Here is a 56,992-nt window from a genome sequence, read left to right on the forward strand (position 1 = left end):
CTTTCCTTCAGATATTCATTCAATATAGTGATGGAATTTAAAATTCCGCATTGGTATATCTGTTTAAAGTAACCTTCTTCTTCAAGTAAAGCACCCGTTAGTTGAAGAAGGATTAGGACACGATATCTTTCAATTCCGCTAAAAATTCAGTTTGAAAGCCCGCTTCGAATACTACACACTGAAACCATACACACACATTTTATATTATAAAAAAAGCCTAACTGAATTAATCAGTAGGCTTAATTCCCCCTATACATACCATGGTAATTTATAATCCATTTTCTTACCTTGTTTACTATTTTCATCTGTTACTATCCAATTACCATCCTTCTTTTGTACTTTATAAATTACATTTGTGCCATCAGACTTTTTAAAGAGTATATAACCTGTGTTGCCTTTTATAAAGGCTACAGGGTCAATAACATTTTTATAGGGTATCTTTCTCTCAGGAAGCAAAATGTTGGTTACTATTTCTTCTACAATATTTAAAAGTGATTTAAATTCATTATTTAATTCTGTTTGGTATTGCAATTGATTGTATGTGTAAGAAGAGTAAGACTCTAAATTCAAATTAAAAGACTGTTTTATATCTGAAAGTGTTGCTTTATAAAATTCATTTATATCCTTTTCTAATTTATCTCCCTCATGTTTAAAGCTAATGGTTTTAACCCCAAATGGACTTATATTAAAAGTCATTGTTTCCTTACTAAAAGGAGGGTCAAGTGCATGTTCAAATGTTGTGACTTGGACTTTGACAATAAAGCTAAACTGCCCCTCTGGCTCTCTGATGATACTCAGAATCTTAGCATCATATAAACCATATTGCTTGAGATAGCCATAATAATTAATAATTTCCTTTTGTATAGATGGGTCAAGGGTTGTAAGCAATGTATCATATATAAGTTTATAATCAGGTTGCTCACTTTGGGCATCAAGTTTTCCTGAAATTAATGTTAACAAAGCATCTTTGTATAAGTCCTCATTCAGGGGTTTTTCCGCAACCACTTGATGGTTATTAATATGGATACTAAGAAGGACAAAAGATAATATTGCCAGGATTTTCTTCATCGAATACTCCTTTAATATAGATTTAATTAATGAGTATTTTCCCCTGAAATCTTTAAATTAATCTTCAACTAAACTGCCTCTTTAGTTGAACAAGAAAAAAGAGCTGTCTAAACAGCTCCAAGATCTTCTACTAAAGCACCCGTTAGTTGAATAAGAACAGTACGCTAATTCAACAATCCCGCCCGTTTGGAAAAGATCATACTAACCCTTTGTAATTATAAAATTGTTGCCTCATCAAAAGGTATTTCTTCACCATTCACTAGAACATTGATTGTATCGTGCTTTGAATCTGTAGTTAAATAATATACATTTCGCTTTATATCTTTATCTTGTGGGTTAAGTTCATTAAATATTATATTTACTATATTATCTTGCGGTTCTAAGTCTGCTTCTATTTCTCCATTGGAATGAAAAATAATATAAGAACCTTTTGTACCGTCATTAATTGATTGGAGTTTTAAATTGGAATCAATATGCTCTTCAATTTTTTGAGGTACATTTTCAATTTCACTAAAACTTAATTTTGATGGATTACAGGCTGATAAAATAAACACAGCAAAAAGTACTGAAACAAACATTTTTTTCAATTCCTTCACCTCCTCCATCCACTCTACAACTAAACTGCCCCTTTAGTTGAATAGCAACTATTTAATGTCCGCTCTCCTCTTTTTTTAAACTATAAGCAGGGGGCTTCTTAAGTATTGTCATTTTTAATTTCTTGAAGAAATTAATTTTCATCGTAGTTGAATAAGGTAAATTTCATCCACTACCTGTTAAATTCTCTACAATTAATACTTCTAGATTTGTTTACTCTCTTCAAAATACCTACTTAGGCTATCTATAATGAAGAAGATTGTTGCGTAAACAAATGAGACAAGTAATGCAGCAATTATTGAAGTTAAAAATGCTGCAAATAATTTTCGACTAAGCATATTCACACCACTCTCTTTCTAAAAAATGGCTAACCTTAAAATACGAATAGGTTTAATAGTTTTGTGCTATTTTTTATAACCTAAAACTTTTCCTTCAACTTTCTCCATTGGCAAGACCCCAAAATCTTTACTATCGACACTTCTCCACCAATTATCTCCCAAAACAAATAAAGTGTTCTCTTCAACTTTTACAGGCTTCATAGTGGTTGCAAAATATTCTTTCCAAGACTCTTCGTCGCCTCTATTGGCAGGGTCAACTTTTTCGAAATATTCATCTTGTCTCATTCCCCTGTTTAATGCGTTAGAATAAAAGGTATCTAGTTTTGTACCATCGATAAATACTTGACCTTTTTTAATTTCTACGGTTTCACCTGGTAACCCAACTACTCTTGAAATGTAATTTTCGGGCATATTGAAGTGGGGATTGCTTTCTACTGTGAAGTCGGTTGATTTGAAGTAAATAACGTCTCCTCGTTTTACTTCCTTGTCATTAGGATCAACGACTAAGCTGGAATGAGCTAATGCTTCATAATCGTGATTACCTCTGTCCATATTGTCATAATTCCAATCCACTAACAACGAATCTTCAAGAGGTTCTACTAATTCAACCGTAGATTTTGTAGTTTTATCTGTAATCGTTTTCGTTTCATTCGAAGTAACCTCTGATGAACATGCAGTCAGTAATACAGCCAATCCAATTAAAAATAATTTTTTCAACTCCATAATCTCCTTTACTTACATTATACCAATAATATACAATTAACCCTTTTAAATCATAGAATATTCCGTTAAAAATAAACTGTTATTTGATTTAAAAATCCTCCAAAAAAGTAACACTGCATATTCAACCAAACTGCCCCGTTAGTTGAATAAGAACAAAGAACTTCTACTAAAGTACTCCATTTCTTGAAGCGGAGGAATTCTATTTTTCAAAAAACTGATTTACTTTATTTTCATCTTCCAAATATTTTTGTGTGAGTTTTGTTAGGTCTTCTTCACTCATATATTCACTTAATTCTTTTCCGTACCAACTTTCTAATTCTTGTTTTGTTATTTTATACTGTTGGTCTTCAAAATTAAATGTAATCCACTTAGCATTTTTGACTAACGAAAATATAAACGTAGCATTGTATATTGCCGTTTCTTTGTAGTTTTTTTCTATTTCTTCTGCACCTATACCTTTATAATTTAAAAGTATTCCATAAGGCTCTTCTTTGGTTTTAAGTTCAAACCCATTGAAATATTCACTATTAGGCAATAGTTTTACAATATTCCCTACTGCACTGTTATCGCCTACATATGAATCTTTATATTGAAATATATCCTCATTTACTTCTCTTGAATTACATCCGTTTAAGAAAAGTAATATCAACAATGAAAAAAGGAAAAATTCCGTTATTCTTTTCACTTTTTATCCCCCTTAAGTTCAATATCCACATTCTAATTTTACTATAAAAATACAATTCCTTTATTAAATTATCCTGACCCGTTAGTTTAATAAGAAAAAAGAGCTGCCTAGGCAACTCAATGATCTTCAAGTAAAGCACCCCGTTAGCTTAATAAGGAACAAAACTTACAAATTAGGTTTAATGTATTCTCCTGTTGAAGCATTAAAGCCTGCTGCTTCCATTTTAGTCTGGTCACTATTCCAACCTATCACTAATATTAGATTACTATTTCTCTCTGTCCAGTTAGATAATGAGACTGGATTTAATCCTTATTGAATGATTAACGGAATGGATGTGTCTCCTGTTCTCCTTCAGCTTTCCATTTGGCAATTTCCTCCCGTACACGTGGGGCAACTTCTGTTCCAAGCAATTCTATGGCACGCATGACTTGATTATGTGGCATTGTACTTAACGGAACATACATCATAAAGCGTGTAATCCCTACATGCTTACGAAGATGGATGATTTTTTCGGCGACTGTATCTGGATCACCAACATACAATGCCCCTTCAAAACTTCGTGCAGCATCAAAGCTGGAACGATTATAATAAGGCCAGCCCCGCTCTTTGCCAAGTTTATTCATGCCTGCCTGAGTGGATGGGAAAAATGTATCTGCTGCCAATTCCGTATTCTCTCCAACAAATCCTATCGAATGAGATCCCACCTGAAGTTTTGATACATCATGACCAGCCTGAGCCGCAGCTTTCTTATATAGCTGTACGATTGGTGCAAATTGCATTGGGCTACCACCAATAATCGCCAGCATAAGTGGTAATCCCAGAAGACCGGCACGGATAGCAGACTCCTGATTTCCACCGCTACCAACCCATATCGGTAAAGGATTTTGAACAGGTCTTGGATACACACCTAAATTATTGATTGCTGGTCGATGTCCGCCTTCCCAAGTCACTTTTTCGGACTGACGTATTTTGAGCAGTAATTCCAAATGTTCTTCAAACAGTTCATCATAGTCATTCAAGTTATAGCCAAACAATGGAAAGGATTCAATAAAGGAACCACGCCCCGCCATAATCTCTGCGCGTCCATTTGAAATGCCATCCAGTGTAGAAAAATCCTGAAAAACGCGCACAGGATCTGCTGAAGAAAGCACGGTTACTGCACTCGTGAGCCGTATCTTTTTCGTTTGTGGTGCCGCCGCTGATAGAACCATCGCTGGAGAGGATGCTGCATAATCCTTCCTATGGTGCTCACCAACGCCAAATACATCAAGTCCTACTTGATCAGCAAGAACGATTTCTTCGACAACGTCACGCAATCGCTGTGCGTGACTTATCACTTCACCACTATGAACATCTGGTTTCGTTTCTACAAAAGACGTAATACCTATTTCCATTTGTTATCTCTCCTAGTTTAATTAGATTTTAAGCCTACAAAATTAGTCATTTCCTTTATGGTAGTAATGTGTTATTCATATTGGCTAACACATGTTTATTTCACGAAGTCTTAACTCGGCTGGTCATAGCCCAAAAAAGAAGAGCCAAAGCACTGACAGAGGCTCCGAGTAAAGAAACCCCTCTCCAGCCAAAGTGTGCGTAGATTTGAGTCGAAGCAATGGAACCGCTAGCACTGCCGATAGAATAAAACACCATATACCCAGCAGTAAGTCGACTCCGTGCTTCTGTACGCAATGGAAGGATCATGGTTTGATTTGTAACATGTATTGCCTGTACGGCCAAATCAAGTAGAACTATACCTATCACTAATGCGATTAATGACTGCTCTATATAACTGATGAACAACCATGAAATTAATAATAGAGCTAAAGCAATACCTGTCGTTCGTTGTCCGTAACCTCGATCGGCCAATTTCCCTGCTCGTGCCGCAGCTAATGCTCCAGCCACACCTACAAGACCGAAAGCACCAATTGCACTATGAGATAGTGCAATTGGTGGTGTGCTAAGTGGCAGTACTAGTGAAGTCCACAAAATGCTGAAATCAGCAAAAATCAGCATGCCTAGAACGGAGCGAACTCGTAATGTTCGTTCTTGAATAAACAAAGCAAGCACCGATCTAATCAACTGAGAATAGGATAGTGATTTTACCTCGCGCTCAACATTGGGCAACAACTTTAAAAACATACAAACCATCAAAAGCATGAGCGCAGCAGAAACTAGATATACGGAACGCCAACCCGCAAGATCTGTTAATATACCAGCAAAAGTCCGTGCGAGAAGTATGCCAATGACTATCCCACTTGTTACAATGCCAACGACACGACCTCGTTCTATAGGGGAAGCGATGTTCGCTGCAAACGCCACAAGAGTCTGTGTCACAACTGCAAGCAGCCCCACCAAAGCCATACCTGCGAAAAGTACCATGCTAGAGAAGGCAGTACCAACTATAACCAGAGCTGTTATAGATAATAGCATCTGGCCGACAATTAGACGTCGCTGGTTTAGTAAATCTCCAAGCGGCACGAGTAGTAGTAAACCCAATCCATAAAAAATCTGTGTGATGGTAATAACGACACCGATAATGGAATGGTCAATACCAAACTCATTAGATAGTTGATCAAGCAACGGCTGTGCAAAGTAAATATTGGCAACAGACATTCCACAGGCAATCGCAAACAATAATGCCAACGCGCGAGACATGGATGGTTGTTGATTCACATTAGGTTTCGTTATGGAATATTTATCACTTATCTCGGTGTAGTGTGGATCATTTTCTAGATTCGTCTCTGTTTCGCACACACCTTAACCCCCAATCATATTATTTTTTAATCATAACATACCGTTCGGTACAATATAATTACTGGTAAATATATCTTAACCATATTCATTATGTCAACAATTTATTTGAATTAAAGTTAATATTACATTAAATAAATAGAGCATGGTTTGACATGGTGAATGGCTAATAATATAATAATTACATACTGTTTGGTATTAAAAAGGACAATTGTAATTACCTACACATACATCCTAAAGCAATTAATAAAATCAAAGTTTGAAGAGGTGAATTCTTAATGGCAAGAACCCGTGAATTTGATGAGGATCAAGTTTTAGATGCAGCAATGCAGTTATTTTGGGAGAAGGGATATGAGGCTACCTCATTAAGTGATCTTACTTCTAGAATGGGTATTCAACGCCCTAGTATTTATTCGACTTTTGGAGATAAGAAAGAATTATTTGAAGCCGCACTTCGTAGATATACAATGTCTCGAGCCTCTGATATACGAACTAAGCTTCAAAGTCACTCCTCTGTAAAAGAGGCATTTTCTATTTTCTTTGCAGATGTCGTCATGGAAGAATACGCAAAAGATCTTAGTAAAGGTTGTTTTTGTATCAATACAATGGTTGAACTAGCACCTCATGATGAGAAATTTGAAATCTTAACCAGAGAACATCAAATGTACCTAGCCGTCATTTTTCAGGAGACAATCGAGCGGGGAATCCAATCAGGTGAGTTGGAAGCCAACACAGATGCAAAGCCTTTGGCACAGGCAATGATTGTAGCGTTAATCGGTCTAACAGTTATGATGAAATCTCGCCCCCAACGTTCATTTGTCGACAATGCAATAGCAGCGACGCTCACATTACTTAAGTGACATGATTGTATATGAAACTACGGAAACTATACTTTTATAGAACTGTAGCTTGAATGAAAATGATGCGATTTTAAAAAATAAGGAGTTGTCTGTCTATTGTGAAATTAAAATATCTTTTTGACAATACAAATCTTAATATAAGGACATAACCATATAAATTGGCAAAATGTCTACAAGCTGGTAATAAGGACACCCTATCACCTGAAAGTTCACATTCAGTACGATATCCATCCATAAAGCATTGTATTTTTGCTAAACTGATCAGAATAGATCTATCAAAGTGTCTTAGATTCATAGTCCATTTGAAGTGACATTACTATTGGATCTTCTATATTGGTGTGAGACCATGCTGACTCTTTGAGATAAATTTCGATTAAAAATCATCTGAAAACCTTGTTTTTTTTCCAGATAAAAAGCCATAGCTTGAAATGAAGTTTAATCAAAATAAACGCTGCACCTGATAATGGTTTAACTGTACAGGTTGTTAATGATCTTTAATCTTTTAGAGCAACATATAAAAAAGTTGCTCTCTTTAATTTAAAGCTATATTTCACAAATAGGCGAAAATAGATTATACTTGACTAACTATCATATTCCAAAAGGAGGAATTTCTTATGACCGAGAATAATCAATCTGAAGCACCAAAAAAGAAAATCAGCCTGAAAGATGCTGTGAAGCAGCAGCTTGAAAACAAAAAGAACCAATCTTCTCCTAATAAAGGACAGAAAAATGCCGACCTTTCAACAAAAAAAATGAAAAGTCAGCAAGCGAAAAAAACAAGCAATACTCGTAGAAAAATGGGTGTCTAATTTCTAAAAAATCGGGCATCTATCGCCTCGGTGTCAAAGTCTGGCTAACAGATGGACAGATTAGACCTATATAGGAAATCTACTCTAAAAAAAGAGAAGTGAAAAAGCATTCAAGGGGACAGTTCAGTTTCCTGAATGCTTTTTTTATGATTTTCTACTAAAGTAACCGCTAGTCCAATAAAAGTCCACTAATATTCTCACTATAATATAAAAATAGTGCCAACTTCTCTTTAATAGAAATTGGCACTTCGTTTAGTCGCTATACGTTATCGTGTCGCTTTTGGCGGTTGGCATACGTCACATTTACGTTGGTTATTATTTTTAAATTTTTTAAATGTTTTTTCAAAGTTGCTATCACATGCACATTTAAATAATAACTTTTGAGAAAAACCGTGATATTCCGTAGTTAGCAACTTACTATCCGAATTTTTCTCAACAAATTCTTTGATTTTACCAATTGTCCATTGTTTATTCATTCTCTTACACCTCCATATTTTATCGCTATGCGGAGGCTATTCTTGGCTTCCGTTCAATTATAAGTAACATTAGTAATTACCTTAAGCTACTCATTATAACATGAGCTGGCACTCAATTAAACAGATGAAAGGTATCTTATTGAACTAAACTACCCGTTAGTCCAACAAATTCAATAAAATAAAGTACTAATCCTTCTTGGATTAACGCTCTCAACTTTGTCCAGTAAATAAGACATCCTATACTATCTTGTTAGTCCACTAATACAGAAATAAATAGTCCAGTCTTAATTCCTGAATAAAAAATAATGATAGTTGACTTTTTTATGTGTTCTTAAATCGTAAAGTAGATAAATTGAAAACATAGTTACAGGAATGCGACACTATTTGCAAGAACTTAAACCTACCTAAAAATCCCATTTATAGGATTAAAATTCACCAAATAGGTCTTACAAACGATGATAATTCACCTTTATTTTCTTCGGAAATTAATTTTGATAAATCTTCTTTGAGCATTTGCATTCGTTCATTACCTATATTTTCACTCCAGCGTCCCTCAATCTCATTTAGTATTTTCTCTTTTGCTTTCACTACTAACCAACCTCGTTCAGTCAAAACAATAATTTTCCCTCTTTTATCAGTGGGATGAGTTTGACGCATAACATAACCACTTTTTTCGAGATAATCCACCATTTTACTTACAGCCTGCTTGGTAATTCCTAAATACTCAGATAGTTCTACACCTGTAGCTCCATTAGGAATAATACATTTAAAAATAAAGCCATGTGCAGGTCTGAAATCTCCAAATCCTAATTCACTTAATCTTTCATGTAGTTCATTAATCGATGCACTAAAGGATAATGACAAAAGTGATGTAAGATCGAATTTACTAAATAATTGATGATTCATACATAAAAACTCCTTAAATATAGTAAATTAAGTTGACTTTATTTAAATACCATTGTACTATGCTCAATGTAGTCAATCAAGTTGACTATATTGTTTATGTAGAAAAATAACAAGTAATCCCAATATCAATTCTCTAAGGAGGTTCTATATGATTAATATTGTAAAAGTTAGAGCGAGTGTATTTATTCCAATGTCTTGGACTGAACCTAAGAAAGATATTCAGACAGGAAAAGTAATCCAATTCGAAGGCGACTCACGTGAATTTACACCATATGCAGTAAACACTATGCGTTCCAGAGTTGAACAAGAAGTAGTTGTAGATTTTTATAAGAAGGAAATTTTCTCATATGCGAACACTGGTATAACAACAGAAAAAGTTATTAATCCGGATAATTCTATTCATCAAAGAACAGGGAAAGCTAGTACAGAAAGTATTTTATGCACTAATGTTGTATGGAGTTCTGATGATGTTAAATTTCAAATGAGTGCAAGTGCTAGCAATCCTTTAAATATATATGCTCCTCCTGTCGACTACCTATTGACTGTACAAGTCAAAAAAGATGGTAGAATCGATATTCAAGGAGCACATGATGGATTCCCTTGTTTTGAATTTTATAAGCAAGTCAATTTTGATCCGTTTGAACAAATTTATACACATGATTTTAGAAAAACTGGTGATACGCCTGAAGCTCTAGCTGGAGAAATGGAATATAGTTTTAAAAAGATATTATAAAATGGGAAAACATACGTTAAGAAAATTTAAACAAGAAACATTCCGCTGGGGATAAGTAACTTTAGAGGAAGCAACAGGAGGAAAAAAGAATGACAACCGTTTTATTCGTAAAAGCAAACAATCGTCCAACAAATCAAGCTGTTAGCGTAAAATTATATGAGGCTTTTTTAGCGAGCTATAAAGACTCCAATCCAAATGAGACAGTGGTAGAACTTGATTTATACAAAGAAGAATTGCCATATGTAGGAGTAGATATGATTAACGGCACATTTAAGGCTGGAAAAGGACTGGAATTAACAGAAAAGGAAGCAAAAGCAGTAGCTGTGGCTGATAAATATTTAGAACAATTCCTTGCAGCTGATAAAGTTGTATTTGGTTTCCCATTATGGAACTTAACAATTCCAGCTGTACTACACACATATATTGATTACTTAAATCGCGCAGGGAAAACATTTAAATATACGCCAGAAGGACCTGTAGGGCTTCTTAGTAATAAGAAAATTGCATTATTAAATGCAAGTGGCGGTGTATACTCTAATGGAGCAGCGGCTGAATTAGAAATGGCTGTTAAATATGTAGCAAGTATGATGGGCTTTTTCGGTGTAAAAGATATAGAGAAAGTAATTATTGAAGGTCACAACCAATTCCCAGATAAAGCAGAAGAAATTATTTCCGCAGGGCTTGAAAAAGCTGATAAATTAGCAAGTACGTTCTAAATAACTAAACACTTATCGTTAAATATAACAGTACCAACACTTTTATAGCGGTGGTACTGTTTTTTTGCTTACTTCACTATTTTCGGGAAGTAATAGCCCGATTGAGATGTTTACTTTCCCTAGGTTTTTAGCATGTTCTAAACCTTCAAGAGACCTAGCTCTTCTTGATTCACTTGTTAAAGTTGTCAGTTTATACATATCAGCAAGAGTTATATCATCAGATAACCTCGATGTTTTCTTAATAGAATTACTCAAATATTTATCTTTTACAGTAATCACTTGAGTTAAATCTATTTCAACTAAACCCTTTTTAGCAGCTTTTAATGAAGCTTTTACTTCATCTACTTCTTGTCGAGTTGAATTTTATTTGCTAGAACTTCTTCTGCTTTAGTTAACGTAGTATTTAGAAGTTCTATACTTTCAGCTGTATAATCCTCTTTATCAATTTCTTTTGCCTCTTCAATTGCTTTTTCTAGATCTTTCGTGATGATAATTTTTTTCACCAAAATCAAAAACACCACTTCAAAAGAAGTGGTGTTTGTTGATATTATTCAGTTTTTGCATCGTTCAATTGATCAAATTGAATGCCGGTAATATGTACATTTACCTCTTGAGTTGCAAGAGATGTCATATTAAAAATAGCTTCACGAATCTGGGTTTGAACTTGTTGAGCTACTTTCGCAACAGATGCTCCATATTGTACGAAACAATATACATCTACGATTAATCCCGTCTCAGTCCATTCGGTTTTAATACCTTTCCCATGAACCTTTTTACCGAATTTTTCTACTACGCCTGTAGCGAAGTTTCCTCTTGTACCAGAAACGCCTTCCACTTCTGTAGTAGCAATTCCTGCAATAACTTCAATAACTTCAGGCGCTACTTCAATCTTACCTAGCTCTTCTTTACCAGCAGGAGTGCTTTGAGGTAATGATTGTATAACTTTTTCAGCCATAGAATTCGCCCCTTTCTTATGAATTCATGACGTCATTTTCTTCAAGGAATTTCGTATTGAAATTACCTTTTTTGAATACCTCATGATCCATTAATTTAGCGTGGAAAGGAATTGTTGTTTGAATGCCTGGTCCTTCAACAATAAATTCACCTAATGCGCGTTTCATCTTAGCAATTGCTTCTTCACGTGTATCTGCATGTACAATCAATTTTGCAACCATTGAATCGTAGAACGGAGGAATACTATATCCTGGATACATAGCTGAGTCGATACGGACACCGTAACCACCTGGAGCTATATAATCTTCTACTTTACCCGGTGAAGGCATAAAGTTTTTAGATGGATTTTCTGCATTAATACGACATTCCATCGCCCAACCATTCACTTTCACATCTTCTTGTTTATACACTAATTTCTCGCCAGAAGCAATCTTAAGCTGTTGTTGAACAAGATCAATACCTGTAATCATTTCAGTTACTGGATGCTCTACTTGAATACGTGTATTCATTTCCATGAAGTAAAACTTGTCTTCATGGTAGTCAAAGATGAATTCTACCGTACCAGCACCGCGGTATCCACAAGCTAACGCAGCCTTAACTGCAGCCTCACCCATCTCAGCACGACGTTCCTCAGAAAGTGCAGGAGACGGAGCTTCTTCAACAAGTTTTTGCATACGACGTTGAACTGTACAATCACGTTCACCTAGGTGAATTGTATTGCCATAGTTGTCCGCTAGTATTTGGATTTCACAGTGACGGAAATCCTCGATGAATTTCTCTAAGTAAACGCCAGGGTTACCGAATGCTGCAGCCGCTTCTTTTTGAGTGATTTGAACACCTTTAATCAATTCTTCCTCAGTACGTGCTACACGGATCCCTTTACCACCACCACCGGCAGTTGCTTTAATGATTACTGGGTAACCAATACCTTTCGCAACTTCGGCTGCTTCAGCTGCATCAGCAACTATACCAGCTGAACCTGGAACTGTCGGTACACCTGCTTTAATCATTGAGTCTTTTGCTATATCTTTAATGCCCATCATTTTGATGGCATCTGAAGTTGGTCCAATAAAAGTAATACCAGCATCTTCACATGCTTCTGCAAAACTAGCATTCTCTGCTAAGAAGCCATATCCTGGGTGAATCCCATCACAGCCAGTTTTTTGAGCAACACTTAGTATACTACTAATTTTTAAATAACTATCACTAGAAAGTTTTGGTCCGATGCAATATGCTTCATCGGCTAATTGAACGTGAAGTGCATCTCGATCTGCTTCTGAAAACACAGCTACAGACTGAATATCTAATTCTTTACATGCTCGAATAATACGTACCGCGATTTCCCCACGGTTTGCAATTAATACTTTTTTCATTTAAATAGGCCTCCCTTAGTTCTCTTTTACTAGGAACAGAGGTTGACCGTATTCAACTAAATCGCCGTCTTTAACAAGAATTTCAACGATTTCGCCACTAACTTCTGCTTCGATTTCATTAAATAATTTCATTGCTTCAACGATACATACTACTGCTTCTTCGCCTACTTTATCTCCAACTTTTACGAAAGCTGGTGATTCAGGGTTAGGAGCTTGATAGAAAGTTCCTACCATTGGTGAAGTGATTTTGTATAATGATGCATCAACTGCTGGAGCTGGTGCTTCTTCAGCCACTACTGGTGCTGCTGCAACTGGTGTTGCTGGAGCCGCTACTGGTGCTGGCGCTGCAACTGGAGCTACTTTAACTACTGGCGCTTCAGTTACAACTGCCACACCGCTATGTTTTTTAAGTTTTACTTTTGTATCTGCTACCTCATAAACGAACTCGTCAATTGAAGATGAGTCGACTAATTTAATAATTTCTCGAATTTCCTGAATTTTCAACATAAATTACTCCCCTTAATCTTGTGAAATATAATACACTACTTATTCTATCGTGTTTTGGGGTTTTTTTAAATAGATAATTGAAAATAGGAATTATTCAAGACAATATCGTTATTTTTCCGTTAAAAAGACTCAGATTTAAAATCTACTACTATTTGGCCAGCTGTAGGTACCTCTTTTTTAACCGTGTATACGATCTCATCTGCTTTTGATTTTGATAATTCAGCAGACTGTACTGTAACACGAATTCGATTATCTTCAGCTCGTACAAATGCATCTGAATAACCTAAAGTTTTAATGAGCAATTCTAACATCGCTTCATTAGATTCCTTCTTAACAATAACATCCATCTCGTTATATGCTTCATTCTTTTCTTCAGCTGTATTCTTATCCGAAGCTATTTTTTGTGTTAGAGTTTTTTTCAATTGACTACGCTGATTTAGTAGCTCCATACGCATTTCTTCAAATAAGTCACTTTGTGCTGTAACAGGTGTTTTATCATTTCCTGTTAGTTTAGCAATATCATCAACTGCGGTATTATTTAATGTGCTATCTGAGAAGATTTTAAGGCCATTAAATGGTTGTGCTGGATTCATAAGATAATAAACTGAAATAACTGCTGCTAAACTCAATAAAGTTAAAAACCAAACTGCTCTCTTTTTTACTCTCATTTTATTTCCCCTCTCTTTTCCATAGGCATTACAACAATTCGGTGTGCCGGAATTTCCAGCACTTTTGTCAGCGTAGTTACTAATTCATTCTTTACCGCGATGTCATTCGCTCCTTCCGCAACAACTAATACTCCAGTTACTTGCCCACTTTCTTGTCCAGTTGTATTAGACCAGCTGAAATAATTCTCTAAGGATGAAGATTCTTTTTTTACATCTTGTGCCGTTTGTCCACCTGCATAAAAATAAATCTCAACTTCCCCAACTTTGTCAATCCTTGATAAAATGACCGCTAGCTGTTCCGCTTCATTAGTAGATACATTCTCTCCTTTAGACGATGTTTTCATAGGATTATCATTATTGTATGAAAACATGGCTACAATAATGATGACAATTGCCATCAATATTCCTACATAGTAAATTGACGTTTTTTTCATATTCTGCACCGCTCGAGCTAGTCATCCCCCTCTTCACATCTTTCCTGTTATCTACATCATTGTATGAAGCTTAACTCTAATCTATGAGATACTAATGCCAAAAATTAAAAACAAACTTTAAAATCCATATTGCAACGATTATTTTCAATAGAATAACCCACTCTTCCGGGTCCTCCAGTAGTAAACTTACAATTTTCCCAATGAATATAATGACGACTAGACCAAGTAAAAATACTTCCACAACCCCAATCCTATCCATCTTGTATTTGTAGTTTCAGAAGTATAACTGCTAATATCGCTGTAAAAAAGAAGGCGAATGCGATAATAAAAGATACTGCACACAAAACAAATAGTGTTTTGCCTATATCATCTAAAAAACTCGCAATATCTTTATCAGAAAAAGGTTCCATCAATGCCGCCAAGAAACGAAAACTTAATCCCGACATTAAAATTTTTAATGTCGGGATAATAGCAGCAGTAAATATACCTATCATTAAACCTGTACTCGTTACCGTTGCAGTAGTTGATGAATATTTTCTAAATGTACTTAAACTCTCAGTTATAAAAGAACCTATAAACGGAATGTTTTGCTGGATCATCTTTTTCAATGGTCCGAGTGCAGCTCCTGTAAAAGATACTGAAACAACACTATTCATTACTAGAAACATCGAATAGCACATGACCGTAGCAGAAACGACGCTTAATACAAGTACACGTATAAAGTCAGCCATTCGTGCAAAAGATATTTCTGGCATGAAACGAGATAGGAAATCAAAAATCAAAGATGCCGTCAACAAAGGGATTAGCCATCTCCCCGTTAAAAATACAGCAAATTGAATTAGTAATAATAGCATAGGATGCCACGCCATTAATGACATAGCGCCTGATGAGATGGCCATTGCAGACATTAATATTGGATAAAGGGCACTAAAGAATGCAATCATATTCTCAGATAATGCCTGCATCATAGTAAATGATTGATAAACCGGCTTTAATGTCGTAGTAAGTATAGCGATAAAAAAGAAAACCCTTGTCCACTCTTTAAATTGAGGCATTATAAAGTTTAATATTAAAAAGAGTAGTGCGTAAAAAAGTAATGAAACGAGAGTAAATAGCGTGTCCTTGAAGGGGGCGACCAAAATCTCCTGTAACCAGTCCAATCTTGCCCTCCTATCTTTTTTTGACGTTTACCCAAAAATTTCTTCTATTAAATAGAGTTTGTCCATAAAAATGACAACCTTTATCTACTACGGTTCTATCAAACGTTGCCAAATTGAAAATAATTCAATTATCTCTTTTAGCCAAAGAGATAAAATAACAAGCTTTACCGCTGTATGCGATAAAAAGGCAAGTGATTCATAATCCTGGTCATTTAAATGTTGTGACACGGCTGTTGAAACAAAATATATAAATGCACTGCCTAGAATGAGCGATAAATATGGGATTTCAATTGGAAATGCATGCAATAACCTTTGAAGAAATGGGATGAATAAACGCATAATTAAAAAGCTCATTAATAAGAAAAAAAACACCGTATAAAAGACACGATGCAGAGCAGGAATTGCCATTTGAATGAACATTAAAAGAATAAGCATAATCACAGCGTAAAATAATATCGTCATAAGCTCAGGTAGCCGTTAACCATTGGAAGAAGGTGAGAATTTCATCAAAGAACAAACGTAAAAAATGTAGCAATTCCGCTGCGATATACATATAGGCTAGAAAATAAAGAAAAAAAGAAAATTCCTTTTTACCGGTTTGTTCAAAGAAGATATGTAAAAGCGCAATCACAAGTCCAATACCGGCGATGCGTAGAATGTCTTGAAGTTCCGTAGCTGCCCCTCCTCTTGTATAATCTAATCTATGCAAAGCTAGAGCAAGTTATGATTTCCAATCATACAAACATCGGACTGAACAAAAAAACGACCCCTATAGCATAAGCTATAGGGGTCGATTATAAAGAATGAATTATTTACCCACGAGATACGTAAGTGCCTTCTTCAGTGTTAATGACTAATTTGTCACCAGCATTAACAAAGAATGGTACTTGTACAACTAATCCAGTTTGAACTGTTGCTGGTTTAGAGCCACCTGAAGCAGTATCACCTTTAATTCCTGGTTCAGTTTCAACTACTTCTAAAACAACTGTATTTGGAAGATCCACACCAAGGATTTCTCCTTCGTAAGACATAATTGAAACTTCCATGTTCTCTAATAAGAATTTCAATTCGTCTTTAAGTTGGTTTTCAGTTATTTCAATTTGGTCATAAGTTTCAGTGTTCATGAACACATGATTATCACCTGAAGCATATAGATATTGCATTTTGTTATTGTCAATTTGAGCTTTTTCTACTTTTTCACCTGCACGGAAAGTTTTTTCCATTACTGAACCGTTACGTAGGTTACGAAGTTTTGATCGTACAAAAGCTGCCCCTTTACCAGGTTTTACGTGTTGGAAATCAAGTACACGGAAAAGTCCACCGTCTACTACGATTGTTAGGCCTGTACGAAAATCGTTTACTGAAATCATGAATGTTCCTCCAATATTACTTTATAAAATGATTAATTCTTTTGTGGAATGAGTTAGTTTTTCATTACCTGTCTCTGTGATTAATGTATCGTCCTCAATACGGACACCACCGATTCCTGGTAGGTAAATACCAGGTTCACATGTCACGACCATACCTGGTTCTAATACAGTAGGTGAACGGAACGATAATCCAGGACCTTCATGTACTTCTAAACCAATTCCATGACCTGTTGAGTGGCCAAATGCCTCACCATATCCATGTGCTTTAATATAATCACGTGTTACTGCATCAGCTTCAATACCTGTCATACCTGGTTTAAACTGCTCTAATCCAAGTAATTCAGCATTTAATACAATGTTGTAAATTTCCTTCAATTGATCTGAAGGCTCTCCAACTGCAACTGTACGTGTTGTATCAGAGATATAGCCATTATAGAGCGCACCAAAATCTAAAGTGACAAAATCACCATTTTCTATTATTTTATCAGTTGCAACGCCATGTGGCAATGCCGAGCGTACACCTGATGCAACAATTGTATCAAAAGAAGATGAAGTTGCTCCTTGTTTTCGCATGAAGAATTCCAATTCATTTGATACTTCTAATTCTGTTTTGCCAGCTTTAATAAATGTTAGTATATGCTCGAATGCTGCATCCGCTATTTCACAAGCGACCTTTATAATATTAATCTCTTGCTCCGTCTTAATCAAGCGGATTTTTTCTACTAAACCTGAAACTCCTACTAAATCAGTTTTTAGATGTTTCGAATATACTTCATATGTGCTATAGCTAACGTTTTCTTTCTCAAATGCTAATGTTTTGATACCCATCTCTTGTACTTGATTAGCAATTTCTTCAATGATTGTAGCTTGGTGTTGTACAATTCGATAATTCTGTACTTGTTTCGAAGCTTGTTCAGTGTAACGGAAATCCGTAATAAAGACTGCATCATTTTGTGAAACAATTGCTACCCCAGATGTTCCAGTAAAATCAGTCATATAACGACGATTATAATCATTTGTAATAAGTATTGCATCAAGCCCTTGTTCTTGTAATGCTGCTCTTATTTTTTTTAGTTTTTCCATAATAATCAATTCCCCCTGTTATTGTTCTAAAAACATGCGTAATGCAAGTTGGTACCCTTTAGTCCCTAATCCAGAAATTTGTCCCACACACTCTGGTGCTAAATAAGAGTGGTGACGGAATTCTTCACGTTTATGTATATTCGAGATATGCACCTCTATGACAGGAACATTTACAGAAGCTATAGCATCGCGTATTGCAACACTTGTATGTGTATATGCACCTGGATTAAAGACAATGCCAGCAATTTCATTGTCTTCAGCGTCATGAATCCAGTCAATCAACTGGCCTTCATGATTGGACTGCTTTAACTCAATTGTGGCACCAAACTCACCTGCTAGCTTTTGAAGGGCTTTATCTATATCTTGAAGAGTTTCCGAACCATATATTCCTGGCTCTCTCTTACCTAATCGATTTAAATTAGGCCCATTTAAACATAAGTAATTCATATCTCTCCCCCTCCCATTTTGATGAATTTATTTTACCACATCAGTATTATAAGGTATTTTACTTCGGGTGTCTAAACTTTCTGCTTTTTTATGGAACATTGCCGTTTCCACTATAAAACGTAAGTGCATAGCAATTAAGACGAAGATAGGAATCGATATTTTTTTTAGCTCTACCGTACCGAACATCCACCACTGTAATCCAAAAAGCAGAATAATACTCAATCCAATTGCAGCTATATCCGCACGAATAGCAATGCAGAGTTCACTTAAATAAAAAATCACAATTGCTAAAACAAACAACATAATGACTAATGTCGTCCACTTAAATAATGGCGTATGCCCACTAAACAAATGCCATCGCTTAGACCAACCGATTGGACTCCAATGAATGATTGAAAATATTTGTAGTAATCGTAGACAAACAGTGAACGACACTGCACTTAAAATGGATGTCCAAAACAAGACCTGAATTTTCAAAACACAACACTCCTTTTTTACAAGCATTGCCTCATTTTCAAAAGCTATTCTTTTCCTAGAGCTTTTTTATAATTTTTAGTACAATAAGAACAGTTGAATATACAAAAAGAGAGCGGTGTGGCAAGTGAAGGATCAACCTCAGACTCCAATTTACGGGGGGCAAGCATTGATTGAGGGCGTAATGATGGGCGGTAAAGAACATACTGTATCCGCTATTCGCCGTAATGATGACTCAATAGAGTATTTCTATGTTAAAAAAGAAAAAAAGCCAGCGCTTCAAAGGCTGAAGAAGATTCCGTTTATTAGAGGGATAGTAGCTATTATTGAATCTGCTGCAATCGGCTCCAAGCATTTGCAATTTGCAGGTGATCGCTATGATGTCAATCCAGGCGAAGAAGTTGAAGAATCTGCAGAAGAAGGCTCGAAGCTCCAAATGATTTTAGGCGTAGCTGCAATTGGCGTACTTTCATTCCTATTTGGTAAATTTATTTTCACATTAATTCCTGTATTCTTGGCACAGCTTTTCCATACATGGCTTCCAGGAAAAACCGCACAAATTTTGTTAGAGAGTGGTTTCAAACTAGTATTGCTACTTAGTTATATTTATTTTGTATCACTTACTCCACTTATTAAACGTGTTTTCCAGTACCATGGCTCTGAACATAAGGTTATCAATTGTTATGAAAACGGTCTACCTTTAACAGTAGAAAATGTTCAAGCGCAATCACGTTTACACTACAGATGTGGTAGTAGCTTTATGTTATTTACAGTTATCGTAGGTATGTTCATCTACTTCCTAGTACCAACTGATCCTTTCTGGCTACGTATTGTAGATCGTATATTATTAATTCCAGTCGTACTTGGAGTCGCTTTTGAAGTACTGCAATGGACTAATGCTTGTCGGAATATACCAGTACTTCGCTATTTAGGTTATCCTGGTTTATGGCTTCAATTACTTACAACAAAAGAACCCAAAGACGATCAAGTAGAAGTTGCTATCGCTTCATTTAATAAATTATTAGAAATCGAGAAAGACCCTAAAAATATAACAATAAACTAACAGAAACGTAGAAGAGCTCAGTAAGCTCTTCTACGTTTTTCTTTTTATAGATAAAATGACATTTTACACAAATGGATTTAATTGGTATATTTTAATGGAGGAGGTTCTTTCTATTGAAGAAAAGACTTTTTGTTATTTCTGCTGTTTTTATATTAATTAGTAGTCTATCTTTTTTATATATTTATATTATTAAAAACGGCAATCCTTATACGATGCTTTTAGTTCAATATCATATGAAAAAACATATGGAAAGAAACGACATTACAACCGATATGATAGTTCCGGATAATTCTGGTTACATAGAACCTAAACAGGTAGTACACAAGGATTATTATCGCGGCTTCTTTCAATTACAATTTAAAGATGAACCGCAAATTACTTATTATTACGGCCTACATAAAGAAAATAAAGCAATCATTCAATTTTGCAAAGAGAATCCGTTAGTTGTAAGTTCCTTTAAAAAGGCTAAACATAGTGAAGAAATTTGTGCACATGCCTATAATAACTAAAAAAATCTGTGCAGAATTTGCACAGATTTATTTGTTTTTAATAGCGCGAAGCTTTTGAATTCCTTTTACTCCAAAGTAACCTATTACCCAAAAGACAAGAAAATATAAACCATATCCCCATGCAGAGCTGTTTAATACCGTAAAGAGGATAATGATAAAAGCAATATAAGAAACTGCTAATGCAATCCATGGATTAATATTATTTAGAGCACATGAAATTCCCTGCACTAAAAAAGTTAAAGGAAAAACAAGGACTAAGCTAAGAAGGAAATAGGATTTATTTGCTTCTTCATTTCCAAAAGCTCCTGTTAAAGTCATCGCGATAACACCTAACATCGCAAACGCCGGGAAGAAAATACCCGCAATTTTATTACCCACATGATCACTCCTAACAAATTGTCTTCATTTTATCATGAATGTTCACATAGATGGGAAATTAAAAAATACGTTTAACTGTTTAATTTTACTACATCAAAAAAATCATCATAATCATATATTTGAAAGTCTGCCGCTTCACAACTCCCCCCATACATACAACTCATCATCCCTATTTTCTTCGCAGGGATTAAATCGAGTTCCCTATCTCCAATCGCTATATCTAAATCATATTTTTTATGTAAATATTGATAAGAAGTTGGATCTGGCTTGCGTGGAAAACCATTATCAACAGTGACAATTTCAATGAAGTAGTTTTCAAAACCATAGTATTGAAGAATATCCAAAACCGGTTTTCGCTCCTTATGGGTCATAATTACATTTTTGTTTGCAAATAGCAAAATTCTCTCAACATTAGGAAACGGCTTTATACTGCTTGGTGGTAAGTCTAGATTAAGCTGTTTAACCTCTTTTATTTGTTCATCTGATAATTCGAAATACTTAAATGCATGTGTTGCCGATATCTTCAATTCGCGATAAATATCTTCTCGAGCAACTGTCCCATTCAATATTTTATATAAATTTTCTGTGTACGCTGGATATGTATCAAATAAAGTACCATCAAAATCCCATAGTATATTCATATAACCCCTCCTAATTTCTACAAACAAAGTATTTATATTAATTACTTATTACTATTTCCCCAAAAAATTGTTGTATTTATTTTTTGGCGTGTCTTTTTTATTTTCCACGGTAATATTCATGTTTATTTTCCCTCCAGATAATATAGCAATATTATTTACATCTTTCTCTCATTTAAACATAATACGCCTAACCTACAACTTCCAGGAACTTCTTTTATCTGCATTATAATCAGAATCACGTTAAAAATTCCAGGTGCTTTTTTACATGGTTTTACTAGATCTATTCATAAAACTGAATTTCAATCAAAAAAAAGACTCCCTCTTCATCTATTAATGAATGGGAGTCCTTAATGGTTGTTATGATTTTAAGTGTTATCTAAAATAACCGTTTTCGCGCTCGTTAGTAGCTCAAATTCAGTGACTTAAAGACCACATTTAAGTTGTGCTCCACAGTTAGTGCATGTGTTACAGCCGCCTAGTTCTTCGACTGTTCCTTTGCGACATACTGGGCATGTGTTACCGACTTCAGAGCCGATTGTTACGTTTGTTGAACGTAAATCTTGAATTGTATCGATTAAAACAACTGGACGTTTTTCAGTCACTTGTTCTTCTTGTAGAGTGTCCTCGTCCATAACGTTTTCTTCTGCTTTTAGAGTTAATACTTGTGAATCACGGCTACCATCTACATAAACTGTACCGCCTTTAGCGCCACCGTTATATAAGCGTTCGTACACTTTCTGTACTTGCTCCACAGTGTAACCGCGTGGTGCGTTTACTGTTTTAGAGATTGAGCTATCAATCCAGCGTTGGATGATACATTGTACATCTGCATGAGCTTCTGGAGCTAATTCCATGGCAGTTACAAACCATTCAGGAAGGTTTGCTTCATCTGCATCTGGGTTAGCAGCTAAATATTCTTGTACAATATCAGCTTTTACTTCAATGAATTTACCAAGACGACCACTACGGTAGTAAGTAAATGAGAAGTATGGTTCTAATCCAGTAGAAACCCCCACCATTGTTCCAGTTGAACCTGTAGGAGCTACAGTTAGTAAGTGCGAGTTACGAATACCGCCTTCAAGTACTGCTTCACGGATATGCTCAGGCATTTTTTGCATGAAGCCAGTTTCTGTAAAGCGTTTGCGAAGTGATAATGTTTCAGCTTCTGTTTCTCCTGTTAAGAATGGAAAACTACCTCGTTCTTTTGCAAGTTCAGTAGAAGTTTCATAAGCTGTTGTCGCAATCGTCTTAAAGATTTCATCAACAAGGATGTTACCTTCTTCAGAACCGTATTCTTTTTCACAGTAGATAAGTAAATCAGCCATTCCCATAACACCTAGTCCAACACGGCGTTCACCTAATGCTTGTACTTTGTTGTCTTCAAGGAAATAAGGTGTAGCATCGATTACGTTATCTTGCATACGTACTCCGACACGAACTGTTTCTTTCAACGCTTCAAAGTCTACTGTTTTCGTATCTTTTTGAGCAAATTGCGCTAAGTTTACAGCTGCTAAGTTACATACTGAATACGGCGCAAGTGGTTGCTCTCCACATGGGTTTGTTGCTACAACTTTCTGGCCGTATGCTTTTGCATTTGTCATGTCGTTTGCGTTGTCGATGAAGAAAATACCTGGTTCTGCTGAGTAAGTTGCACAGATATTGATTAAGTTCCAAAGTTCACGTGCTTTTACTTTTCGGTACGTACGTACAGCATGTCCCATTTCAGCCCATTCACGAACATCGCCAACTTCATGCCATGTATCGTTATAGATTTTCATTTCTTCAGCATTATATGATTCAACCGCTGGGAATCGTAAGTCAAATTCAGCATCAGCTTCTACAGCTTCCATGAATTCATTTGTGATTGTAACAGAAATATTCGCACCAGTTAGGAATTCAGCGTTATGTACGCTGTATGTTCCGCCATCACGTAATTTCGTCTCAGCATCACGAATAATCGCTTCATTAAAACCACCGACACCAGGGATAGTTTTATAATTAATAATACCTTGATACATCGCTTCTTCTTGTTGCGTTAAAGGTTTGAATTTTAGTTTTTCTTTTGCTAGACGTTGGATTGTTTCATCCGTTGTATTTTCGATTAAGAAACGTAAAATACGAGGATTCTGCATTTTTGAAATAATAAATTCAATTATGTCCGGATGCCAATCTGCTAACATAATCATTTGCGCACCACGACGTGATCCACCTTGTTCAACAAGATGAGTCAGCTTAGCAATATCATCTAACCAAGAAACAGATCCTGATGATTTACCGTTTACACCACGAGCAAGCGTGTTTCGTGGACGTAATGTAGAACCATTAGTTCCTACACCGCCACCGCGACTCATAATTTCCATTACTTGTTTACGGTGATCACTAATGCCTTCACGAGAGTCTGCTACAAATGGCATTACATAACAGTTAAAGTAAGTAACATCTGTTCCTGCGCCTGCTCCGTAAATAACACGTCCCGCTGGAATAAAGTTTAACTTCACTAATTGTTCGTAGAATTTTTCATACCATTCTTGGCGTTTTTCTTCTGTTTTTTCAACGGCTGCTAAGCCAGTTGCATTACGTTTCGCAATTTGTTCGTAAAAGACTTCAAGAGGCTTCTCAATAACGTCTAAAGAACGTGTGACAATTCCTGATTGTTGTTCAGAATCATCATCAATAGCACTTCTATAATCTGCTTCAATCAGCACTTCAGCTGTTTTCTTTTCTGTATTAATTGAAACGATATAACCAAGACCACGTGCTGGGAATTTAGGGTCAGCTTTGACCGTTAAAACAACAAAATCCCCTGCTTTTAGCGTTTTCTTTTCCGTATCTTTAAAAGAATAACGGTCTATCATGACTAATCGAGACACACCTTTATGTGTTATATGCATGTCCTCTGTGATGGCATGAACTTGTGGAAATTGTTGAATATCATTATTTAATTGTTGTACATTAATCGTCTGATTATGATGCTGTGAAGCAAGTACCATTATCATTCGCCTCCCTATTTAGATCGCGCTTTAAATACTATATATAGTGTTTGTTCAAGACATTACGATACTATATATTGATAAAAAAAGCAAACAAGGTGATTTTGAGCAAAATGTTGATTTAACAACATTGGAAGCGATTTTTCGATTTTTGTAAAACTAAAATAAGTCAAAAAGACTACTATCTTCTAAAATTCCATTCATCACTTTCATAGCGAGTTTTTGCTAAATTATTAACAAAATCCATTTGTTCCTGCGTTAACGTGTACGGTACAAGTTCTATGTCTAACCCGTCCTCAAATCCTTTGCGGAAAGCAGATATACATGTCTCAACATCGACAGGTTTTTGTGCTAACTGATTAATAGCTACCGCTTTTTGTGGTAAATGTTTGCGCATACGCTCTTTTGAAGCTTCCGATGGAAATTTAAAAAGAGAAATCAATTTTTCATCATCGAGATCGATTAATATCGCTCCATGTTGTAAAATGACACCTTCTTGTCGCGTTTGTGCACTACCTGCTACCTTCTTACCTTCTACTACTAATTCATACCAACTTGGCGCATCAAAACAAACCGCGCTCTTCGGAGTTTTCAAATCTGCTCGTTTTTCTTCTGAATCTGGAACTGAAAAATAAGCATCTAACCCTAAGTTTCGGAAACCTAGTAATACGCCTTCGCTTAATACTCTATAAGCTTCAGTCACCGTTTTAGGCATGTCTGGGTAGTCTTCATTAACAATGATGCTATATGTTAGTTCATGTTCATGTAAGACTGCACGACCGCCAGTAGGACGGCGTACAAATCCAACATTTAATTTATGTAATTGTTCAAAATCAATGTCTTTTTCAGCACGTTGAAAATATCCAATAGAAAGTGTTGCTGGATTCCATTCGTAAAATCGTATTACTGGTGGAATTAAACCTTTACTATGCCAATGTAGGAGTGCTTCATCTAATGCCATATTGAATGCAGGGCTACAAGGACCTGAATTAATAAAATACCATGTTGTTTTCATTTGGTCTCCTCCTTATAATCAACTTATCTATTTTAACAAACTCATTGGACTATCGCTACATGTTCTTTTATAATATTACTGTAGATAGAAAGGGGTAAGACGATTTGAGTTGGTTATATACATTAGCAATTGTTTTATTTGTGGTGATTGTATACGCTTTAGTAAACGCTCTTCGTTTCAAAAAAGCAGTTACAACTTTAACACAAGAAGAATTTATTGAAGGTTATCGTAAAGCACAATTAATAGATGTGCGTGAGCCAAAAGAATTTGACGGTGGTCATATTCTAGGCGCTCGTAACGTTCCAACCTCACAACTTCGTCAACGCTATAAAGAAATTCGCCCAGACAAACCTGTTTACTTGTACTGCCAAAATGCTGGACGTAGTGCACGTGCTGCTATGTTATTAAAGAAAAAAGGCTACGATCAAGTATACCAATTACAAGGTGGATACAAAAATTGGACAGGCAAAATCAAAGTGAAATAATTTGATTGCGTTGCAAATAAAAAAGAGTCATTTCTATTTATAACAGAAATGACTCTATTTTTTCTTAATTATATATGTTTTATCTATAAATTAATAACGTCCATAAAGGAGGATATAATGCCAAAATTCTTATATACATTTCACGAAGATTTGCGACAAGACATCCCTAACTATGCAGATGTATCAGCGGTCTTTGAGCGCATCTCAAAAAAACTAAATGAAGTACACCCTGCTAATTTTCGTGGTGTGACTGTCGAACTAAATAATTCACAATTTCATCATCATTTACTAGAAATGATGGAAAAGGAATTAATCCGCTATGAAAATTTGAGTTATATATATGCCTCATTACCTAGCATTGTTTTAAATTCTGTCTCAGAAGATCAATTAGATAATCAGTTAAAATCAATTAAGACATTTAGTAATTCTTTAATCTACTTCCCTGATTATGAAGTCGCTATTACACAGATTCCTGTATTCCGCTCCGATTCAGAGTGGCCAGAGTTTTTCTATTTTACAACAAGTGCGGAGAAAATGATGAATTTTATAGAAGCTGTTCAAGAACAGTTACGTCAAATGTTGATGGAAACTGTCACCTACTTAGTTGATGTTCATGATGGTATTAAACGACGGAGTTACGGCGAAGGTAAGCAAATTACAAGAGAAGATGTTTTCTTAGAACCTTCACTTAAGCAAGAGATTTTCCGTTCAATTGATGAGTTTTTCAAGGAGGGTGGCAATTTCTTCAAACATTACGGCCTTCCTTATAAAAGAGGAATCTTATTATATGGCTCACCAGGAAACGGAAAGACTACGCTTGTAAAGTCCATTACAGGTTCTGTAACAGCTCCTGTTGTGTATTGGCAAATAACTGAGCATACATCAAGCGAGTCCATTGAAGAGGTCTTCCGTATGGTAACAAGTTTAGCTCCAGCAATACTCGTTATTGAAGATATTGATTCTATGCCTGAATATACACGTTCATTATTTTTAAATACACTCGACGGTGCACAATCACGTGAAGGTATTTTTTTAATTGGTACGACCAATTATCCTGATCGCATCGATCCAGCTTTAATCAACCGTGCAGGAAGGTTTGATCGAGCATACGAGATTATGAATCCTACAACTGAAATACGTGCGACATATTTACGCAAATTAGATATTCAGCATATATTCACAGAAGACGAGCTAATTGATGCTGCTAAACTTTCAAAAGAACTTTCTATGTCACAACTTAATGAATTATATATGTCAGTCGCTCTAAATTGGCATTATGATAAAAAACTCGATTATGAGAAATGTATTAAAGATTTACAAAAACAACGTAAAAAAGCCTTCCGTAATGAATGGGAAAGAAATGAAGTAAATATAGGGTTCTAAAAAAATACCCTCCTAGAGAATGATTGACTCAATCTCAGGGAGAGTATTTTTTTACGAATAGTATTTAATATCTTCATTAAATGGTTCTAATTTTTCTTATTTATACCTTATCTTGATAAACATCCATTACCTGAAACGTTTGACAAACAAGTAATAAGTCTGGGCTAAAGGTAAGATCATACTGATTGAGCTCCCAAGTGAAAAATTTCACATGCTCCCTATACCAATACGCATAGGTTAAATCTCCTTCACCTTCAGCCTTTGTAAAATCACTTGTTACTTCATTCATTTTCACCAAATCGATTTTTGTATATTTTATAATTGCTAACGGTTCATTGTTACCATCTAACACAATATCATACTGTCCAACTTTTTGAATTTCTTCTTTTTCAAGTTCATATACACAATGCGCAGCACATGTTGCTGTTTTGATTCCATTCACAACTAAACTCCCTAAATCATCCGCCATTTCTTTGGAGCCATCTCCAAACATCCATGACTCTGGAGTTGCCATATCTAATTCATTTTCTTTAGCATATGTATACCAATATTCATCTATTTTATTGATTGCCATTAGGTACTTTCCTCCTTACAATCAAAATCCTTTAAGTATTGCATACTAGTAGGGCATTTTCACCTTTATCTGATAGTTCTTTCACCTTAATTACTACTTTATCGGATTCCAGCCTATCATCTATACGCCCACTTGATTTCTAATAATAAATACAATCACAATGATTCTTTGAAGAAGTTCTATTTGATTGTTTAGACTTTCATCTTGACTTTTCGCCAAACTATACCTTAAGTATCTCATTCTTTTAATCTATTATTTCATGTCAAGTCCTCCTATATTAGTAATGAGATAATTATATTGCATTACTTAATATAAGAGGTTTCATATGCAGTAAACAGGTTTGAATTCTATACTTACTGTTTTAATCTATAACCGTTTTTTGCTTATTGATTTCTTGTAAAATTTGTAGATTCGTTAAACCATGTTTATGTAGCAAATCATAAATGATTTTCTTTTCGTATTCCATTAGCGCCTTTGTATGCGCATCTGGAGTGAAATAGATTAAGGTACTTTGTTCTTTTTGTTGCTTTATGTACAATTCAGAAATTAATTCATCAACCGTATATTCTTGATAATCCTCTTCTAAGGATTTTAGCAAGTCATTTTGATCATTAGTTGTATCATTAATACTTTTAAAGTAAGCCATGAAAACTCCCCTTTTTTCACACATTGATTCATACTGCATTTATGTTAGCATAGCAATTTTAAAGTCATCTGTCTATGTCCAAGCGATTTTTTCCATAACTAACATGATCTTTTCATTAAGCTATTTATATACAAATCATGAGAAAACCCCTAGCAAAGTGCTAGAGGTTTTCAATATACGAATATATTATACTCCTACTGTTTCTCTTTCGTATCGTAACACTGGGTTACGAGCTGCTCTTGTTTCATCAAGACGGCCAATAACAGTTGTATGTGGTGCATTTTGTACTACTTCTGGTGTTTCTTCTACTTCTTTAGCAATTTGAATCATTGCGTCACAGAAAGCGTCTAGTGTTTCTTTAGATTCTGTTTCAGTTGGTTCAATCATTAAACCTTCTTCCACATTTAATGGGAAGTAAGTTGTTGGTGGATGGTAGCCAAAGTCTAACAGTCGTTTTGCCATATCAAGTGTACGAGCGCCAAGTTTCTTCTGGCGGCTTCCACTTAATACAAACTCATGCTTACAATGACGGTTGTAAGGTAGATCAAAGTATGGCTCTAATCTTCTCATCATATAGTTTGCATTAATTACTGCATTTTCAGTTACTGCTTTAAGACCATCTGGACCCATTGAACGGATATAAGTATATGCACGAACATTAATACCAAAGTTACCGTAGAACGGCTTCACGCGACCAATTGATTGTGGACGGTCATAATCGAAGTGATAGCCTTCTTCTGTTTTCACTAATACTGGCTTTGGAAGGTATGGAATCAAGTCTGCTTTTACGCCAACTGGACCTGAACCAGGACCACCACCACCGTGAGGACCAGTGAAAGTTTTGTGTAAGTTTAAGTGAACGCAGTCAAAGCCCATATCACCAGGACGTGCTTTAGACATAACCGCATTTAAGTTTGCACCATCATAATATACTTTACCGCCAACCGAGTGAACGATTTCAGCGATATCTAGAATATGTTCTTCAAAAAGACCTAATGTATTTGGGTTAGTCAACATAAGTGCTGCTGTATCATTCCCAACTAGGCGACGTAAGTCTTCTAAATCTACAAGACCGTTGTCATCAGACTTCACAGTTACTGTATCAAAACCTGCTACTGTTGCTGATGCTGGGTTTGTACCGTGAGCAGAGTCTGGCACAAGTACTTTCGTACGTTGGAAGTCACCGTTTGCTTCGTGGAATGCACGAATCATCATTAATGCAGTCCATTCACCATGTGCACCAGCCGCTGGTTGAAGCGTTACTTCATCCATACCAGTGATCTCGATTAAATGCTCTTGTAAATCATACATCAACTCAAGTGCACCTTGTACTGTAGACTCATCTTGTAATGGGTGAATATTAGCAAATCCTGCAAAACGTGCAACTGATTCATTAATTTTCGGGTTATATTTCATTGTACATGAACCAAGTGGGTAGAAACCTGAATCTACACCGTGGTTACGGCGTGATAGCGCAGTATAATGACGCATAATATCAAGCTCTGATACTTCAGGAAGTTCCGCTTCTTCTGTACGAATAAATTCTCTTGGTAAGATAGCAGCTAAATCTACTGCTGGTACATCAAGCTCTGATAAACTATAGCCTACGCGACCTTCTGTTGATAGTTCAAAAATAAGTGGTTGATTATCGTTATGCATGGAGAGCCCCCATTTCTTGCACAAGTGCATCGATTTCTTCTTTTGTACGTTGTTCAGTAACAGCGATTAGTGCATGGTTTTCAAGTGCTGCATCTACTTTACCTAAATCAAAGCCACCAATAATGCCTTTTTCAAAAAGTCCCTTATTAATAGTAGAAACAGATGATTTACACTTCACAACAATCTCGTTGAAATGTGCGCCTTTATAAGCTACAGTGAAACCTGCCTTTTCAAAAGCTTCTTTAGCATAGTGGGTTTTTAAAATATTTTGAGTAGCAATTTCTTGCACACCTTTTTTACCTAGAGCTGTCATTGCAACTGAAGCTGCAAGTGCATTTAACGCTTGGTTTGAACAAATATTAGAAGTCGCTTTTTCACGACGAATATGTTGCTCACGTGCTTGTAAAGTTAATACATAACCGCGACGACCTTCATCATCAATTGTTTCACCAATTAAACGGCCAGGTACTTTACGCATTAATTTTTTTGTAACAGCGAAGTAACCACAGTGTGGTCCGCCAAAGCTTTCAGGAATACCGAATGGTTGAGCATCCCCGACAGTAATATCCGCACCCATTTTACCTGGAGGTGTTAGAATACCAAGTGCTAATGGGTTAGAAGATACGATACATAAGCCTTTTGCATCGTGGATTAAGTCTGCAATTGCTTGTACGTTCTCTACTTGACCGTAGAAGTTAGGATATTGAACCATCACAGCAGCTGTATCTGCATCGATTAATTCTTTTAACGCATCAAGATCAGTGACACCATCTTTTAAAGGAACATTTACAACTTCAATTGATTGACCAAGAGCATATGTTTTAACTACGTCATGTGAAATTGGATGAACCGCACCAGAAACTAAAAGCTTTTTGCGACGAGTATGTGCCGCTGCAAGCATACCAGCTTCAGCAAGTGCTGTACCTCCATCATACATAGATGAGTTTGCTAAATCCATGCCTGTTAATTCTGCAATCATTGTTTGGAATTCGAAAATAGCTTGTAATTCACCTTGTGAAATTTCAGGTTGGTAAGGTGTGTAAGCTGTATAGAATTCTGAACGTGAAATAACGTGATCAACAATAACTGGTTTATAGTGATCATAAACTCCTGCACCTAAGAATGATGCATAATCATCGCTATTTGCATTTTGTTTAGAAAGTTGTGCTAACTCTTTTAACAATGCTGATTCAGATTTTGCAGGTTTAATGTTGTAGTTTCCTTTAAAACGAACTTTTTCTGGGATGTCTGAGAATAATTCATCAACATTAGAGACGCCAATTACATTTAGCATTTCTTTTTGATTTTGCTCAGTCATAGGTAAGTACCGATGCTTCATTCGAAAAAACCCTCTCTTCATGAAAATTATTTTTGGCGTTTATAAAATGGTGTTGCAGTAGTAACCACTTTTAAGCGACGGTTACGGATTTCAATCTCAAGCTCTTGCCCAAGCTCCGTATACTCACTATCAATTAATGCTAAACCGATATTACGTTTTGTTAATGGTGATTGTGTACCAGTTGTTACTTCACCAATTTGAGTATCACCTTTAAACACTGGGTAACCGTGACGTGGAATACCTTTATCAATCATTTCGATACCAATACTCTTACGTGGTACGCCATTTTCTTTTTGAGCTTGTAATGCCGATTTCCCAACGAAATCTACTTCTTTATTTAATTTCACAACGAAATTAATACCCGCTTCAAGAGGTGAAATATCTTTTGTTAATTCTTGGCCGTATAGTGGTAAGCAAGATTCAAAACGTAATGTATCACGTGAACCTAAACCACATGGTACTACACCATCAGCTTCTCCTGCTGTTAGGATTTTGCCCCATAAAGCAATGATTGCTTCAGGTGCTGCATAAATTTCAAAGCCGTCTTCGCCTGTGTAACCAGTACGAGAAATAAGCGTATCATAACCTGCAATCGATACATTTTGTTCTAAACGAAATGGTCTAATGTCTTGTAACGGTGTTTCAGTTAATGTTTGTAATACTTTTTCTGCAAGTGGACCTTGTAATGCTAATTGACCGTATTCATCTGATGCATTTGTTAACTTCACATCATCTGACAATAACGTCTTCATCCACTCAAAGTCTTTTTCAATATTCGACGCATTAACGATTAATAAATAACGATCTTCTGCTAATTTATAAATGAGTAAGTCATCTACAACGCCACCATTTTCATAGCACATCGCAGTATACTGTGTTTGGTTAATGGCAATTTTCGATACATCATTAGTAACAAGCTTTTGCAAGTATGCTAAACTTTCTGAACCTTCAACGAAGATTTCACCCATATGAGATACATCAAATAGTCCAGCTTTTGTGCGAACTGCTTCATGCTCGGCTTTAATAGAAGAAAATTGAACAGGCAATTCCCAACCACCAAAATCAATTGTTTTCCCACCATACTTCGAATACTCTTCGAATAAAGGCGTTCTTTTTAATTCATTAGCCACTAATCTTCCTCCTCATTTGTTTAGAACAAAAAAATGGACAGAGAAATCCTATAATTAGGATTCTCTGTCCATGCACCTGAAAGTTTTACCATTACGGCTGTCCTCTTTGGTGGCTGTAATCAATACAGCTCTCTCCAGAGTTGCGTCCCGTACGAGTCTTTTTGCCTGAGAGATTCATAACTTTTGTTATTTGCTCCTTCGGCGACGTCTCCAGACGTTCTCTCCCCGTACAATCATCCGCCCAAGATGGAATCTTGGTAGTATTTCCATGTCATTGTTCTACAACAATACGTCTCGTCTATATCCTAACATTGAATAGGGGTATCATGCAATAAATTTTATAAAATAGTTTATAAACGAACATTAACTAGTGTGATTTAATATTTCATTCGCCTTTTAGACGTTTTATTTGAAAAGCAGTATATTCAACAATCTGTTTTAGTGAACGGTTTTCTGTTCGAATTGTGATATGTGTAGCTTCTCTATAAAATTTTCGGCGTTTATAAAATAAATCTTCTAATTCTTGTTTTGTAGAACGTTGGACGATTGGACGGTTTTTATCTTTATGGATCCTCTTCCAAATATCTGGGAATGTCGCATCTAAAAAAAGGACTAGTCCAGTTTGACGCATTATTCTACGATTTTGAGGATTCATCGCTACACCACCACCTGTTGAAATGATGCAAAACTCATCTCGGAAATTCCGTAAAAAATCCGTCTCCAGTTGACGAAAGTGCTCTTCTCCGTATTTTTCAAATATTTCAGGAATCGTCATTTTCTCTCTTCTTACAATTTCTTGGTCCATATCATAGTAGGGCATTTTCAGATAGTAGCTTAAACGTCTACCAATTGCGCTTTTACCACAACCCATAAACCCTACTAAATATACTTTTCTCATTTTTTCACCTTCTCATCAACGACGACTGTTACTCTGTGCTATTTTCAATTTCTTGTATTTTATTTATAGTAGCACGAACATACGCCGATTCCAATGAATTATACGTTCGAAAATGAGATTCATAAGACATCACAGTGCTCAAAAGGTAACTCGTACAAAAAAACAATAGAATCATCGCTATTGGAAGAAGCATTCCTTTTTCATTCTTTAACATACGAAATAACAAAATCTTTCTCCTTCCTTAAGCCATTTGTAAACAATACTTTTGTTGTTAATGTTGTACGGTTTGCATCAATAAAAAACTGTATTTCATAGACATTCATCAGCATTGGCTCATTTCCTTGCCCTTCCTTTTGCATACGTACTACAGCACTCGACCTATTTATAGAGAAACTTCGATTACCCTTTCCAATGTGTAAATTTGCATTTGCACCTACGCCAATCGTTTTTATATCCAACAAATACGATTGCAAATCATACGTAAATAGCTCCCATTCAATTTCCTGTCGTTGATGAAAAGTTCTATTTGCTTCTTCATACCAAGGATAGAAGAGCATAAATAACTGCAAAAACAGCATAAGGACCATCAGTTGCAAAAGGGCATCCGCTAATGTATAACCAGAACGATTTTCTATTAGACGTTTTATGGCCGAATACATTTTTGCTGTTGTCCTTTTAAATTTTCATAAAATACGCACACTTCATTATTAGTGAAATACCATTGATAGTTAACACTTTCTATAGTTCGACTACCTTGAAGTTGTTCCCCCTGCTCGACTCGTTGAGAAGCTTGGTAAGCTGTTTCAGCGGCGTACATCGCCATTTTCTTATCACTTAAAGTACTTTTCATCATTTGCAATGCTGGTAAAAGAGTTCCGAATATCGTCAAAATAATAACTAGAGTGAGTAATGTTTCTGGTAATGCGTTCCCTTTGTCATTCCACAATTTTCATCCTTCCTTTAACAATATTAATAATAAGCGATTTGTTCCCCGTTGGCGTTACAAAAACCAATGTACCAAAACTCGAGAATGTACCCTGAGAATCAATTTTTATCTGACGTAATGGACTGCTATAACTATACGTAACTCCCTCTGGTAGTTCGCGTGTAAAATAATAACGTCTTGTATTAATTAAATTACCTTCCCCTTCCAACGTATATGCTCTGTATTTCTTTCCGTCGTCGAAAAATTCTAGATATGAAAAAACCCCGCTACCAATTGACTCACTTTGCACCTGCTCTATATCAAGCATTAATTGATATAAAAACTGATTAACCATTCGTTCATCCAAATTTGCTTTGCCTAGTGCCAAGCATAAAGAACAAATTATCATTGTAACCGTTAGTACTAATAACAATTCGACAAACGTAAAGCCAGCTTCTTTATTATTCATCTATTGTAGAAACTTCTCCATCCGAAATTTGAATCTTTTTTCCTGAACAAGCATTTGTATCTTGCTTTAAATACTTTGCGTCCTCCAACATTTCAATCGATGTTGGATACTTTTTTTCGTCAATACGATACGCTTCAACTTGTCCTTGTACCATAGTGACATATGCTTTACACCCTTTATCATCTACTGTGCTAAAGTGCTTAGTTACATTTGGTATTGCAATCAAAATCAACACTGTAATAATAAACAAAACAATGAGCATTTCGATTAAAGTAAAGCCCTTCTGTTGTTTTAATAATTGCATGTTGGTTCTCCTCTCTTAAACCAGTTCCATCATTTCGTACATTGGCAATAAAATAGCTAAATAAGCACCAAGGATACAAACTGCGATAATACAAAAAAGTAATGGTTGAATAATAGCTAGCACTCTAGTCATATTCACTTCGGTTTTATCCGTCAAAAAATCACTATAGATTTGAAGTTCTCTACCTAGATTCCCACCTTCCTCGCCATGAAGTATATGTGCATTAAATCCTTTTTGAAAAATCTTCATGTGATTTACCGCAGTAGAAAGTGAATCACCAAAAATAACTCGTTCACGTATTTCACCTGCAATTTTCGCCATAAATGGTTGTAACTCTTGTTGCTGTAAAATAATTAAACTATCTTGCATTGAAAGACCACTTTCTAAAAGCCCACCCAACTCATAAGCAAATTGGCGTGTTAATTGCAAACGAAACCATCTACATAGAACTGGAATTTTCAAATACAACATCATTTGGTGTCCAATCTCTTTCTTACTTATTTTCTTCCAAGCCACAAAAGCAAATAAGATACTTCCACAGGCTGCTATGATCAAGGCATCTGGAATATGCAAGAAGAAAGTGGATAGTGTTAATTTAGATACACTTGTATCACCTTCTCTAGAAAGCATCATTGAAGACATATTGGGTAAAAAATAGGTTCGAAATCCAAAAAAGAGCAGAACTAAAAAGACAAACAAAATCGCAGGATAGGCCATTAGCTTTTGTAGTCTTTTTTGGGTTTCTTCCTTCGTTATCATTTGACTCGCTATAGAATTAAGGGCTCTTACAACTCTTCCTTGTTGCTCCGCCACATGAATGGTCATTAAATAGCTTTTCTGATAGCCAAGCAATTGTAGAATTTCACTCATATTAGAACCGCTTCGAAATTTTCCTTCTACCAAAGATTCCACTTTTGATAATTCTTCAACATGATGGGGTAGTAACATTGATAATGAATCTCGAAATGTATAGCCTTCCTCTAGCAATACGCTCAACTTTTTCAAAAAGTTCGCCCTATCTTTCATCTTAGGTAAAGTTTTACTCTTTTTACTAAATCGGTGAAGGCTGAGCTGTAATTGCACCCAAACTCACCCCTTTTTCCATCTGTCCTTCTAAAGAGAGTTCTAGTGACAGTATGAATTTTTTATCACTCTTCACGTGTTCTATGGCTTCTGCTAGATTTCCCTCTGCTAATATCTCATAAATGGCCGATAATCTTTCTTCATCTTGAGAATTTGCTTTCTTTACTAATCTCTGCGCAACCACTCCAATTACTGTTTGCCTTAACTCTTCTATTGACACGCCCAAATCTAGTAATCGGAATAAACAGCCGATTGTATCCATTGAATGAATCGTAGTTAAAACAAGATGCCCTGTTAATGCAGCTTCTATTGCAATCTTAGCCGTTTCTTGATCACGTATTTCGCCAATCATAATAATATCGGGGGAATGTCTTAAAATTGCTTTTAGTCCGGCTGCGTATGTAACACCGGCTCTTTCATTTACTTGAATTTGCAATAAATTGGATTGACTATTTTCCACTGGATCTTCTAAGGATATGACGTGCTTTTTCAGTTCATTAGAGCAATAATGTAGAAGGGAATATAATGATGTAGATTTGCCGCATCCTGTTGGGCCGGTGAAAAATAAGATGCCTTGTCTCTTTTTCACTAATTGCAATAAATACTTTGCCGATTCAGTGAATAAACATAGGGAAGAAATTGGGATAGCATGGTCCTGCAACATTATACGAATGACCAAGCTTTCCTTCAAAAAAAAGGATGGTAAGGTGGATACGCGAAAAGCAATTGGCTGTTCATTTAAAACTTGCTGAAACGAACCACTTTGAGGTCTACGCTTATCACTAATATCTAAAGAGGAGAGGAATTTAAAGTAGGAAATCATCCGATCACCCAATTCTAGGGGAAGTTGTCCAGCAGACACGAGCTGCCCGTATTTTCGAAAGTATAGTAAATAGTCGTTTTCACTAGGCATTAAATGTAAGTCAGATGCGCCAAAATGTATTGCCTTCAACAATAGATGCTCACTTTTTTGCTCCACAACTGTTTCAGTAAATGACATATTGCCCCCTTTCTACCACGACGAATAACGACCGCTCCTTATCCGTTAGCGAAATTATACACTGCAAAAACAAGAAAATACATACAATAATGCAAATTAATGTTATACGTTGTTTAAAAGGCATAAATTATCTTTTTAAAGCTTTTCTACTATGTAAAAATAGATTTCCAATGAAAAAAGACTAGTAATCTTTCACTTTTTTACATTATTCTACTTATTTTTTTGAATATATCAGTTTTTATACTGATAGATATTTTATATTGTTTTATAATATAGATAAATATACAGGAGGTGGAACCTTTTCATGTTACATCCATTAAAAATCACAAGTACACTAGCAGATGAAACAAGATTTTCAATTTATCAATATATGTTACAAGAAAAAGATTCTTTCTCAGTCCAAAACATCGCTGATCAATTCCATATTCACCCAAACGTTGCGCGACTTCATTTAACTAAATTAAACGAAATTGATGTAATTACGTCTGAATATGAAAAAACAGGAAAAGGCGGCCGACCTGGAAGAAAATATAAAGCGGTTGCAAATGGCATTGCTCTAACATTCCCTCAACGAAATTATGAGGAATTATTAAGTTGGGTTCTAGAAATCATTATAGAACTTGGTGAAGATGCCAATACTATCGGTAATAAGATTTGCTACAAAAAAGGTGTCGAACAAATTCAATCAATCTTATCTAATCGTCAAAGGGATAAATCACTCATTTCATTCGATGAACGTGTAGAAATCATTACAGAAGCCGCCTCATTTATTGGTTATGTTCCTGTAATTCTCGATAAGCCTGAAGGAAAAACAATCCGCTTTGCTGTTTATAATTGCCCTTTCCATAGTCAAATCGAGAAACACGCATCACTCGTTTGTGACTTGCATGAATCATTCTTAAAAGGCCAATTTGAATACTTATTTGATGTACAAGAATTTGTTCAAATTGATAGCATGATTGAAAGCTGTAAATACTGCACTTATCGAATTGATATTTAATTTTTTACACTGCTTTGTCACAAAGTAAACCTAAGTAGCGGTTTACATGTTGGTTTCAAATCATTTATAATGGATAAGAGATTATTGTGTCGTCGCAAAAGGAGGGAATCATATATGGATAATATGTATAAAGTAATGGGCTTCTGGACAGGGATTTTCGCAGTTATGTTTTATTTAGGTGATATGAAAGAAGTTTCGCTATTATTCTTAGCTAATACAGGGTTTTTCCTTCTATTAGGATACTTAAACCTAACGGAACGTATGTATATGTACATCTTCGGTGCTTACTTAACAGTTTTCTTCGCAGGCTTCACGTACTATACTACATTCATTCACGTTGCAGGCGCAGGACATTAATAGTAAATAAAAAAGACAGTCAAAAGCTGTCTTTTTTATTTTTGTGCATTTTCCACTATTGACACCTTATAAACGATTGTTATAATTGTAATTGTAGCTTAACTTTAACCCTCTCCATTCTATATGGTGAGAAACATCCCCTAGATGAAGAAGATTTATATCTTCTATTTAAGAGGCCTCCATAGCCTCTTTTTTTTGCATTTTAATTTGTTTGTTGTGCTAACTCAATTGTTTGTTGTGCTAACTCAATTGTTTGTTGTGCTAACTCAATTCTTTGTTGTGCTAACTCAATTCTTTGTTACGCTAACTCTCGCCTTTGTTATTTAGCAGAATATTCACGTCTTTAACTCCAATATTTCCCTCCATTAATAAGAATCCAATAATGTGAAAGCAAATTAAAGTAGTTTATTATTCGGAACTTTTCTCCAGTATTCATTGTGTTCATCTAACTTTCTTAATAACTTCCATCCCCTTAATATTTCTATCGATAATTCTTAAAAAGAATCAGCTGATTTTTTGCTTTGTTAAAGAATGCTGCATGAAAATTTTCTGCAGTAATCATAGGTTCATTCCAATTATGATAAATAGATCATGTATCATTCACGCTATTACCTCTCCTTATCTTCGATATTAGAACATCCAAAACTAAAACTTTTTTCCCACTTGCCTACCTATTTCCAATAATTTAAATCCACATAAGCTATCTCTACAAAACCCCAAATATAAATGGTTGTAATTACCATTTTGTTTATTTATAATTAAACACAGATAACTTTTGTTTGTATTTTTACTAATAAATGTTATCTACTCAATTTATTATGATATGAAAAAAAATTTGAATTCCCTCTTATCAATGAGGAGTCATATAAGCGACTGGAGGAATAATACATGCTAGAAATTGAATGCACGAGATATCGAGTTCAACAAGGAAAATCAGAAAAAGTAACGGAATGGTTAAAGTTTTTAAATGATAACATGAAGGATGTTCTCGTTACATTAGAAGGAGAAAAAATGTACATTGAAACAATCTTCCGTGAAATTTGGAATAATGAGGAGTATTTGTATTGGTATTCTGTCCAAGGAAAAGGTGGAAATGCTGTAGAGGACTCTACACATTGGATTGATAAAAAGCATTTAGACTATTGGGATGAATGCATTGACCCAACTTTCAAACCAGTTAATCTATCAACCGAAGTTGTTATGATTCCAGAAAAAATAAAAATAAACATGATCTAAGTTAATATGTTCTCTATCACATTACATAAAAAAACCGACTAGTAAGATTTCACTCACTAATCGGTTTTTTCTCCACTTTTAACTTTAATTCTTATAAAAACCCATTCAAGAACGGATTTTGCTCCATTTCAGTTCCAATAGTAGTTGCATCTCCATGACCTGGATAAACGATTAGATTCTCATCTAACGATAAGAGCTTATCATGGATGGATTTTAATAGTAGTTTTTCATTACCACCTACTAAATCTGTGCGTCCCACACTACCTTGAAATAGAGTATCTCCAACTATCGCAAATCCTTCATCTTTGAATATAAATGAAATACTACCCGGAGAATGACCTGGAGTGTGCACAATCTCAAATTCAAAAGGTCCTATAGTTAATTCTTGTGGTTGATCAATAACATGATCTGCTGGTCGTGTTGTTATATTTGGTAATTCCGCATATCGACCAGAACCATTTTTCATTGGATCAATTACCCAATCTGTTTCCGCCTTATGTAAATAAACAGGTACTTTAAAAGCATCTCTCACTGCATCTACTGCTCCAATATGATCAAAATGAGCATGTGTTAACAAAATAGCTAACGGACGCAAATTTAATGCTCTCAATTGCTGTACAATCCTCTCACCTTCACTACCCGGATCAATCACAAGACATTCTTTCTTTTTATTTGAAATAATATAGCAATTTGTTTGAACTGGTCCTAATGTATATGTTCGAATATTTAACATTCTTTTCACCTCCACTATATTATACAGATTCCATCACGAAATGATATATATATCATAACATCCCTCGTTCAAATATCCGTCACTTTTTAATCTCGACAAACGTACTAATTAGCTTTACAATAGAAGAGGAATATTGTTTGCGGCATTCATTTTCGGATGTCGAAAGGAGTGTCTATATTGAACTTATTAATGGTTATTTTTGGTCTAGTCGCAATTCTAGGTCTAGTTGGCACTGTACAGTCTCTTAAAGAAAAAAGCGTTCTAGGAATTGCTTTTAACTTTGCTACATTTGCAGTGTTCGGATGGTTCGTATTTATGACTATCTTAAATCAAGGGTTCCCACCATCTCTTCACTAATACAAAGTGGGACAACAAAAGCTGTGGTTTTTATACCACAGCTTTTTTTTGTCTTCTATTCAAGGGTTAACCATTTTTTCTTTTTGTAAGGTTCAAACGACATAACTTGCTCTAAATCATTACCATATAAACAAAGTGAGCCTTTTGGTGAGCAACTAATCATTGCATACTCATCAAGAGTTATTAATTCCTCCACTTTTTCTTCTGAAATTTTCATCAACTTAAATTTACCTGAATAATTATCCAACAAACCACCTTCAGTTGGTAAAATAGCTATCACTGATTGATCCTCTAACCAAACTAAATCCGGAACAAACCATTGAGAATAATTACTTAATGCAGGTGCGTGCCAAGTTATTTCCTTATTTTTGTTCTTTAATACATATGAAAACTGTTCTGTTTCGAAATCAATTTGAACTGTTAATCTAGCATCCTTCTCTGTATCCAAATAGACAACTTTTTTTAAATCAGTTTGTTGTTCCTGACCAGTCTTCCAATTTAACTCTACTATTTCACCGCCATTAAGCTGACGAGCTGTCCAACGATTATATAGTAAAATATCATCGGATTGCCAAACTAAAAATGGATTACTAGGATCAATCTTATGCAACTTTTCTTGTTCACCATCAAAGACATAACATTGGTACGAAAAATCCCCCTGGAATGCTGTGAAGGCGACTAATTGAGGGTTGTTAGGATTCCACATAATTGATAACTCAGAGGACTGAATATCGACACTATGTAGGATTTCCCCTTTTAACGAAATCATCTTAACCGTTGCAGATGAGGAGTGTGCGGAAGATTGAACGATAATTTGCTTTTTAGAAGGATGGATCATCACTTGAATAATTTGGTCCTTTTCCGAATAAATCTTCTCTTTTTCACCTGTAATTAAATTATAAGTTACTAGGTGGAAACTGTCTGATTCATAAGCAACATACAAAATTGTTGTTTCAGATAGAAACCCAACAATACTATGTAAATCTTCTGTCTTCATAGAATAATCAAGAACTTCTGTTGCAACCCTTTTTTGTTCAACCGCTTCAGGGTTATTTGAATCCGCATCTAAATTTGGTTGTGAAGCTTCTTTATTACACCCAACTAGGAAAATGGCACAAGCGAGGACTAGATACATCTTAAACTTTTTCATATTGTGCCTCCTCTTCACCCACATCTATTATACGATTATAAACTAAAAAGGTTTCGTTATAAGTAGAAAATTATGGATTTTCATAAAAAAACCTACATGAATAGATTCATGTAGGTTTTCAAAAGGATTTATTTAGTTTCTTCTGAATTCGATTTTAGAGCTCCAGTTTTTTCATCATAAAAGCGAAGTAAATCACCATTTATAATACGGTCAGAGTATTCTAGCTTTTTATTTGATCTTTCAATAAACGGCTCACATTTTGCTTGATCTGTTTTCTCACCTGTTTTTTTATCGTAACAAACCTCACCAGAATAAACTAGTTTATCAGTTACGAAACGACCGTCACGGAATGTAACGAAGTCTTCATGGTCTTTAGAGAATAAGTCTGCACCTAATTGTAAGTCGTTAGTTGTATCAACACCTAATAAGTGTAATAATGTTGGGCGAATATCCATTTGACCCGATACTTCATGCATTACTTTACCTACACCTGAGTTAGGAATGTGCACGAAGAATGGTACTTGTTGTAGTTGCGCTGTTTCAAATGGTGTAATCTCTTTACCCAAATATTGTTCCATTGCTTTGTTATGGTTTTCTGAAATACCATAATGGTCACCATACATTACAATGATTGAATTATCATATAATCCTTTTTCTTTTAAATCATCAAACAGCGTTTTAATAGCTTCGTCTGTATAACGGACAGTTTGGAAATAACGATTCACTGTGCCATCTCCAGATGTGTAAGGTTCAATGAATTGATCCTCTTCATCAGAAGTGAATGGGTGGTGGTTTGTTAAAGATAACATACGTGTATAGAAAGGTTGTGGCATTGTTTTCATAATATCCACAGATTGTTCCATAAACGGAATATCTTTTAGTCCCCAGTTAACTGAATTTTCATCATTTACATCAAATGAATCAATATCATAGAACTTCTTAATATCAAATGCATGATACATCATATCACGGTTCCAGAAACTCTTATTATTTGAGTGTAGTACTGAAGTATAATAACCTTCACCATTTAAACGTTCAGCCATCGAGTTGAATGTATTCCCACTATTAGTGAAGAAAACAGCTCCTCGACCTGCCCCGTACAATGAGTTTTCAACAATAAATTCAGCATCTGATGTTTTTCCAAGACCTGTTTGGTGATAGAAATTATCGAAGTAGAATGTATCTTTATCTTTTGTTAAAGAGTTTAAGAATGGTGTAATTTCTTGACCATTCATTTCATTATTAATGACAAAGTCTTGAGTTGATTCAAGCGAGATAACAATAACGTTGCGGTCTTTTGCAAGACCAAACATTTTATCGTCAGGTTTAGCCTGATTAGATTTTACGTAGTTCGTAACTTCTGTTAACTCACTACCATCAGCTAATGCACGTTGAGCATGTGATTTTGATTGAATGTAAATATCATATAGATGGTAATTGTAAGTACCGATATTCTTCACTAAAATTTCACGGTCAAAGCTACGTGTAAGTAGCTGTGGACGTTCCATTTCAGCTAAACCAAGGTTTAAGAATAACATTGCACATGATAAAACAAAATACGTACGACGCATTTTCGGTTTAACTACGGAAATTTCTTTTGCAACAGGTAAAAACTTAACTGCTAGTATTAACAAAATAACGTCTGTAAAGTAGAAAACATCTGTAAAGTACATAGAAGATAATGTAGAGCTTCCTAGGTCACCGAAGTTACTTGTTTGGAACAACATTGGTAATGTTATAAAGTCATCGAAGAAGCGGTAAACAGCAACGTTAGCATATAAAACAATTGCTAGAATAATACTTGTGATAATTATATAGCGATTACGTGCTTTTGCAGTTTTAAAGAATAACGACAACCCATAAATAAATAGCAAAAAGCTAACTGGGTTGATAAACAGAATCAGTTGCTGCATTGTATTTTCAATTTTCATATCAAAAGCTGTATGATATGTTATATATGTTTTAATCCAAGTGGCTACTATTGCTAGAGCCAAAATTGAATGTTTAGGTGCTTTTTTAAAATTCATTCCTAACATCCCCCTACTTTCTTTCGTTCTTTACAATTTTAGTTTCATATATGAAAGAAACAAAATATATCATAATCCTTTTTTTACAACAACGCAACAAAAATGTTACATCACATATTATATAATCAAATTTCCGTTTTTATTACAGACTCTTTATTAGACGGATAAGTCATGTAAAAGTTTCATTAATCTTTAAAAAAAGTAGTAGAAAATAAATTCCACCACTCCTTAACAAATTATTGTCTATTCCTTTTCTCTTTCGAAATTTCTTGGCGTAGGATCATCAAAGCCATTTGGTAATCCTGTATGTCTATTAAATGTGAAGAATAGAGTTCTCGTATCTCATCTTCCATCAGTTCTAAATCCGCAACGCGATCTTTTGTATAAATAAATGTACCAAAGCGTTTCAAAAATTGCATCACATCATATACTGTTTTCATCGACTGATTGTGACTCCTTTCGATATTCAAGACAATTAATAACACTTGTCTCTGTAATTATTTTATGAACCGGTAAATCATATTGATCTGTCGGTACTTTATGTATGAGCTGTACTCCAAAAGCTAAGGTAATTCGCTCTCCGTTATAACTGGCTAAATACCGATCATAGTAACCGCCACCAAAGCCTACTCGATAACCAAACTGATCAAATACAACACCTGGAACAATCAAACAATTGATTTCTTCATTTGGCACTTCTTTTGTTAAAGCAGGAATAGGTTCTTTTAGTTGCATATAGACCGTTTCTAATTGATCGAATGATGTAATTTCATAGAATATCATAGCACGTGTTTTAGGTTCGCATTTAGGAACCGCTACTCGTTTTCCTTGTGACCAGAGTTTTTCAATTAATGGTATTGTATTCACTTCTGGAAAGGCTGATATGGTTAAACCAATTATATTCGCTTTTTTAATAGTAGATTCTCTTAATAGTTTTTCGTGAATTTGAAATGAGTATGCATCATATTGCGCTTTTGACATTTGAGCAAGCTGCGTTCTCATATCTCGACGTAGTGTTTTTTTATCCAAGGGGTTCACTCCTTTTTAGTCCCAAGAACGGAAAAAGCCAAAACCACTCGCGGTTTTGGCAACAGTTATTACTTCGTTTCACGGTGAAGAGTGTTCTTCTTATCACGAGAGCAATATTTTTTCAATTCAAGACGTTCTGGATTGTTACGCTTGTTTTTCTTAGAAATGTAGTTACGTTCGCCACATTCAGTGCAAGCTAATGTAATATTAACGCGCATCTTTACCCCTCCCACTCTATATCAAGAATAAAATGTCTTTAGTGAGCATGATTTATACGACTAACTTATTATATCATAACTTCGGAAAAAATCTACTGTCATTTCTTCTGGAAATTTCGTCTAATACGTGACTAAACGTGGGATACTGTTTGAAGAGCAGGAGTATTATGTCCTACTTTATGATAAAATGGTATTACAACTATTTAAACCTATTGAGGTGAAAGATTTTGGAATTATCATCTATATTAATGATTGTCGGGATTATCGTAATAATTGCTTCGTTTTTCATCAAAGATCATTCGACACAAATCGAGGGAGATGTTGAAGAACTTTCTCTTAATTTTTATCAGGAAACACATCAACTTAAGCGTCGTTTAAAAGTGATTGAGGAAGAATTATTATTAGAGCCCAAATTGATAGGAAAACCTAAAAAAGCAGCATCTCCGGTAGCTTCATCCACTAAAGGTATTCACCAAATCATTGTTAGTCAAGTGCAAACGCTACATAAGCAGGGCTATACTATCCCTGAAATTAGTAAACGCTCTTCTCTTACAATGGAGCAGGTGCAAGAAGTCCTTCAAAGTGGAGGCAGCCGCGTATGAGAAAATCATCCATCCGAGCATTTGGCATCGCTCTTTTTCTTGCGGGTGCTAGCTTTACCTTCGCGGATTTTATAACAAGTGACACTGAAGCTGCGAATATAAATGTGCCTAAAGGGACGGTCCTTATCAAAAAGAACGAACTAGAAGCAATCAATGCTGAAGCTGCTGAAGCAAAAGAGCAGCTTGCTAAAATACAAACCGACTACAGTGCACTAAAAAATAATACAGTAGCTGTAAATGCCTCAGCTAAAAAAACGGCAAAGTCGTATACACTTGTTATTAAAAAGGGAATGGGTACTTCAGAAGTAAGTTCAGCTCTTGAGAAAGCCGGCATAATTAAAGACGCTGGTGACTTCGAGCTTTACGTCATCAAAAATGACAAAGCATCTAGTCTTCAAATTGGCACTTACGATTTAAATGTCAAAATGACTACCCCTGAAATTGTAAAGAAAATTACACGTAGTAAATAGTTGCAGTGCAATCAGGTCATTAAGTTCTGAACAATTTCAACGTCCATTGGGTATTCAAATTACTCAATGGACGTTTTTCTATTAAAACTCTGCTAAGTTGAAAGTACATCACTACTATTAACTCGGTCATGCAATTTGAACAACAAAAAGCAAGCTGGCTAATTAGTCAGCTTGCTTCCTTCTATGAACGGCTATTGATTCAACTCATAATGCTTACCCTTCACTAGATAAAATAACAACTCAGCTAAATTTGTGGCATGATCTGCCGAACGCTCTAAATAGCGACAAACAAAAGATAATTGTGTGACTTGGCCAATATCTTTCATATTTTCGGTCGGCGTATTTAAAATCTCAACGATTGCTTCACCATATAAAGCATCAATTTGATCATCTAAGAGCGCAATTTCCTTGGCCTTGTTCATATCTTCTTCGATAAATGCCTGGACCATATTTTTTAACATAGCGATTGCTTGATCACGCATTTGTGCAATTTTCTCCGTAGGATAGACCACTTTCGTTTCACCAAGACGAATCGTCTCTTTGGCTATATTTACAGCATAATCCCCAATTCTCTCCATATCTGAGGCAGCTTTAATCATAACAATTAAGCGACGTAAGTCAGTCGCAACAGGTTGTTGTTTGGCAATCAATAAAATGACCTCATCATTTAAATGTTCTTCTAACCTATTGATAAAACGATCTTGATCTATTAATAATAGTGCCGCATCAATATCTTGGTCAAAAAGAGCCTCAACTGATTTTTCTAATGCATGAATGGACATATGACATAAATCTAACATTAGCCCTTGCACTCGCTTTAAATCATTTTCAAATTTTTCACGAACCGTCATCTTTCTATTCCTCCTTAACCGAATCGACCGGAAATATAATCTTCTGTTCTTTTATCCGTTGGTGTAGAGAATATATGGTTCGTAGCCGCACACTCTATCACTTCTCCATTTAGAAAGAATGCCGTTTTATCAGAAATACGCGCTGCTTGCTGCATATTATGTGTCACAATAATAATTGAGTAGTTTTCTTTTAATTCTTGGACTAACTCTTCAACTTTTAATGTAGAAATCGGATCTAATGCTGATGTTGGCTCATCCATCAAAATGACATCTGGTTCAATGGCAAGGCATCTAGCGATACAAATACGTTGTTGTTGTCCCCCTGATAAACCATATGCATTTTGGTTTAGGCGATCTTTAACTTCATCCCATATCGCTGCTCCGCGTAAGCTTTTTTCCACAATTTCATCGAGGATTTTCTTATTTTTAATACCATGTATACGTGGACCATAAGCGATGTTATCGTAAATAGATTTTGGGAATGGGTTTGGTTTTTGAAATACCATACCGACTTTAGTACGCAATTCTTCAACTTGGTATTTGTTATCTAGAATATTACGCTCACGGTATAAAATTTCACCTTCTGTACGAACAGATGGGATTAGCTCGACCATTCGATTTAACGTTTTAATATACGTCGATTTACCACAACCAGATGGACCAATAATAGCCGTTACTTCATTTTCTTTCATTTCAAGATTTATATCTTTTAAGGCATGATGTTCTCCATACCATAAATTCAAGTTTTTAGAATGATACACTGTTCGTTTGTCTTCTTTTGAAATTACTTTTAAGTTTTGTCCTTTTGTTTCATAAAGTTCATTTACTGGAAGTTTAACCATCATTGAAGCCCCCTATTTATTAATAACGACGCTGAAATTTATTTCGAATTAAGACGGCAATAGAGTTTAAGATAACCAAGAATGTCATCAATACTAGAATACCGGCTGCTGCAACATATTGAAATTCCTCTTGTGGGCGTTTTGCCCAGTCAAAGATTTGCATCGGTAAAGCTGTGAATTCGCTCAAAATGCCATCTGGTAAGAAATGTACAATTACTGGAATTCCTAACACAACAAGAGGTGCAGTCTCACCTATAGCTCGCGACAGTGCTAAAATACTTCCTGTTAAGATCCCGGGCACCGCTGATGGCAAGACAACTTTTAAAATAGTTTGCCATTTTGTTGCTCCCATACCGTATGATGCTTCCCTTAATTCTTTTGGTACAGAACGAATTGCTTCTTGTGCAGCCACAATAATAACAGGTAAGATTAGCAAACTCATTGTAAGTCCCGCTGCTAGTACACTTTTCCCTAATCCTAGCGAACGAACGAATATCGTTAAACCAAGTAACCCAAATACTATAGAAGGAACACCTGCTAAATTCGAGATATTCATGCGGATGAAGGCGTTTATTTTATTTTGCTTTGCATACTCTTCTAAATAAATCGCTGTTCCTACCCCAAGAAACAGGGAAACTGGTGCCACAACTAACATTAAATAAATGGAACCAACGAGTGCAGCTTTAATTCCTGCTTTTTCTGGGAACCTAGAAGCAAAGTTTGATATAAAGTCTACCGATAAATAACCCCAACCTTGATCAAACATGCGGTAAACTAATATGCCAAGCGTTGCTAAAGCAAAAAGTGTTGCTAATAGGAATACTGTTTTTAACAACTTATTTACAACTAATCTCCCATTCATGCGCTTCACAACTTGCGTATGATCAACATATTTCACCATCAATATTCCTCCCTAAAGCGTTTTGAAATGAAATGTGCGAGTAAATTCATCAGCAATGTGAAGATGAATAGTGTAAATCCTACTGAGTAAATTGAGTAGTAAATGGTTGTGCCATACCCTGCATCACCTGTTGAAACTTGTACAATATATGCCGTCATCGTTTGGATTGAATTTGTAACGCTAAAGTCAAATGTTGGTGTCGCTCCTCCAGCAAGAGATACGATCATTGTTTCACCAATTGCACGTGACACCGCAAGTACTACCGAAGCTAATATCCCTGATAAAGCTGCTGGTAACACAATTTTGATTGCTACTTCCAGTTTTGTTGAACCAAGTGCCAAAGCACCTTCTCGCATTGCATTTGGTACAGAAGTCATTGCGTCTTCAGAAAGCGAGGCAATCATCGGTAATATCATGATTCCTACGACAATTCCTGGACTCAATGCATTAAAGATTTTCAATCCTGGAATCAATTCTTGTAACATGGGAGTGACAAATGTCAGTGCAAAGAATCCATAAACAATTGTCGGAATACCTGCTAATACTTCTAGAACTGGTTTGATCATACGTCGTGTACGATCACTTGCATATTCACTAAGGTAAATTGCAGCTGCAATACCGAGTGGCACTGCTACTAAAACTGCAATAACTGTTACCTTTAACGTTCCTAAGATTAGCGGTAGAATTCCGTACATTGGCTCCTTGCTTGAGAATGGTAGCCATTCCGTACCAAATAAGAAATCAATGATAGGTACTTCCTTAAAGAATTCAAATGTTTCAAAAATCAGTGTGAAGACTATTCCAAACGTTGTTAATACCGATATTAAAGCAGTGGTAAACAATAAGATTGGCATTACTTTTTCTACTACCTTTTTAGATCCCTTACCGCGTGATTGTGCAATTAAATCCTGAACAGACAGCTTATCCGTCGATTCTTTTACAGCCAAGTTGAAGTCCCCCTTCAGTAAAAAGGGAGCAGGTAGCGTTTTGCTACTCGCTCCCTAGCCAGTGATTATTTCAAGCCTTCTAAAGCATCTAAGTCTTTTTTGTAATCTTCATCCGGTGTTCTAACATAGCCTACGGCTTCTGCCATATCACCTGCATTTTCAAGAGCGTATTTCATAAAGTTATAGAATGCTGCATTTTCTTTTACTTCGCTATTCTTCACGTAGATGAATAATGGTCTAGAGAGCGGTGAATATTCACCTGATTTAATTGTTTCGTTTGTTGGCTCAATTCCGCCAACTTTAACAACCTTAAGATTATCTTTATTTGCTAAGTAGTAGGCGTAACCGAAGAATCCGATAGCATTCTTATCGCCTTCAACACCTTGTACTAGTACGTTATCATCTTCTGATAGAGTTGCTTTTTTCGCTAAATCTTTACCGTCTAAAATAACTTCATCGAAGTAGTCATATGTTCCTGAGTCAGTACCAGGAGAGTAGTAGACAATTTTTTCTTTTGGCCAAGATGGATCGATATCAGACCATTTCTTTTCTTTACCATCTTCAGTCCAAATTTGTTTTAATTGTTCCACTGTTAAATCTTCTATCCAATCATTCTCTTTATTTACTACGATAGATAAACCATCATAACCAATTTTCATTTCTGTATAGTCAATGCCTGCTTCTTTTAACTTAGCAGCCTCTTCTTCTTTAATTTCACGAGATGCGTTAGAAAACGCCGTCTCACCTGCTATGAATTTCTCAAACCCTCCACCAGTTCCAGAGACACCTACTGAAACTTGTACTTTAGGTTGAACAGCTGTATATTCCTCTACGATTGCTTCCATGATTGGCGCTACAGTTGAAGAACCGTCTCCTGCGATTTTTCCTTCTAGTTGCTCACTTGCACCTGCATTTGTTTCTTGGCTAGATGCACCGCTGTTTGACGTTTTGCTACCTTCTTCTGTGTCACTGCCACATGCTCCTAACAAAAGTGCCGAGCCTACGATTGATGTCATCATGAAGTACTTCCAGTTTTTCATCTGTTTGTTCCCCCTAAGGTTTTTGTGTTTGTTTACTACACTGTTAACTATAAAGTAGACATGTTGAGAACATATAAACAGAATGTAAGGATATATAAAGGTATTGTAAATGCTTTGTAAATCGCTGTCGTTTTTTGTAATAAAGTAAACAAAAAAAACGCCTCACAATGTATTTTGTACAATGTGAGGCGTTTAACTATTTTAATAGAAGAAAGTCATTTTATTGGGCATCCATTTTTTGTGCATCTTCTTCATCGATCTGCTCTTTTGTATAAGGCTTTTGAATTTTTTCCCCTACTTTTTGTTTTGCTTTTTTCGTGTTTTTCTTTTGGATTTCAAAATATTTGTCAACAGCCTGGCGAGCAATGATGTTATTGATAGCTGGATAAGTATCTGCATTCGTAGTAACCCATGGTACTACTACTGCATATGCAATCTCAGGGTTTTCAAATGGTGCAAAGCCGATATGTGTAATAGAAAGTGTATTTGTACCATAGGCACTTTCCTTTGGTCCATAATATATCGCTTGAGCAGTACCTGTCTTACCTGCGGCAGTAAATTTCGCATCATTGAAGTATCTAGCCCCTGAACCTTGGCTACCAAAGTAGACACGTCTCATACCTTCTTTTACATGATTAATTTCTTCTGTCGTATTATCAATTGTATTCAATACTTTTGGCTCGAATTCTTCTACAACAGGTCCTAAAGATTTTCCATCAACTGATGGTTCTCGGACTTCTTTAGCTACATGAGGTTGTATACGTTTTCCACCATTCGCAATTGTAGATACATATTGTGCTAATTGCATTGGTGTAAATGTATCATACTGACCAATTACTAAATCCAACAGCTTACCTGACAAAGTTTCGGTTCCTTTTACGCCTTCAACTTCGCCTGGTAAGTCAATGCCCGTTTGTACACCTAAACCAAATTGTGCATAAGAATTACGAATTTTAGTAAAGTCTTCTTGTTTTACAGCTAAACCAGCTCCTGGTACATAATTAACTCCTGCAATACTAAAAGCGGTTCTAAACATATAAACATTTGATGAACGTTCTAATGCAGTCAAATCATCCATCATAATTGCACCATTTCGATTGAAAACAGATGATTTTATTGTCCCTGCAATATTAATAGGAGTATCTAGCAGTTGTTCGCCTACCTCAATTGCATCTAACGAATACCCAGTTAAAACAGTTGCAGGTTTAACTACCGATCCTACTTCATAAGCAGAAGTAAATGAACCAATGGAGTAATCATTTACAGTCATTTTACCATTGTCATCTGTATCAATTTTCTTACCAACCATCGATAAAACTTCACCTGTGTTTGGATCCATCATGACAAGGAATGCTCGATCTAATAATGAAGATCCCCCTTGCGTTTTTGCAAATAGTAATTGATCTTCAACAATTTTATCGACACTTTCTTGAAGTTCACTATCAATAGTAAGAACTAATTCTTTCCCAGGCGAACCTTCAGAAGTAGTTTTTGTATCTACAACTTGCCCTTTACCGTTTGTCTCATTTTTTACAACCGCTTTTTGGCCTTGTAATATCTCTTCATACTGTTGTTCAATATAGCTTTTACCTACACGATCATTTCGAGAATAATCACGTGCCAAATAATAGTCCACCAAATTTTTTGGAATACCTTCCCTTGGTGTTGTCGTTGACCCTAAAATACTTAATGCAGATTTTTTCACACGAGCCCAATCTGTTGTAGTATTTACACCAGGTAGCTCTGATAAATTCTCTGAAACAATTGCAAATTCTTTATTCGTTACATTATCACTTTTAATAATTTGTGGTGATAAATAATAGCCTGCAGACATTAATCGATAAATAGCTAACACTTGTAAATCATTTTTTGTTAGTTCTCTTAATTCATCATTCGTAATTCGATCGCGCACCAATTTATCTAACTTTGCCTGCTTTTCTTTCTGTTCTAGTTCTGGATCATTGTTAATGTCTTGTTGTTCTTTTTTACTTACTTTTGCATAAGCCTTTTCTTTGTTGAGCGTTATCCAAAAGTCTCTTTTATCTCGATCCGTGATAGGTTTCGTATCCATTTTAATGAGTTTTGCGAGTTTATTTGCAGTTTTCAACATATCTTCTGTCGTTGTCGATTGTAGTTTTGTATAAGTAATCGCATTCTTTGGTTCATTATCAACTAATACACGGCCCTGTCTATCATATATACGGCCACGAGGAACGCTAGAGTTTACCGTTACTTCGTCAGTTTGCTCTAATTCTCTCACATATTCTTCACCTTTAACGATTTGCATATATCCTAAACGCAATATTAAAAGAGAAAACAAAAGGAAAATTGAAAAGAAAAGAATATTCATTCGAAACGAAAGATTTGCACGCTGTTTTGCTTTTACACTAGCTGCACGTTTCTTTTTAGATGGACTTTTTTTGCGCATGCAATGTCCCCCCTTCCGCTTAATTCACAATTAGTAGTATATCATTTTCAGCACAAAAACACACCGTAGTCATGTCGAAAAATAGTCTAATTGCTTTCGATTTTGTACTAAATTAATGAAGTGCTCTATTTTTGGTGAAAGAGAATAAAAGTACATATTACAAAATTTCTTGGTCACCTTATGTATTCTTTTACCATAAAAAAAGCACGCACCTTTTTGACGTCAAAGGTACGTGCTTTGTTGCATTTAAAATAGATTATTTTGCAGCTGAGAAACGTTCTGCAACTTTATCCCAGTTTACTACATTCCAGAAAGCGCCGATGTAGTCAGGACGACGATTTTGATAGTTTAAGTAGTAAGCGTGCTCCCAAACATCAAGACCTAATAATGGAGTTTTACCTTCCATGATTGGTGAATCTTGGTTTGGAGTTGAAGAGATTTCTAATTCGCCGTTAGCAACTGATAACCAAGCCCACCCTGAACCGAAGCGAGTTTTAGAAGCATTATCGAATTGTTCTTTGAAAGCGTCAAAGCTACCGAATTTAGCATCAATTGCAGCTGCTAATTCGCCAGTTGGAGCTCCACCTGCATTTGCAGCTAAAGATTCCCAGAATAATGAGTGGTTAGAATGACCACCACCGTGGTTACGTACAGCAGTACGAATTTCTTCAGGAACAGCATCTAAATTAGCAATAATTTCTTCTACTGATTTCCCTTCGAATTCTGATTTGCCTTCTAGGGCAGCGTTAATTCCTTGAACATAAGTATTGTGATGTTTAGTGTGGTGAATTTCCATTGTAGTTGCGTCGATATGTGGTTCTAGTGCATCATATGCATAAGGTAATTTTGGTAATTCAAAAGCCATGATTAATTTTCCTCCTCAAGATAAATAAGTATTAATTACATTCTTAGATTATCAAAATAAGAGCTTTCATTCAAACATTATTCACTAAAACAATGGATTTCAGCCTTTTGACTGAAAATCTATTAATTTATCAAACAATTTATATCACTATAACAAATATGACAATCATTATTATTTGGATGATTCCCTTAGTAATAATAGAGGTTAAGAACCCGACGAGTGAACCGATTCCAGTTAGAATCGCTTGTTTTACACTACTTCTATTAACGATTAACTCTGCTAGCACTGCTCCCAAAAATGGCCCTAGCAATATGCCTGCAATAGGAATAACAAAAGGTCCGATTAATAGACCAATCGTGCTCCCCCACATTCCCGCGTTTGAACCACCAAATTTTTTCACACCAAAAGCATTTGCTAATGTATCTGCTCCAAATAATAATACAACAAACAGAAGTTGAATTACCCAGAACCACCATGGTAAATCTCCAAAGCTATAAAATACTCCATATAGGATAAACCCTAGCAATATAAATAGTACTGACGGAACAATCGGATATATAAGCCCAACAAACGCAATAATAAAACTTAAAGTAATAAGTATCCAAGCGATTATATCCATATAACCCCTCCTTAATGTTTTTGTAAAATAGCTTCCGCAATATTAACAGCGTGATCCCCTATACGTTCTAAGTTACTAACGATATCAGTAAAGACGATACCCGAATGTGCCGAGCATTGGCCAAGATTTAATCGATGAATATGTTTTTTTCTAAAAGTTCGCTCCATTTGATCAATGAGCTCTTCTTTTTTCGTTACTTCAATCGCCAATCCATGGTTAGTTGTATCCAATGCCAGAATAGCCTTTTGAACTGTTTCAATTGTTAATATAAACATTTCACTTAAATCGTTCATAGCATGCTCACTCAACTGTACCCCATTCACGGTTTTGTAGTCTATTAACTCTACGATATTCTCAAAATGATCTCCAATTCTCTCAATATCACGGACATTTTCTAGTAAAATATGATGTCTAGTAGAATCTGTATCTGACAATGGTTGTGCAGAAACTTTCACTAAATAATCAGTGATTTTCTGATCTAAACTATTAATCGCTTCTTCATATTGTAAAACGTTTGTAGCATTCTTTTTATCGTTTGTTTTCAAATATTCGAATGTCCCTTCTAGCCCCCGAATACTATATTCTCCCATACGTAAAACTTCTTCCTTCGCTTGTCCAATAGCAATAGCAGGTGATGCTTCAATAAAATGCAGATCTAAACTTCTTGGTTTATATTCAATAAGTGAATCCTCACCAGGGATGAGCTTAGTCACAACATATGCCCACACGCCTATTAATGGTAATTGAATCATTGTATTTACTACATTAAAAGATCCGTGTGCAAATGCAATCTGCATTTTAGGTTCTAATCCTGCAACGCCTGCTAACCATTCTATATAAAGTGTAAATTGTGGTAAAATTAATAGGAAAATAATTGTTCCAATGACATTGAATAATACATGCATCGCTGCTACTCGACGGGCGGCTACTGATGCACCAATTGATGCTAATACAGCCGTAAATGTCGTTCCGATATTATCACCAAATAAAATTGGTAACGCACCTTGAAGCGGCATTAATCCTTCCCCGTACAATCCTTGTAAAATACCAATTGTGGCACTAGAGCTCTGAATGATGAATGTTACCAATGCACCTAAAATAACTCCCAGTAAAGAATTTTCGCTAATACGTAATGCCATATCAATAAATGTTGGTAGCTCCTGTAAAGGTTTCATACCATTACTCATAAGTTCCATGCCAACAAATAATCCTCCAAGACCAAAGACTATTTGTCCGATATTTTGGATACTATTGTTCTTAAAGAAAAATAATAGAAATGCACCAATAGCTAGGACTAGATACGCAAATTGTCCAATATCAATGCCAATGACAAATGCAGTGAATGTCGTTCCTATATTGGCGCCCATAATAACGCCTATTGCCTGACGTAGCGTCATAAAACCTGCGCTAACAAGTCCAACTATAATGACCGTTGTACCAGAGCTTGATTGAATAAGTACTGTTACTAAAATACCGACAAATACGCCCATTATTGGATTTGTTGTATAGCGATCTAATATATCACGAAGGCGATCTCCTGCTGATTTTTGTAAGCCGTCACCCATATATTTAATAGAAAATAAAAATAGTCCTAATCCCCCAAAGAACTGGAAAAGCATTTCTTGCCAATTCAGACTCACCTGCTGTCAACTCCCTGCATTTCTATTAAGCTAAGCTTTATTATGAAGAAAATGTAATCA

At 35.5% G+C, this 56,992-nt stretch carries 68 protein-coding genes and 2 riboswitches; of the genes, 14 read left to right on the top strand and 54 right to left on the bottom strand.

Features of this window, described 5'->3' with window-relative positions; all coding sequences use genetic code 11:
• Nucleotides 1-249: 249 nt before the first annotated feature.
• The 7 genes from ACQKM9_RS10500 to ACQKM9_RS10530 form a co-directional block, all read right to left on the bottom strand.
• The gene (locus ACQKM9_RS10500; RefSeq protein ID WP_427734312.1) at nt 250-1,068 is read right to left on the bottom strand and encodes a DUF3888 domain-containing protein; all 819 of its coding nucleotides are present in this window, start codon (nt 1,066-1,068) and stop codon (nt 250-252) included.
• Nucleotides 1,069-1,283: 215 nt separating this feature from the next.
• The gene (locus tag ACQKM9_RS10505; protein ID WP_427734485.1) at nt 1,284-1,646 is read right to left on the bottom strand and encodes a peptidylprolyl isomerase; all 363 of its coding nucleotides are present in this window, start codon (nt 1,644-1,646) and stop codon (nt 1,284-1,286) included.
• 219 nt (nt 1,647-1,865) lie between these two features.
• Nucleotides 1,866-2,000: a hypothetical protein gene (locus ACQKM9_RS10510; RefSeq protein WP_427734313.1), complete on the bottom strand. Its 135-nt coding sequence runs from the start codon at nt 1,998-2,000 to the stop codon at nt 1,866-1,868.
• Between the two features lie 66 nt (nt 2,001-2,066).
• On the bottom strand, nt 2,067-2,717 hold the full coding sequence (gene lepB, locus ACQKM9_RS10515; protein ID WP_427734314.1) for a signal peptidase I: 651 nt from the start codon (nt 2,715-2,717) through the stop codon (nt 2,067-2,069).
• A 205-nt stretch (nt 2,718-2,922) separates the two neighbouring features.
• Nucleotides 2,923-3,408, bottom strand: coding sequence for a DUF4825 domain-containing protein (locus ACQKM9_RS10520; protein WP_427734315.1), 486 nt, complete (start codon nt 3,406-3,408; stop codon nt 2,923-2,925).
• A 320-nt stretch (nt 3,409-3,728) separates the two neighbouring features.
• On the bottom strand, nt 3,729-4,802 hold the full coding sequence (locus ACQKM9_RS10525) for an LLM class flavin-dependent oxidoreductase (protein WP_427734316.1): 1,074 nt from the start codon (nt 4,800-4,802) through the stop codon (nt 3,729-3,731).
• 100 nt (nt 4,803-4,902) lie between these two features.
• Complete coding sequence (locus ACQKM9_RS10530) at nt 4,903-6,162, bottom strand: MFS transporter (protein WP_427734317.1); 1,260 nt, start codon at nt 6,160-6,162, stop codon at nt 4,903-4,905.
• 275 nt (nt 6,163-6,437) lie between these two features.
• Between ACQKM9_RS10530 and ACQKM9_RS10535 the strand changes: the two genes are divergently transcribed.
• Together ACQKM9_RS10535 and ACQKM9_RS10540 are read left to right on the top strand one after the other, a co-directional pair.
• Complete coding sequence (locus ACQKM9_RS10535; protein ID WP_427734318.1) at nt 6,438-7,019, top strand: TetR/AcrR family transcriptional regulator; 582 nt, start codon at nt 6,438-6,440, stop codon at nt 7,017-7,019.
• Between the two features lie 614 nt (nt 7,020-7,633).
• Nucleotides 7,634-7,828 carry a hypothetical protein gene (locus tag ACQKM9_RS10540; RefSeq protein ID WP_427734319.1) on the top strand — a complete coding sequence of 65 codons (195 nt, stop codon included), beginning with the start codon at nt 7,634-7,636 and terminating at the stop codon, nt 7,826-7,828.
• Between the two features lie 266 nt (nt 7,829-8,094).
• Here ACQKM9_RS10540 and ACQKM9_RS10545 read toward each other — a convergent pair whose 3' ends face one another.
• Together ACQKM9_RS10545 and ACQKM9_RS10550 are read right to left on the bottom strand one after the other, a co-directional pair.
• Complete coding sequence (locus tag ACQKM9_RS10545; RefSeq protein WP_427734320.1) at nt 8,095-8,304, bottom strand: hypothetical protein; 210 nt, start codon at nt 8,302-8,304, stop codon at nt 8,095-8,097.
• A 432-nt stretch (nt 8,305-8,736) separates the two neighbouring features.
• Entirely contained in the window at nt 8,737-9,210 is a 474-nt protein-coding gene (locus ACQKM9_RS10550) for a MarR family winged helix-turn-helix transcriptional regulator (protein WP_427734321.1), read from the bottom strand.
• A 148-nt stretch (nt 9,211-9,358) separates the two neighbouring features.
• Between ACQKM9_RS10550 and ACQKM9_RS10555 the strand changes: the two genes are divergently transcribed.
• Entirely contained in the window at nt 9,359-9,943 is a 585-nt protein-coding gene (locus ACQKM9_RS10555) for a DUF3238 domain-containing protein (RefSeq protein WP_427734322.1), read from the top strand.
• 89 nt (nt 9,944-10,032) lie between these two features.
• The gene (locus ACQKM9_RS10560) at nt 10,033-10,659 is read left to right on the top strand and encodes an FMN-dependent NADH-azoreductase (protein ID WP_427734323.1); all 627 of its coding nucleotides are present in this window, start codon (nt 10,033-10,035) and stop codon (nt 10,657-10,659) included.
• 42 nt (nt 10,660-10,701) lie between these two features.
• On the opposite strand, the gene ACQKM9_RS10565 is transcribed toward ACQKM9_RS10560, so the two are convergent.
• The 14 genes from ACQKM9_RS10565 to ACQKM9_RS10630 form a co-directional block, all read right to left on the bottom strand.
• A complete protein-coding gene (locus ACQKM9_RS10565) occupies nt 10,702-10,914 on the bottom strand; it encodes a hypothetical protein (protein ID WP_427734324.1) in 213 nt (70 codons plus the stop codon).
• An 86-nt stretch (nt 10,915-11,000) separates the two neighbouring features.
• Nucleotides 11,001-11,165 (bottom strand): hypothetical protein, encoded by a 165-nt coding sequence (locus ACQKM9_RS10570; protein ID WP_427734325.1) that lies wholly within the window; start codon nt 11,163-11,165, stop codon nt 11,001-11,003.
• 41 nt (nt 11,166-11,206) lie between these two features.
• A complete protein-coding gene (locus tag ACQKM9_RS10575; protein WP_427734326.1) occupies nt 11,207-11,614 on the bottom strand; it encodes an Asp23/Gls24 family envelope stress response protein in 408 nt (135 codons plus the stop codon).
• Between the two features lie 16 nt (nt 11,615-11,630).
• A complete protein-coding gene (gene accC / locus ACQKM9_RS10580; protein ID WP_427734327.1) occupies nt 11,631-12,986 on the bottom strand; it encodes an acetyl-CoA carboxylase biotin carboxylase subunit in 1,356 nt (451 codons plus the stop codon).
• Nucleotides 12,987-13,001: 15 nt separating this feature from the next.
• Entirely contained in the window at nt 13,002-13,493 is a 492-nt protein-coding gene (gene accB / locus ACQKM9_RS10585; RefSeq protein ID WP_427734328.1) for an acetyl-CoA carboxylase biotin carboxyl carrier protein, read from the bottom strand.
• Between the two features lie 119 nt (nt 13,494-13,612).
• Nucleotides 13,613-14,161, bottom strand: a complete 549-nt coding sequence (locus tag ACQKM9_RS10590; protein ID WP_427734329.1) for a SpoIIIAH-like family protein — start codon at nt 14,159-14,161, stop codon at nt 13,613-13,615.
• Nucleotides 14,158-14,595, bottom strand: coding sequence for a hypothetical protein (locus tag ACQKM9_RS10595; protein WP_427734330.1), 438 nt, complete (start codon nt 14,593-14,595; stop codon nt 14,158-14,160). The genes ACQKM9_RS10590 and ACQKM9_RS10595 overlap by 4 nt, the downstream gene beginning before the upstream one ends.
• A gap of 251 nt (nt 14,596-14,846) precedes the next feature.
• Nucleotides 14,847-15,755 (bottom strand): stage III sporulation protein AE, encoded by a 909-nt coding sequence (locus ACQKM9_RS10600; RefSeq protein ID WP_427734331.1) that lies wholly within the window; start codon nt 15,753-15,755, stop codon nt 14,847-14,849.
• A gap of 87 nt (nt 15,756-15,842) precedes the next feature.
• A complete protein-coding gene (locus ACQKM9_RS10605) occupies nt 15,843-16,217 on the bottom strand; it encodes a hypothetical protein (RefSeq protein WP_427734332.1) in 375 nt (124 codons plus the stop codon).
• A gap of 4 nt (nt 16,218-16,221) precedes the next feature.
• Nucleotides 16,222-16,464, bottom strand: coding sequence for a SpoIIIAC/SpoIIIAD family protein (locus ACQKM9_RS10610; protein WP_051448760.1), 243 nt, complete (start codon nt 16,462-16,464; stop codon nt 16,222-16,224).
• A 103-nt stretch (nt 16,465-16,567) separates the two neighbouring features.
• Nucleotides 16,568-17,125 (bottom strand): elongation factor P, encoded by a 558-nt coding sequence (gene efp, locus ACQKM9_RS10615; protein ID WP_427734333.1) that lies wholly within the window; start codon nt 17,123-17,125, stop codon nt 16,568-16,570.
• Nucleotides 17,126-17,146: 21 nt separating this feature from the next.
• Nucleotides 17,147-18,208, bottom strand: coding sequence for a M24 family metallopeptidase (locus ACQKM9_RS10620; RefSeq protein ID WP_427734334.1), 1,062 nt, complete (start codon nt 18,206-18,208; stop codon nt 17,147-17,149).
• Between the two features lie 18 nt (nt 18,209-18,226).
• A complete protein-coding gene (gene aroQ, locus ACQKM9_RS10625) occupies nt 18,227-18,655 on the bottom strand; it encodes a type II 3-dehydroquinate dehydratase (protein WP_427734335.1) in 429 nt (142 codons plus the stop codon).
• A 27-nt stretch (nt 18,656-18,682) separates the two neighbouring features.
• Nucleotides 18,683-19,132, bottom strand: coding sequence for a hypothetical protein (locus ACQKM9_RS10630; RefSeq protein ID WP_427734336.1), 450 nt, complete (start codon nt 19,130-19,132; stop codon nt 18,683-18,685).
• A 181-nt stretch (nt 19,133-19,313) separates the two neighbouring features.
• Here ACQKM9_RS10630 and ACQKM9_RS10635 point away from each other — a divergent pair, with 181 nt between their 5' ends.
• Both ACQKM9_RS10635 and ACQKM9_RS10640 read left to right on the top strand, forming a co-directional pair.
• Nucleotides 19,314-20,192 (top strand): DUF1385 domain-containing protein, encoded by an 879-nt coding sequence (locus ACQKM9_RS10635; RefSeq protein WP_427734486.1) that lies wholly within the window; start codon nt 19,314-19,316, stop codon nt 20,190-20,192.
• Between the two features lie 113 nt (nt 20,193-20,305).
• Nucleotides 20,306-20,701, top strand: a complete 396-nt coding sequence (locus ACQKM9_RS10640) for a DUF3139 domain-containing protein (protein ID WP_427734337.1) — start codon at nt 20,306-20,308, stop codon at nt 20,699-20,701.
• 27 nt (nt 20,702-20,728) lie between these two features.
• Here the strand turns inward: ACQKM9_RS10640 and ACQKM9_RS10645 are convergent, their stop codons facing one another.
• From ACQKM9_RS10645 to ACQKM9_RS10660, 4 genes are all read right to left on the bottom strand, one after another.
• Nucleotides 20,729-21,079 (bottom strand): hypothetical protein, encoded by a 351-nt coding sequence (locus ACQKM9_RS10645; RefSeq protein ID WP_427734338.1) that lies wholly within the window; start codon nt 21,077-21,079, stop codon nt 20,729-20,731.
• A gap of 71 nt (nt 21,080-21,150) precedes the next feature.
• Nucleotides 21,151-21,720, bottom strand: coding sequence for an HAD hydrolase-like protein (locus tag ACQKM9_RS10650; RefSeq protein ID WP_427734339.1), 570 nt, complete (start codon nt 21,718-21,720; stop codon nt 21,151-21,153).
• 422 nt (nt 21,721-22,142) lie between these two features.
• Nucleotides 22,143-24,716: a vitamin B12-dependent ribonucleotide reductase gene (locus ACQKM9_RS10655; protein WP_427734340.1), complete on the bottom strand. Its 2,574-nt coding sequence runs from the start codon at nt 24,714-24,716 to the stop codon at nt 22,143-22,145.
• A gap of 175 nt (nt 24,717-24,891) precedes the next feature.
• Entirely contained in the window at nt 24,892-25,725 is an 834-nt protein-coding gene (locus ACQKM9_RS10660; protein ID WP_427734341.1) for a lipoate--protein ligase family protein, read from the bottom strand.
• Between the two features lie 104 nt (nt 25,726-25,829).
• Between ACQKM9_RS10660 and ACQKM9_RS10665 the strand changes: the two genes are divergently transcribed.
• The gene (locus ACQKM9_RS10665; protein ID WP_038186732.1) at nt 25,830-26,210 is read left to right on the top strand and encodes a rhodanese-like domain-containing protein; all 381 of its coding nucleotides are present in this window, start codon (nt 25,830-25,832) and stop codon (nt 26,208-26,210) included.
• Between the two features lie 117 nt (nt 26,211-26,327).
• Nucleotides 26,328-27,593 carry an ATP-binding protein gene (locus ACQKM9_RS10670; protein ID WP_076064877.1) on the top strand — a complete coding sequence of 422 codons (1,266 nt, stop codon included), beginning with the start codon at nt 26,328-26,330 and terminating at the stop codon, nt 27,591-27,593.
• Nucleotides 27,594-27,693: 100 nt separating this feature from the next.
• Here the strand turns inward: ACQKM9_RS10670 and ACQKM9_RS10675 are convergent, their stop codons facing one another.
• The 12 genes from ACQKM9_RS10675 to comGA form a co-directional block, all read right to left on the bottom strand.
• Nucleotides 27,694-28,167 carry an ASCH domain-containing protein gene (locus ACQKM9_RS10675; RefSeq protein ID WP_427734342.1) on the bottom strand — a complete coding sequence of 158 codons (474 nt, stop codon included), beginning with the start codon at nt 28,165-28,167 and terminating at the stop codon, nt 27,694-27,696.
• Nucleotides 28,168-28,528: 361 nt separating this feature from the next.
• Entirely contained in the window at nt 28,529-28,813 is a 285-nt protein-coding gene (locus tag ACQKM9_RS10680; protein ID WP_427734343.1) for a hypothetical protein, read from the bottom strand.
• 186 nt (nt 28,814-28,999) lie between these two features.
• Nucleotides 29,000-30,472 carry an aminomethyl-transferring glycine dehydrogenase subunit GcvPB gene (gene gcvPB / locus ACQKM9_RS10685; protein WP_427734344.1) on the bottom strand — a complete coding sequence of 491 codons (1,473 nt, stop codon included), beginning with the start codon at nt 30,470-30,472 and terminating at the stop codon, nt 29,000-29,002.
• Nucleotides 30,465-31,811 carry an aminomethyl-transferring glycine dehydrogenase subunit GcvPA gene (gene gcvPA, locus ACQKM9_RS10690; RefSeq protein WP_427734345.1) on the bottom strand — a complete coding sequence of 449 codons (1,347 nt, stop codon included), beginning with the start codon at nt 31,809-31,811 and terminating at the stop codon, nt 30,465-30,467. Before gcvPA ends, gcvPB begins: the two co-directional genes overlap by 8 nt.
• A 26-nt stretch (nt 31,812-31,837) precedes the next feature.
• On the bottom strand, nt 31,838-32,941 hold the full coding sequence (gcvT, locus tag ACQKM9_RS10695; protein WP_427734346.1) for a glycine cleavage system aminomethyltransferase GcvT: 1,104 nt from the start codon (nt 32,939-32,941) through the stop codon (nt 31,838-31,840).
• 62 nt (nt 32,942-33,003) lie between these two features.
• Nucleotides 33,004-33,081: riboswitch (glycine riboswitch) on the bottom strand.
• A gap of 3 nt (nt 33,082-33,084) precedes the next feature.
• A riboswitch (glycine riboswitch) is annotated at nt 33,085-33,178 on the bottom strand.
• Between the two features lie 148 nt (nt 33,179-33,326).
• Complete coding sequence (locus tag ACQKM9_RS10700) at nt 33,327-33,839, bottom strand: shikimate kinase (RefSeq protein ID WP_038186762.1); 513 nt, start codon at nt 33,837-33,839, stop codon at nt 33,327-33,329.
• A 200-nt stretch (nt 33,840-34,039) separates the two neighbouring features.
• On the bottom strand, nt 34,040-34,498 hold the full coding sequence (gene comGF / locus ACQKM9_RS10705; protein ID WP_427734347.1) for a competence type IV pilus minor pilin ComGF: 459 nt from the start codon (nt 34,496-34,498) through the stop codon (nt 34,040-34,042).
• Nucleotides 34,483-34,785 (bottom strand): hypothetical protein, encoded by a 303-nt coding sequence (locus ACQKM9_RS10710; RefSeq protein ID WP_427734348.1) that lies wholly within the window; start codon nt 34,783-34,785, stop codon nt 34,483-34,485. Before ACQKM9_RS10710 ends, comGF begins: the two co-directional genes overlap by 16 nt.
• Nucleotides 34,775-35,233 (bottom strand): prepilin-type N-terminal cleavage/methylation domain-containing protein, encoded by a 459-nt coding sequence (locus tag ACQKM9_RS10715; protein ID WP_427734349.1) that lies wholly within the window; start codon nt 35,231-35,233, stop codon nt 34,775-34,777. The genes ACQKM9_RS10710 and ACQKM9_RS10715 overlap by 11 nt, the downstream gene beginning before the upstream one ends.
• Nucleotides 35,226-35,537, bottom strand: a complete 312-nt coding sequence (comGC, locus tag ACQKM9_RS10720; RefSeq protein ID WP_427734350.1) for a competence type IV pilus major pilin ComGC — start codon at nt 35,535-35,537, stop codon at nt 35,226-35,228. The genes ACQKM9_RS10715 and comGC overlap by 8 nt, the downstream gene beginning before the upstream one ends.
• A gap of 15 nt (nt 35,538-35,552) precedes the next feature.
• A complete protein-coding gene (gene comGB / locus ACQKM9_RS10725; RefSeq protein WP_427734487.1) occupies nt 35,553-36,563 on the bottom strand; it encodes a competence type IV pilus assembly protein ComGB in 1,011 nt (336 codons plus the stop codon).
• A 25-nt stretch (nt 36,564-36,588) separates the two neighbouring features.
• Nucleotides 36,589-37,620 (bottom strand): competence type IV pilus ATPase ComGA, encoded by a 1,032-nt coding sequence (gene comGA, locus ACQKM9_RS10730; protein WP_427734351.1) that lies wholly within the window; start codon nt 37,618-37,620, stop codon nt 36,589-36,591.
• 304 nt (nt 37,621-37,924) lie between these two features.
• On the opposite strand from comGA, the gene ACQKM9_RS10735 reads away from it, so the two are divergent.
• The 3 genes from ACQKM9_RS10735 to ACQKM9_RS10745 all read left to right on the top strand — a co-directional run bounded on the left by ACQKM9_RS10735 (nt 37,925) and on the right by ACQKM9_RS10745 (nt 40,213).
• On the top strand, nt 37,925-38,620 hold the full coding sequence (locus ACQKM9_RS10735) for a helix-turn-helix transcriptional regulator (RefSeq protein WP_427734352.1): 696 nt from the start codon (nt 37,925-37,927) through the stop codon (nt 38,618-38,620).
• A 114-nt stretch (nt 38,621-38,734) separates the two neighbouring features.
• Nucleotides 38,735-38,977 (top strand): DUF2626 domain-containing protein, encoded by a 243-nt coding sequence (locus ACQKM9_RS10740; protein WP_427734353.1) that lies wholly within the window; start codon nt 38,735-38,737, stop codon nt 38,975-38,977.
• Between the two features lie 888 nt (nt 38,978-39,865).
• Entirely contained in the window at nt 39,866-40,213 is a 348-nt protein-coding gene (locus tag ACQKM9_RS10745) for a DUF6176 family protein (RefSeq protein ID WP_427734354.1), read from the top strand.
• A 91-nt stretch (nt 40,214-40,304) separates the two neighbouring features.
• On the opposite strand, the gene ACQKM9_RS10750 is transcribed toward ACQKM9_RS10745, so the two are convergent.
• A complete protein-coding gene (locus ACQKM9_RS10750) occupies nt 40,305-40,946 on the bottom strand; it encodes an MBL fold metallo-hydrolase (protein WP_427734355.1) in 642 nt (213 codons plus the stop codon).
• A 177-nt stretch (nt 40,947-41,123) separates the two neighbouring features.
• On the opposite strand from ACQKM9_RS10750, the gene ACQKM9_RS10755 reads away from it, so the two are divergent.
• Nucleotides 41,124-41,303 (top strand): DUF2759 domain-containing protein, encoded by a 180-nt coding sequence (locus ACQKM9_RS10755; RefSeq protein WP_053416315.1) that lies wholly within the window; start codon nt 41,124-41,126, stop codon nt 41,301-41,303.
• A gap of 55 nt (nt 41,304-41,358) precedes the next feature.
• On the opposite strand, the gene ACQKM9_RS10760 is transcribed toward ACQKM9_RS10755, so the two are convergent.
• From ACQKM9_RS10760 to rpmG, 5 genes are all read right to left on the bottom strand, one after another.
• Nucleotides 41,359-42,453: a hypothetical protein gene (locus tag ACQKM9_RS10760; protein WP_427734356.1), complete on the bottom strand. Its 1,095-nt coding sequence runs from the start codon at nt 42,451-42,453 to the stop codon at nt 41,359-41,361.
• A gap of 128 nt (nt 42,454-42,581) precedes the next feature.
• Complete coding sequence (locus tag ACQKM9_RS10765; protein WP_427734357.1) at nt 42,582-44,480, bottom strand: LTA synthase family protein; 1,899 nt, start codon at nt 44,478-44,480, stop codon at nt 42,582-42,584.
• Between the two features lie 236 nt (nt 44,481-44,716).
• Nucleotides 44,717-44,920, bottom strand: coding sequence for a YqgQ family protein (locus ACQKM9_RS10770; RefSeq protein ID WP_053416318.1), 204 nt, complete (start codon nt 44,918-44,920; stop codon nt 44,717-44,719).
• Nucleotides 44,904-45,509 carry a 5-formyltetrahydrofolate cyclo-ligase gene (locus ACQKM9_RS10775; RefSeq protein ID WP_427734358.1) on the bottom strand — a complete coding sequence of 202 codons (606 nt, stop codon included), beginning with the start codon at nt 45,507-45,509 and terminating at the stop codon, nt 44,904-44,906. The genes ACQKM9_RS10770 and ACQKM9_RS10775 overlap by 17 nt, the downstream gene beginning before the upstream one ends.
• Nucleotides 45,510-45,577: 68 nt before the next feature.
• On the bottom strand, nt 45,578-45,727 hold the full coding sequence (gene rpmG / locus ACQKM9_RS10780) for a 50S ribosomal protein L33 (RefSeq protein ID WP_038186828.1): 150 nt from the start codon (nt 45,725-45,727) through the stop codon (nt 45,578-45,580).
• A 227-nt stretch (nt 45,728-45,954) separates the two neighbouring features.
• On the opposite strand from rpmG, the gene ACQKM9_RS10785 reads away from it, so the two are divergent.
• Together ACQKM9_RS10785 and ACQKM9_RS10790 are read left to right on the top strand one after the other, a co-directional pair.
• Entirely contained in the window at nt 45,955-46,329 is a 375-nt protein-coding gene (locus ACQKM9_RS10785; RefSeq protein WP_427734359.1) for a hypothetical protein, read from the top strand.
• Nucleotides 46,326-46,799, top strand: coding sequence for an endolytic transglycosylase MltG (locus ACQKM9_RS10790; RefSeq protein ID WP_427734360.1), 474 nt, complete (start codon nt 46,326-46,328; stop codon nt 46,797-46,799). Before ACQKM9_RS10785 ends, ACQKM9_RS10790 begins: the two co-directional genes overlap by 4 nt.
• Nucleotides 46,800-46,990: 191 nt before the next feature.
• Here ACQKM9_RS10790 and phoU read toward each other — a convergent pair whose 3' ends face one another.
• From phoU to ACQKM9_RS10835, 9 genes are all read right to left on the bottom strand, one after another.
• Nucleotides 46,991-47,650 (bottom strand): phosphate signaling complex protein PhoU, encoded by a 660-nt coding sequence (gene phoU, locus ACQKM9_RS10795; RefSeq protein ID WP_427734361.1) that lies wholly within the window; start codon nt 47,648-47,650, stop codon nt 46,991-46,993.
• A gap of 14 nt (nt 47,651-47,664) precedes the next feature.
• A complete protein-coding gene (gene pstB, locus ACQKM9_RS10800; RefSeq protein WP_427734362.1) occupies nt 47,665-48,492 on the bottom strand; it encodes a phosphate ABC transporter ATP-binding protein PstB in 828 nt (275 codons plus the stop codon).
• A 19-nt stretch (nt 48,493-48,511) separates the two neighbouring features.
• Nucleotides 48,512-49,393 carry a phosphate ABC transporter permease PstA gene (gene pstA / locus ACQKM9_RS10805; protein WP_427734363.1) on the bottom strand — a complete coding sequence of 294 codons (882 nt, stop codon included), beginning with the start codon at nt 49,391-49,393 and terminating at the stop codon, nt 48,512-48,514.
• On the bottom strand, nt 49,393-50,340 hold the full coding sequence (gene pstC / locus ACQKM9_RS10810) for a phosphate ABC transporter permease subunit PstC (RefSeq protein WP_427734364.1): 948 nt from the start codon (nt 50,338-50,340) through the stop codon (nt 49,393-49,395). The genes pstA and pstC overlap by 1 nt, the downstream gene beginning before the upstream one ends.
• A 65-nt stretch (nt 50,341-50,405) precedes the next feature.
• Nucleotides 50,406-51,380: a PstS family phosphate ABC transporter substrate-binding protein gene (locus ACQKM9_RS10815; protein ID WP_427734365.1), complete on the bottom strand. Its 975-nt coding sequence runs from the start codon at nt 51,378-51,380 to the stop codon at nt 50,406-50,408.
• A gap of 220 nt (nt 51,381-51,600) precedes the next feature.
• Nucleotides 51,601-53,808, bottom strand: a complete 2,208-nt coding sequence (locus ACQKM9_RS10820; RefSeq protein WP_427734366.1) for a peptidoglycan D,D-transpeptidase FtsI family protein — start codon at nt 53,806-53,808, stop codon at nt 51,601-51,603.
• 256 nt (nt 53,809-54,064) lie between these two features.
• Entirely contained in the window at nt 54,065-54,673 is a 609-nt protein-coding gene (locus ACQKM9_RS10825; protein ID WP_427734367.1) for a superoxide dismutase, read from the bottom strand.
• A gap of 139 nt (nt 54,674-54,812) precedes the next feature.
• Complete coding sequence (locus tag ACQKM9_RS10830; RefSeq protein ID WP_427734368.1) at nt 54,813-55,292, bottom strand: DUF456 domain-containing protein; 480 nt, start codon at nt 55,290-55,292, stop codon at nt 54,813-54,815.
• A gap of 11 nt (nt 55,293-55,303) precedes the next feature.
• A complete protein-coding gene (locus ACQKM9_RS10835; protein ID WP_427734369.1) occupies nt 55,304-56,932 on the bottom strand; it encodes a Na/Pi cotransporter family protein in 1,629 nt (542 codons plus the stop codon).
• Nucleotides 56,933-56,992: the final 60 nt, after the last annotated feature.

Origin of the sequence: Viridibacillus sp. NPDC093762 (genome assembly GCF_050279675.1) — a bacterium.
Classification (GTDB): Bacteria; Bacillota; Bacilli; order Bacillales_A; family Planococcaceae; genus Viridibacillus.

What these genes read in the sequence shown, in the direction of transcription:
- ACQKM9_RS10605 (WP_427734332.1), bottom strand. Translation starts at nt 16,217, where the DNA reads ATGACGATATTATTTTACGCTGTGATTATGCTTATTCTTTTAATGTTC.
- ACQKM9_RS10830 (WP_427734368.1), bottom strand. Translation starts at nt 55,292, where the DNA reads ATGGATATAATCGCTTGGATACTTATTACTTTAAGTTTTATTATTGCG.
- ACQKM9_RS10655 (WP_427734340.1), bottom strand. Translation starts at nt 24,716, where the DNA reads ATGATAATGGTACTTGCTTCACAGCATCATAATCAGACGATTAATGTA.
- ACQKM9_RS10535 (WP_427734318.1), top strand. Translation starts at nt 6,438, where the DNA reads ATGGCAAGAACCCGTGAATTTGATGAGGATCAAGTTTTAGATGCAGCA.
- comGF (WP_427734347.1), bottom strand. Translation starts at nt 34,498, where the DNA reads ATGTATTCGGCCATAAAACGTCTAATAGAAAATCGTTCTGGTTATACA.
- ACQKM9_RS10770 (WP_053416318.1), bottom strand. Translation starts at nt 44,920, where the DNA reads ATGAAAACAGTATATGATGTGATGCAATTTTTGAAACGCTTTGGTACA.
- gcvPA (WP_427734345.1), bottom strand. Translation starts at nt 31,811, where the DNA reads ATGAAGCATCGGTACTTACCTATGACTGAGCAAAATCAAAAAGAAATG.
- phoU (WP_427734361.1), bottom strand. Translation starts at nt 47,650, where the DNA reads ATGACGGTTCGTGAAAAATTTGAAAATGATTTAAAGCGAGTGCAAGGG.
- ACQKM9_RS10675 (WP_427734342.1), bottom strand. Translation starts at nt 28,167, where the DNA reads ATGGCAATCAATAAAATAGATGAATATTGGTATACATATGCTAAAGAA.
- ACQKM9_RS10765 (WP_427734357.1), bottom strand. Translation starts at nt 44,480, where the DNA reads ATGAATTTTAAAAAAGCACCTAAACATTCAATTTTGGCTCTAGCAATA.
- ACQKM9_RS10660 (WP_427734341.1), bottom strand. Translation starts at nt 25,725, where the DNA reads ATGAAAACAACATGGTATTTTATTAATTCAGGTCCTTGTAGCCCTGCA.
- ACQKM9_RS10825 (WP_427734367.1), bottom strand. Translation starts at nt 54,673, where the DNA reads ATGGCTTTTGAATTACCAAAATTACCTTATGCATATGATGCACTAGAA.
- comGC (WP_427734350.1), bottom strand. Translation starts at nt 35,537, where the DNA reads ATGCAATTATTAAAACAACAGAAGGGCTTTACTTTAATCGAAATGCTC.
- ACQKM9_RS10715 (WP_427734349.1), bottom strand. Translation starts at nt 35,233, where the DNA reads ATGAATAATAAAGAAGCTGGCTTTACGTTTGTCGAATTGTTATTAGTA.
- ACQKM9_RS10680 (WP_427734343.1), bottom strand. Translation starts at nt 28,813, where the DNA reads ATGGCTTACTTTAAAAGTATTAATGATACAACTAATGATCAAAATGAC.
- ACQKM9_RS10560 (WP_427734323.1), top strand. Translation starts at nt 10,033, where the DNA reads ATGACAACCGTTTTATTCGTAAAAGCAAACAATCGTCCAACAAATCAA.
- pstA (WP_427734363.1), bottom strand. Translation starts at nt 49,393, where the DNA reads ATGGTGAAATATGTTGATCATACGCAAGTTGTGAAGCGCATGAATGGG.
- pstB (WP_427734362.1), bottom strand. Translation starts at nt 48,492, where the DNA reads ATGGTTAAACTTCCAGTAAATGAACTTTATGAAACAAAAGGACAAAAC.
- accC (WP_427734327.1), bottom strand. Translation starts at nt 12,986, where the DNA reads ATGAAAAAAGTATTAATTGCAAACCGTGGGGAAATCGCGGTACGTATT.
- ACQKM9_RS10750 (WP_427734355.1), bottom strand. Translation starts at nt 40,946, where the DNA reads ATGTTAAATATTCGAACATATACATTAGGACCAGTTCAAACAAATTGC.
- ACQKM9_RS10545 (WP_427734320.1), bottom strand. Translation starts at nt 8,304, where the DNA reads ATGAATAAACAATGGACAATTGGTAAAATCAAAGAATTTGTTGAGAAA.
- aroQ (WP_427734335.1), bottom strand. Translation starts at nt 18,655, where the DNA reads ATGAATTACTTATGTTTAAATGGGCCTAATTTAAATCGATTAGGTAAG.
- ACQKM9_RS10650 (WP_427734339.1), bottom strand. Translation starts at nt 21,720, where the DNA reads ATGAATATACTATGGGATTTTGATGGTACTTTATTTGATACATATCCA.
- ACQKM9_RS10760 (WP_427734356.1), bottom strand. Translation starts at nt 42,453, where the DNA reads ATGAAAAAGTTTAAGATGTATCTAGTCCTCGCTTGTGCCATTTTCCTA.
- ACQKM9_RS10670 (WP_076064877.1), top strand. Translation starts at nt 26,328, where the DNA reads ATGCCAAAATTCTTATATACATTTCACGAAGATTTGCGACAAGACATC.
- ACQKM9_RS10525 (WP_427734316.1), bottom strand. Translation starts at nt 4,802, where the DNA reads ATGGAAATAGGTATTACGTCTTTTGTAGAAACGAAACCAGATGTTCAT.
- accB (WP_427734328.1), bottom strand. Translation starts at nt 13,493, where the DNA reads ATGTTGAAAATTCAGGAAATTCGAGAAATTATTAAATTAGTCGACTCA.
- ACQKM9_RS10620 (WP_427734334.1), bottom strand. Translation starts at nt 18,208, where the DNA reads ATGGAAAAACTAAAAAAAATAAGAGCAGCATTACAAGAACAAGGGCTT.
- ACQKM9_RS10540 (WP_427734319.1), top strand. Translation starts at nt 7,634, where the DNA reads ATGACCGAGAATAATCAATCTGAAGCACCAAAAAAGAAAATCAGCCTG.
- comGA (WP_427734351.1), bottom strand. Translation starts at nt 37,620, where the DNA reads ATGTCATTTACTGAAACAGTTGTGGAGCAAAAAAGTGAGCATCTATTG.
- ACQKM9_RS10790 (WP_427734360.1), top strand. Translation starts at nt 46,326, where the DNA reads ATGAGAAAATCATCCATCCGAGCATTTGGCATCGCTCTTTTTCTTGCG.
- ACQKM9_RS10505 (WP_427734485.1), bottom strand. Translation starts at nt 1,646, where the DNA reads ATGTTTGTTTCAGTACTTTTTGCTGTGTTTATTTTATCAGCCTGTAAT.
- ACQKM9_RS10700 (WP_038186762.1), bottom strand. Translation starts at nt 33,839, where the DNA reads ATGAGAAAAGTATATTTAGTAGGGTTTATGGGTTGTGGTAAAAGCGCA.
- ACQKM9_RS10500 (WP_427734312.1), bottom strand. Translation starts at nt 1,068, where the DNA reads ATGAAGAAAATCCTGGCAATATTATCTTTTGTCCTTCTTAGTATCCAT.
- ACQKM9_RS10740 (WP_427734353.1), top strand. Translation starts at nt 38,735, where the DNA reads ATGGATAATATGTATAAAGTAATGGGCTTCTGGACAGGGATTTTCGCA.
- ACQKM9_RS10735 (WP_427734352.1), top strand. Translation starts at nt 37,925, where the DNA reads ATGTTACATCCATTAAAAATCACAAGTACACTAGCAGATGAAACAAGA.
- ACQKM9_RS10595 (WP_427734330.1), bottom strand. Translation starts at nt 14,595, where the DNA reads ATGAAAAAAACGTCAATTTACTATGTAGGAATATTGATGGCAATTGTC.
- ACQKM9_RS10635 (WP_427734486.1), top strand. Translation starts at nt 19,314, where the DNA reads ATGATGGGCGGTAAAGAACATACTGTATCCGCTATTCGCCGTAATGAT.
- ACQKM9_RS10745 (WP_427734354.1), top strand. Translation starts at nt 39,866, where the DNA reads ATGCTAGAAATTGAATGCACGAGATATCGAGTTCAACAAGGAAAATCA.
- ACQKM9_RS10575 (WP_427734326.1), bottom strand. Translation starts at nt 11,614, where the DNA reads ATGGCTGAAAAAGTTATACAATCATTACCTCAAAGCACTCCTGCTGGT.
- ACQKM9_RS10510 (WP_427734313.1), bottom strand. Translation starts at nt 2,000, where the DNA reads ATGCTTAGTCGAAAATTATTTGCAGCATTTTTAACTTCAATAATTGCT.
- gcvPB (WP_427734344.1), bottom strand. Translation starts at nt 30,472, where the DNA reads ATGCATAACGATAATCAACCACTTATTTTTGAACTATCAACAGAAGGT.
- comGB (WP_427734487.1), bottom strand. Translation starts at nt 36,563, where the DNA reads ATGAAAGATAGGGCGAACTTTTTGAAAAAGTTGAGCGTATTGCTAGAG.
- ACQKM9_RS10550 (WP_427734321.1), bottom strand. Translation starts at nt 9,210, where the DNA reads ATGAATCATCAATTATTTAGTAAATTCGATCTTACATCACTTTTGTCA.
- efp (WP_427734333.1), bottom strand. Translation starts at nt 17,125, where the DNA reads ATGATTTCAGTAAACGATTTTCGTACAGGCCTAACAATCGTAGTAGAC.
- ACQKM9_RS10590 (WP_427734329.1), bottom strand. Translation starts at nt 14,161, where the DNA reads ATGAGAGTAAAAAAGAGAGCAGTTTGGTTTTTAACTTTATTGAGTTTA.
- ACQKM9_RS10815 (WP_427734365.1), bottom strand. Translation starts at nt 51,380, where the DNA reads ATGAAAAACTGGAAGTACTTCATGATGACATCAATCGTAGGCTCGGCA.
- ACQKM9_RS10555 (WP_427734322.1), top strand. Translation starts at nt 9,359, where the DNA reads ATGATTAATATTGTAAAAGTTAGAGCGAGTGTATTTATTCCAATGTCT.
- ACQKM9_RS10820 (WP_427734366.1), bottom strand. Translation starts at nt 53,808, where the DNA reads ATGCGCAAAAAAAGTCCATCTAAAAAGAAACGTGCAGCTAGTGTAAAA.
- rpmG (WP_038186828.1), bottom strand. Translation starts at nt 45,727, where the DNA reads ATGCGCGTTAATATTACATTAGCTTGCACTGAATGTGGCGAACGTAAC.